Source organism: Streptomyces sp. NPDC002701, from assembly GCF_042889045.1.
Classification (GTDB): domain Bacteria; phylum Actinomycetota; class Actinomycetes; order Streptomycetales; family Streptomycetaceae; genus Streptomyces.
Genome location: NZ_JBIAQL010000033.1, coordinates 1 through 50,934 on the forward strand (window position 1 = coordinate 1; position 50,934 = coordinate 50,934).

48 protein-coding genes and 1 riboswitch are annotated in these 50,934 nt (G+C 72.3%); of the genes, 27 read left to right on the plus strand and 21 right to left on the minus strand.

What is annotated here, in order from left to right; genetic code table 11:
* The first annotated feature begins 167 nt into the window (after positions 1 to 167).
* The gene (locus ACFYXC_RS38590) at positions 168 to 632 is read left to right on the plus strand and encodes a hypothetical protein (RefSeq protein ID WP_388905731.1); all 465 of its coding nucleotides are present in this window, start codon (positions 168 to 170) and stop codon (positions 630 to 632) included.
* Positions 633 to 661: 29 nt separating this feature from the next.
* On the opposite strand, the gene ACFYXC_RS38595 is transcribed toward ACFYXC_RS38590, so the two are convergent.
* On the minus strand, positions 662 to 1,834 hold the full coding sequence (locus ACFYXC_RS38595; RefSeq protein WP_389557418.1) for a GNAT family N-acetyltransferase: 1,173 nt from the start codon (positions 1,832 to 1,834) through the stop codon (positions 662 to 664).
* 333 nt (positions 1,835 to 2,167) lie between these two features.
* On the opposite strand from ACFYXC_RS38595, the gene ACFYXC_RS38600 reads away from it, so the two are divergent.
* Complete coding sequence (locus tag ACFYXC_RS38600; RefSeq protein WP_389557420.1) at positions 2,168 to 2,896, plus strand: hypothetical protein; 729 nt, start codon at positions 2,168 to 2,170, stop codon at positions 2,894 to 2,896.
* A gap of 56 nt (positions 2,897 to 2,952) precedes the next feature.
* Here ACFYXC_RS38600 and ACFYXC_RS38605 read toward each other — a convergent pair whose 3' ends face one another.
* Positions 2,953 to 4,632, minus strand: a complete 1,680-nt coding sequence (locus ACFYXC_RS38605) for a cellulase family glycosylhydrolase (RefSeq protein ID WP_389557421.1) — start codon at positions 4,630 to 4,632, stop codon at positions 2,953 to 2,955.
* A gap of 186 nt (positions 4,633 to 4,818) precedes the next feature.
* Positions 4,819 to 5,002: riboswitch (cobalamin riboswitch) on the plus strand.
* A 29-nt stretch (positions 5,003 to 5,031) separates the two neighbouring features.
* On the opposite strand from ACFYXC_RS38605, the gene ACFYXC_RS38610 reads away from it, so the two are divergent.
* Genes ACFYXC_RS38610 through ACFYXC_RS38625 form a run of 4 tightly spaced genes read left to right on the plus strand, consistent with a single transcriptional unit; the run spans position 5,032 to position 7,840 of the window.
* Entirely contained in the window at positions 5,032 to 5,745 is a 714-nt protein-coding gene (locus ACFYXC_RS38610; protein ID WP_389557422.1) for an energy-coupling factor ABC transporter permease, read from the plus strand.
* Complete coding sequence (locus ACFYXC_RS38615; RefSeq protein WP_389557423.1) at positions 5,742 to 6,227, plus strand: energy-coupling factor ABC transporter substrate-binding protein; 486 nt, start codon at positions 5,742 to 5,744, stop codon at positions 6,225 to 6,227. The genes ACFYXC_RS38610 and ACFYXC_RS38615 overlap by 4 nt, the downstream gene beginning before the upstream one ends.
* 6 nt (positions 6,228 to 6,233) lie before the next feature.
* Positions 6,234 to 6,983 carry a cobalt ECF transporter T component CbiQ gene (gene cbiQ / locus ACFYXC_RS38620; protein WP_389557425.1) on the plus strand — a complete coding sequence of 250 codons (750 nt, stop codon included), beginning with the start codon at positions 6,234 to 6,236 and terminating at the stop codon, positions 6,981 to 6,983.
* The gene (locus ACFYXC_RS38625; protein WP_389557426.1) at positions 6,980 to 7,840 is read left to right on the plus strand and encodes an energy-coupling factor ABC transporter ATP-binding protein; all 861 of its coding nucleotides are present in this window, start codon (positions 6,980 to 6,982) and stop codon (positions 7,838 to 7,840) included. The genes cbiQ and ACFYXC_RS38625 overlap by 4 nt, the downstream gene beginning before the upstream one ends.
* On the opposite strand, the gene ACFYXC_RS38630 is transcribed toward ACFYXC_RS38625, so the two are convergent.
* On the minus strand, positions 7,821 to 8,447 hold the full coding sequence (locus tag ACFYXC_RS38630) for a GNAT family N-acetyltransferase (protein WP_389557427.1): 627 nt from the start codon (positions 8,445 to 8,447) through the stop codon (positions 7,821 to 7,823). The genes ACFYXC_RS38625 and ACFYXC_RS38630 overlap by 20 nt on opposite strands.
* A gap of 192 nt (positions 8,448 to 8,639) precedes the next feature.
* Between ACFYXC_RS38630 and ACFYXC_RS38635 the strand changes: the two genes are divergently transcribed.
* On the plus strand, positions 8,640 to 9,140 hold the full coding sequence (locus ACFYXC_RS38635; RefSeq protein WP_389557428.1) for a lamin tail domain-containing protein: 501 nt from the start codon (positions 8,640 to 8,642) through the stop codon (positions 9,138 to 9,140).
* A gap of 101 nt (positions 9,141 to 9,241) precedes the next feature.
* A complete protein-coding gene (locus tag ACFYXC_RS38640) occupies positions 9,242 to 9,805 on the plus strand; it encodes a CGNR zinc finger domain-containing protein (protein ID WP_389557430.1) in 564 nt (187 codons plus the stop codon).
* 43 nt (positions 9,806 to 9,848) lie between these two features.
* Here the strand turns inward: ACFYXC_RS38640 and ACFYXC_RS38645 are convergent, their stop codons facing one another.
* The 7 genes from ACFYXC_RS38645 to ACFYXC_RS38675 all read right to left on the minus strand — a co-directional run bounded on the left by ACFYXC_RS38645 (position 9,849) and on the right by ACFYXC_RS38675 (position 18,049).
* The gene (locus ACFYXC_RS38645; RefSeq protein WP_389557431.1) at positions 9,849 to 10,025 is read right to left on the minus strand and encodes a hypothetical protein; all 177 of its coding nucleotides are present in this window, start codon (positions 10,023 to 10,025) and stop codon (positions 9,849 to 9,851) included.
* An 80-nt stretch (positions 10,026 to 10,105) separates the two neighbouring features.
* A complete protein-coding gene (locus ACFYXC_RS38650; RefSeq protein WP_389557432.1) occupies positions 10,106 to 11,506 on the minus strand; it encodes an FAD-dependent oxidoreductase in 1,401 nt (466 codons plus the stop codon).
* 205 nt (positions 11,507 to 11,711) lie between these two features.
* Positions 11,712 to 12,962: a hypothetical protein gene (locus tag ACFYXC_RS38655; protein WP_389557434.1), complete on the minus strand. Its 1,251-nt coding sequence runs from the start codon at positions 12,960 to 12,962 to the stop codon at positions 11,712 to 11,714.
* A gap of 58 nt (positions 12,963 to 13,020) precedes the next feature.
* On the minus strand, positions 13,021 to 14,217 hold the full coding sequence (locus ACFYXC_RS38660) for an MAB_1171c family putative transporter (RefSeq protein ID WP_388905693.1): 1,197 nt from the start codon (positions 14,215 to 14,217) through the stop codon (positions 13,021 to 13,023).
* Between the two features lie 3 nt (positions 14,218 to 14,220).
* Positions 14,221 to 14,760, minus strand: coding sequence for a toxin-antitoxin system, toxin component (locus tag ACFYXC_RS38665; protein ID WP_388905690.1), 540 nt, complete (start codon positions 14,758 to 14,760; stop codon positions 14,221 to 14,223).
* A gap of 544 nt (positions 14,761 to 15,304) precedes the next feature.
* A complete protein-coding gene (locus ACFYXC_RS38670; protein WP_389557436.1) occupies positions 15,305 to 17,398 on the minus strand; it encodes a DUF1996 domain-containing protein in 2,094 nt (697 codons plus the stop codon).
* A gap of 414 nt (positions 17,399 to 17,812) precedes the next feature.
* Positions 17,813 to 18,049: a DUF6296 family protein gene (locus ACFYXC_RS38675; RefSeq protein ID WP_388905685.1), complete on the minus strand. Its 237-nt coding sequence runs from the start codon at positions 18,047 to 18,049 to the stop codon at positions 17,813 to 17,815.
* Between the two features lie 378 nt (positions 18,050 to 18,427).
* On the opposite strand from ACFYXC_RS38675, the gene ACFYXC_RS38680 reads away from it, so the two are divergent.
* Positions 18,428 to 21,220 (plus strand): SpoIIE family protein phosphatase, encoded by a 2,793-nt coding sequence (locus ACFYXC_RS38680; protein WP_389557437.1) that lies wholly within the window; start codon positions 18,428 to 18,430, stop codon positions 21,218 to 21,220.
* A gap of 35 nt (positions 21,221 to 21,255) precedes the next feature.
* Here ACFYXC_RS38680 and ACFYXC_RS38685 read toward each other — a convergent pair whose 3' ends face one another.
* The 5 genes from ACFYXC_RS38685 to ACFYXC_RS38705 form a co-directional block, all read right to left on the minus strand.
* On the minus strand, positions 21,256 to 22,794 hold the full coding sequence (locus ACFYXC_RS38685) for an MFS transporter (protein ID WP_389557439.1): 1,539 nt from the start codon (positions 22,792 to 22,794) through the stop codon (positions 21,256 to 21,258).
* 105 nt (positions 22,795 to 22,899) lie between these two features.
* Positions 22,900 to 23,073 (minus strand): hypothetical protein, encoded by a 174-nt coding sequence (locus ACFYXC_RS38690; protein WP_389557441.1) that lies wholly within the window; start codon positions 23,071 to 23,073, stop codon positions 22,900 to 22,902.
* Positions 23,074 to 23,205: 132 nt separating this feature from the next.
* Positions 23,206 to 24,771: an FAD-dependent oxidoreductase gene (locus tag ACFYXC_RS38695; RefSeq protein WP_389557442.1), complete on the minus strand. Its 1,566-nt coding sequence runs from the start codon at positions 24,769 to 24,771 to the stop codon at positions 23,206 to 23,208.
* 92 nt (positions 24,772 to 24,863) lie between these two features.
* Positions 24,864 to 25,748, minus strand: coding sequence for an SDR family oxidoreductase (locus ACFYXC_RS38700; protein WP_389557443.1), 885 nt, complete (start codon positions 25,746 to 25,748; stop codon positions 24,864 to 24,866).
* A gap of 103 nt (positions 25,749 to 25,851) precedes the next feature.
* Positions 25,852 to 26,235, minus strand: a complete 384-nt coding sequence (locus tag ACFYXC_RS38705) for a helix-turn-helix transcriptional regulator (protein WP_389557444.1) — start codon at positions 26,233 to 26,235, stop codon at positions 25,852 to 25,854.
* A 229-nt stretch (positions 26,236 to 26,464) separates the two neighbouring features.
* Between ACFYXC_RS38705 and ACFYXC_RS38710 the strand changes: the two genes are divergently transcribed.
* Complete coding sequence (locus tag ACFYXC_RS38710; protein ID WP_389557445.1) at positions 26,465 to 27,193, plus strand: anti-sigma factor antagonist; 729 nt, start codon at positions 26,465 to 26,467, stop codon at positions 27,191 to 27,193.
* 37 nt (positions 27,194 to 27,230) lie between these two features.
* Here the strand turns inward: ACFYXC_RS38710 and ACFYXC_RS38715 are convergent, their stop codons facing one another.
* The 3 genes from ACFYXC_RS38715 to ACFYXC_RS38725 form a co-directional block, all read right to left on the minus strand.
* Complete coding sequence (locus tag ACFYXC_RS38715) at positions 27,231 to 27,614, minus strand: VOC family protein (protein WP_388905665.1); 384 nt, start codon at positions 27,612 to 27,614, stop codon at positions 27,231 to 27,233.
* Positions 27,615 to 27,619: 5 nt separating this feature from the next.
* Positions 27,620 to 29,152 carry an FAD-binding protein gene (locus ACFYXC_RS38720; RefSeq protein ID WP_389557446.1) on the minus strand — a complete coding sequence of 511 codons (1,533 nt, stop codon included), beginning with the start codon at positions 29,150 to 29,152 and terminating at the stop codon, positions 27,620 to 27,622.
* Positions 29,153 to 29,265: 113 nt separating this feature from the next.
* On the minus strand, positions 29,266 to 30,306 hold the full coding sequence (locus ACFYXC_RS38725) for a LacI family DNA-binding transcriptional regulator (RefSeq protein WP_389557448.1): 1,041 nt from the start codon (positions 30,304 to 30,306) through the stop codon (positions 29,266 to 29,268).
* Positions 30,307 to 30,417: 111 nt separating this feature from the next.
* Here ACFYXC_RS38725 and ACFYXC_RS38730 point away from each other — a divergent pair, with 111 nt between their 5' ends.
* The 5 genes from ACFYXC_RS38730 to ACFYXC_RS38750 all read left to right on the plus strand — a co-directional run bounded on the left by ACFYXC_RS38730 (position 30,418) and on the right by ACFYXC_RS38750 (position 35,732).
* Positions 30,418 to 31,575, plus strand: a complete 1,158-nt coding sequence (locus ACFYXC_RS38730) for a Gfo/Idh/MocA family protein (protein WP_389557449.1) — start codon at positions 30,418 to 30,420, stop codon at positions 31,573 to 31,575.
* 73 nt (positions 31,576 to 31,648) lie between these two features.
* A complete protein-coding gene (locus ACFYXC_RS38735) occupies positions 31,649 to 32,323 on the plus strand; it encodes a formylglycine-generating enzyme family protein (RefSeq protein ID WP_388905657.1) in 675 nt (224 codons plus the stop codon).
* Between the two features lie 374 nt (positions 32,324 to 32,697).
* Positions 32,698 to 34,101: a Si-specific NAD(P)(+) transhydrogenase gene (gene sthA / locus ACFYXC_RS38740; protein WP_389557450.1), complete on the plus strand. Its 1,404-nt coding sequence runs from the start codon at positions 32,698 to 32,700 to the stop codon at positions 34,099 to 34,101.
* Between the two features lie 166 nt (positions 34,102 to 34,267).
* Positions 34,268 to 34,888, plus strand: coding sequence for an L-threonylcarbamoyladenylate synthase (locus tag ACFYXC_RS38745; RefSeq protein ID WP_388905655.1), 621 nt, complete (start codon positions 34,268 to 34,270; stop codon positions 34,886 to 34,888).
* Positions 34,889 to 34,922: 34 nt separating this feature from the next.
* Positions 34,923 to 35,732, plus strand: coding sequence for a sulfite exporter TauE/SafE family protein (locus ACFYXC_RS38750; protein WP_388905653.1), 810 nt, complete (start codon positions 34,923 to 34,925; stop codon positions 35,730 to 35,732).
* 15 nt (positions 35,733 to 35,747) lie between these two features.
* Here the strand turns inward: ACFYXC_RS38750 and ACFYXC_RS38755 are convergent, their stop codons facing one another.
* Entirely contained in the window at positions 35,748 to 36,425 is a 678-nt protein-coding gene (locus ACFYXC_RS38755; RefSeq protein WP_389557469.1) for an NUDIX domain-containing protein, read from the minus strand.
* Positions 36,426 to 36,731: 306 nt separating this feature from the next.
* Between ACFYXC_RS38755 and ACFYXC_RS38760 the strand changes: the two genes are divergently transcribed.
* Both ACFYXC_RS38760 and ACFYXC_RS38765 read left to right on the plus strand, forming a co-directional pair.
* Positions 36,732 to 38,789, plus strand: coding sequence for a discoidin domain-containing protein (locus ACFYXC_RS38760; RefSeq protein ID WP_389557453.1), 2,058 nt, complete (start codon positions 36,732 to 36,734; stop codon positions 38,787 to 38,789).
* A 53-nt stretch (positions 38,790 to 38,842) separates the two neighbouring features.
* The gene (locus tag ACFYXC_RS38765) at positions 38,843 to 39,460 is read left to right on the plus strand and encodes a TetR/AcrR family transcriptional regulator (protein WP_389557454.1); all 618 of its coding nucleotides are present in this window, start codon (positions 38,843 to 38,845) and stop codon (positions 39,458 to 39,460) included.
* Positions 39,461 to 39,534: 74 nt separating this feature from the next.
* On the opposite strand, the gene ACFYXC_RS38770 is transcribed toward ACFYXC_RS38765, so the two are convergent.
* Positions 39,535 to 40,314, minus strand: a complete 780-nt coding sequence (locus tag ACFYXC_RS38770) for a LysR substrate-binding domain-containing protein (RefSeq protein WP_389557456.1) — start codon at positions 40,312 to 40,314, stop codon at positions 39,535 to 39,537.
* Positions 40,315 to 40,372: 58 nt separating this feature from the next.
* Here ACFYXC_RS38770 and ACFYXC_RS38775 point away from each other — a divergent pair, with 58 nt between their 5' ends.
* From ACFYXC_RS38775 to ACFYXC_RS38800, 6 genes are all read left to right on the plus strand, one after another.
* Positions 40,373 to 40,750, plus strand: coding sequence for a DUF5997 family protein (locus ACFYXC_RS38775; protein WP_388905642.1), 378 nt, complete (start codon positions 40,373 to 40,375; stop codon positions 40,748 to 40,750).
* A gap of 47 nt (positions 40,751 to 40,797) precedes the next feature.
* Positions 40,798 to 41,505 (plus strand): AAA family ATPase, encoded by a 708-nt coding sequence (locus ACFYXC_RS38780; RefSeq protein ID WP_389557458.1) that lies wholly within the window; start codon positions 40,798 to 40,800, stop codon positions 41,503 to 41,505.
* Between the two features lie 398 nt (positions 41,506 to 41,903).
* Complete coding sequence (locus tag ACFYXC_RS38785) at positions 41,904 to 42,488, plus strand: hypothetical protein (RefSeq protein WP_389557460.1); 585 nt, start codon at positions 41,904 to 41,906, stop codon at positions 42,486 to 42,488.
* A gap of 319 nt (positions 42,489 to 42,807) precedes the next feature.
* Entirely contained in the window at positions 42,808 to 43,029 is a 222-nt protein-coding gene (locus ACFYXC_RS38790) for a hypothetical protein (RefSeq protein WP_389557461.1), read from the plus strand.
* 107 nt (positions 43,030 to 43,136) lie between these two features.
* On the plus strand, positions 43,137 to 43,706 hold the full coding sequence (locus ACFYXC_RS38795; RefSeq protein ID WP_388905630.1) for an antibiotic biosynthesis monooxygenase: 570 nt from the start codon (positions 43,137 to 43,139) through the stop codon (positions 43,704 to 43,706).
* A 151-nt stretch (positions 43,707 to 43,857) separates the two neighbouring features.
* Entirely contained in the window at positions 43,858 to 45,330 is a 1,473-nt protein-coding gene (locus ACFYXC_RS38800; protein WP_389557463.1) for a hypothetical protein, read from the plus strand.
* A gap of 150 nt (positions 45,331 to 45,480) precedes the next feature.
* On the opposite strand, the gene ACFYXC_RS38805 is transcribed toward ACFYXC_RS38800, so the two are convergent.
* A complete protein-coding gene (locus ACFYXC_RS38805) occupies positions 45,481 to 45,690 on the minus strand; it encodes a hypothetical protein (protein ID WP_389557464.1) in 210 nt (69 codons plus the stop codon).
* 113 nt (positions 45,691 to 45,803) lie between these two features.
* Between ACFYXC_RS38805 and ACFYXC_RS38810 the strand changes: the two genes are divergently transcribed.
* The 4 genes from ACFYXC_RS38810 (at position 45,804) to ACFYXC_RS38825 (ending at position 50,778) form a co-directional block, all read left to right on the plus strand.
* The gene (locus tag ACFYXC_RS38810; protein WP_389557465.1) at positions 45,804 to 46,097 is read left to right on the plus strand and encodes a hypothetical protein; all 294 of its coding nucleotides are present in this window, start codon (positions 45,804 to 45,806) and stop codon (positions 46,095 to 46,097) included.
* A 97-nt stretch (positions 46,098 to 46,194) separates the two neighbouring features.
* Positions 46,195 to 46,635 (plus strand): PPOX class F420-dependent oxidoreductase, encoded by a 441-nt coding sequence (locus ACFYXC_RS38815; protein WP_389557466.1) that lies wholly within the window; start codon positions 46,195 to 46,197, stop codon positions 46,633 to 46,635.
* Between the two features lie 171 nt (positions 46,636 to 46,806).
* Positions 46,807 to 47,955 (plus strand): S1 family peptidase, encoded by a 1,149-nt coding sequence (locus tag ACFYXC_RS38820; protein ID WP_389557467.1) that lies wholly within the window; start codon positions 46,807 to 46,809, stop codon positions 47,953 to 47,955.
* A gap of 375 nt (positions 47,956 to 48,330) precedes the next feature.
* Entirely contained in the window at positions 48,331 to 50,778 is a 2,448-nt protein-coding gene (locus tag ACFYXC_RS38825; RefSeq protein ID WP_389557468.1) for a GH92 family glycosyl hydrolase, read from the plus strand.
* The last annotated feature ends 156 nt before the right edge of the window (positions 50,779 to 50,934 follow it).

The window sequence follows — 50,934 nt, forward strand, 5'->3', positions numbered from 1 at the left end:
GCGCCGCCCTCGACCTCTCCCAGATGCACATCTCCCGCCTGCTCACCCGCACCCTCAACCGCCTCCGCGCCGGACTCCTCGCCGCCTGACGCGGGTGCCGCACCGGCGCCCCCCTCGTTCACCGTCCACCGTTCAGCGTTCACCGGATCGAAAGGACCAGCCAGGCCGTGAGTGAAGAGCAGGATCCCCTCCGCGAGTCGGCCGCGCCGATCGTGACCGAGCCCGTGCCGGACCTCCAGCTGCAGATGCTGGTACGGCTGGTCGGCCAGGACCCGCAGGCCGCTCTTCCGGTCACCCTGGTCATCGGGGGCGGCCTCCTCTACGGCGACCTGATCTCGCACAAGGCGTGGACCACCGACTGGGCGCACAGCCTGCGCGGTGTCGACGGACCCGGCGCCCAACTGCTGGAGCGGTTTCCCGAGCAGGTGGACCAGGCGGTCGCGGAGAAGCAGGGACGCCCCGGCCCGCAGCGGCTGCCGCAGTGGATCCACCTGCGCGACGCCACCAGCGTCGTCGGGCCGGGCGGGCCCGTCGTCATGCCCCTGTGGCGGGGGCGGCTCACGGACGTCTCCGGATGGTCCCTCGGCAAGCCCGACAGCTCCCTGGGAGAGACCGGCGACGACCACCGCTGACAGGGCCCGGCCATGGCCGGTGGCCCCGCTCACCGCGTACGGGGCGCCGCCCGGCCCGCGCCCTGGACCGTACCGGCGGAGGTGCGCAGCGCGCCGACCGCCTTCAGCAGCCGGTCGGCCGGTTCCCTGAGGGCGGGATGGGCCAGGACCGTGTTCCGCAGGCCGCGTACCGGTCTGCGCCACAGCCGGTGCGCCGTCGCCACCGGGTGCGGGCGGACGGCGAACCCTTCCCCGACCCGCAGCTCGCGGGTCTTCAGCCAGTCCTTGTACTCCTTGTCGCCACGCCCCAGGTCCATGACCCGCACACCCTCCCGGGCCGCGGCCTCCGCCATCCGGAGGTGCATGACCAACCCCGGTGAGTAGTAGCGTAGTTCGGGGTCGTACGTGGTGAACCAGGCGGCGAACACCGTGCGGGATCGCGGGCCGAAGTGCGCGGCCACCGGCCGGTCCCCGGCATACAGCACGGAGAGGACGCCGGTGAAATGCTCCTCGCGGACGCGGAAGAGATCGTCCACCACGTTCACGATCCAGGGCCGCGCGAACCGGTCCATCCGCGAAGTCCTGCGGTACTGGGCGGACTTCCACTCCATGAGGGTGCGCAGCATCGCGGGGTCGCGCTCGTCGAAGACGAAGCGCATCTCGCCCAGATCACGCCCCAGGCGCCGTTCCTTCTTCAGCGTCGTCTTGGCCAGCCCGGGGTACGCGCCCCGCAGCCACTGCGCGTAACTGCCGTCACCGGCCTTCAGGTCGACCACCGGTGACGCGAACGTCCCGGTGACGAAGCGGGTGAACGGCCGCTGTTCCCCGACGAGATGGTCGAACTCGAAGACCGACAGCCCACAGGCCCGCAGCAGCCGCCCGGTGTCCCAGGTGACTCCGGGCCGGTGCACGAGGGCCTGGCAGTCGGACAGTCCCAGACCGATCGCCCGGCCCACCCCGAAGGAGTTGCGCTCGTACGGGAGGAAGCCCACGGCCTCGCCGTCCTCGTGCAGGACCGCCACCCGCGCCCCGCCGCGGTGTCTGCCGATGCCGGCCGCGAACTCCGGTGACAGGAAGGGGTTGGCGTACTCGGGTGACTCGTCCGCCGCCCGGTGCCAGGCCCGGCGCAGCGCCTCACTGAGCGACTCGGGCCTGTGGATGCTGATCTCCACCTCGGATCGACCGTCCTCCCCCGTCCCGGCCGTGGCCGGGACCCGTAGCATGCGGCGAGGCTCAAACTTCGCGAAACAGCACGCACACTGTCAAGGGTGCCGGTCGTATCGAATGAGGTGACGTGACGGAAAAATCGGTCGAGGCATCCGTTCCGTCACCTTGAAGGTGGAAAACGAGACATGACTTCGCGCCCGGGACATGACCGCGCACGGCGGGTCCGGTGACTGTCCCGCGCGTCCCCGCCTGCGCCTTCGCGGACCGCGTGGGCGTGTACGGGGTCTGCTCGCCGGTGAGTTGGCCCGCGCAGGTCGGGGATCATGGCCTGGATGATGCGAGTAGCATCCGGCCCCAGCACCACACGATGACGAGGAAGGGTAACCGCCATGTCCGAAGTCGAATCGGCCGCCACGAAGCTCAAGACCCAGTACGCCGCACAGGTGGCTGGGGACCTCGAACGCAACACCAAGGAGCAGGAACGTATCGGCGCCGAAGTGGCGGCGCTGGAGGAGCAGTTGCGCGCCCTGCGGCACGACCAGACCCTGCTGGCGGAACTGCAGCGGGCCCTGGGCGGTGACGACTCCGCGCAGTCCGGTACCGCGGACGGCGCCGCGCCCAAGCCTTCCGTACCGCGTCAGGCGTCGGCAGCCACAGGCACCAGGCGCAAGAAGGCCACCACCGCGAAGCCCGCCACGAAGTCCGCTGCGAAGCCGGCTGCCACCAAGCCGGCCGCCGCGTCAGGTGCCCCGAAGCCTGCCGCGAAGTCCGCCACGAAGTCCGCGGCGGTCAAGCCCGCCGGGGAGCAGCCGGCGGCCGGCAAGCCCACTCTCGTGGAGCTCATCCGCGACCACCTCGGCCGGCAGTCCGAGCCGCGCTCGTCGGCGGAGGTCGCCACCGCGCTGGCCGAGGCCCATCCCGACCGGGACATCAAGCCCAAGGTCGTACGCACCACGGTGGAGGGGCTCGTCGCCAGGGGGCAGGTCCAGCGCACCAAGCAGGGGTCGTCCGTCTTCTACACGACGGCGAAGGCCGCGCCCGCCCCGGCCGCGACCGCGGACACGGGCGCAGCTCCCACCGGGACCGCCGAACAGTCTGCGAACACGGACACCGCCTGACCTGCGCGGCCCAGCCGACGGGGCGCGGTGGCCCCGCCGGCCCGATGGGCGCCGGGTCAGGCGGCGGCGCAGGTGGTGCCGTTGAGGGCGAACGCGGCCGGGGCCGTGTTGGCGGCACCCCTGGCGGCGGTGAAGCCGACACTGACCGAGCCGCCCGCGGGGATGTCGGACGTGTACGAGGCGGGCGCGACGCTCACCGTCGCGCCGCTCTGGGTCGGTGTCCCTCCCCACATGTTCGAGACCGTCTGACCGTTGGCGAAGGCGAAGACCAGCTTCCAGCCGCTGATGGCGGCGGGGCCGGTGTTGCGGATGGTGATCTCACCCTGGAAGCCCCCCGGCCACTCGTTGGCGACGCGGTAGCCCACGGAGCAACTCGCCCCGGGTGTGCCGCCGCCCTCGTCCGTGGTGACGTTCACCGTGGCCGAGCGGGCCGAACGGTTCCCGGCCGCGTCACGTGCGTAGACGGCGAAGGCGTAGGCCGTGTCCGCGGTGAGGCCGGTCACGGTGGCGGTGGTGGTGGCGGACGCGGCGACCGTGCTCTCGGCGCCACCACCGACCCGGACGACGTCGTAACCGGTGACACCGACGTTGTCGGTGGCGGCGCCCCAGGTGAGGGTCACCGAGGTGGCCCCCACGGCGGAGGCGGCGGGGGTGCCCGGAGCGGTCGGGGCCTGGGTGTCGCCCGGGTCGCCGCCGCCGAAGACCGTGGCCTCCTTCGAGGTCTGGACGATGCCGTTGGCGCCGTTGAAGATGCGTTGCCCCCAGGAACTCAGCCGGCTGGGGTCGAAGCCGATCGCCAGGTCGAGGACGGGGTCGGTGTTGCCGCTCCAGGACCAGGCGAGGTAGCCGAGCCGGAGCTGCTGCGCCGCGGCCATCATGGTGTCCTCGTCCGGGTCGCCGTACTGGTCGGCCGGTCCGCCGAACTCACCGATGAGGATGGGCAGTCCGGCGTTCACGAAGGCGTTCAGGTAGTCCGTGATCTCCTGCGCGGTGTCGTAGACGCTGTACATGTGGATCGAGAAGATCAGGTTGCCCGTGGGGTCGGCGTCGTAGACCGACCGGGCGTTGGCGCGCATGACCCCCTGCCAGTCCTGACCCCAGTTGGGCGCGTCGACCATGATGATGTGCTCGAACCCCGCGGTGCGCAGCTTCTTGATCGCGGCGGTCGTGGGGGCGGTCCAGCCGGCGGGGTCGGTGTTGCCCCAGGGCTCGTTGCCGATGTTGACGATGACGTAGTTCTCCTGGCCGGCGAGCACGTTCTTGAGGCTGATCCAGTAGTCGGCCGCGTGGTCGAGCGTGCCGGCCGCCGCCTCCTCGCCGTAGCCGGTGGTGTCGTGCACCTCCAGCACACAGATCAGCCGGTTGGCCTTGCACTGGGTGATGACGGCGGCGACGTCCTCGGGGCTGTTCCTGGTCCATCGGTGGCCGTCGGAGAGGACGACACGGACCGTGTTGGCGCCGAGTGCCTTGATGTCGGCCAGCGACTGCGTCTCACCCGGATACCAGGTGTGGGCGTGGTTGACGCCCCGCATGACGAAGTCGTTCCCGTTGCCCTCCAGCAGGCGGCCGTCGTCGACATGGAGGCCGGTCGCGCGAGCGCCTGAGGGCTCGGCGTGTGCCGTGGCCGGGACCAGGGCGCCCGCGACGGTGAGCCCGAGGAAGGCGGCCAGTCCGGCCAGCAGGGCGCTGACATGACTCTTCCGTGTGGTGCGTGTGGTGCTTCTTGTTCTTCTCACTGCGACTCCAGGAGTGAGCGTCAAGAGGCGTTGGCTTCGGATGGTGGGAGCGCTCCCACAGCGTTCCCATGAAGTCATCTTGCCAGGGGCACGTCAAGACTTGGCGCACGCTCCGACGCGTAACAGATGGTCAGGAGCCACCCGTGCGCCCCTGGGGGGCCGCTTGTCACCACCCCGGTACGCGCACTACTGTCACCACGCCTTGGTGCTCGGGAAATCGGTGTGATGCCGGTGCGGCCCTCGCCACTGTGATCGGGAAGTCCGGCTCCGGCCCTCACGGGCAGCCACTGGGTCCTCGGACCCGGGAAGGCGGAGCGCGGGTGGTTTTGACCCGTAAGCCAGGAGACCGGCCAAGGCGCGTCAACCATCCACGAGGTGCTGGAGAGGGTCTGCTGAGCCATGCACATAGCCGAGGGTTTCCTTCCTCCGGCGCACGCGGTCGCCTGGGGCGTCGCGTCGGCGCCGTTCGTCGTCCACGGAGTCCGGTCGCTCACCCGTGAGGTCAGAGAGCACCCCGAGAGCACGCTGCTCATCGGGGCGTCCGGGGCCTTCACGTTCGTCCTCTCCGCCCTGAAACTGCCGTCGGTGACGGGGAGTTGCTCGCATCCCACGGGCACGGGCCTCGGCGCCATCCTGTTCCGGCCGCCGGTCATGGCGGTCCTCGGCACCATCACCCTGCTCTTCCAGGCGCTGCTGCTCGCGCACGGCGGGCTCACCACGCTGGGTGCCAACGTCTTCTCGATGGCGATCGTCGGGCCGTGGGCCGGCTACGGGATCTACCGGCTGCTCCGGCGGTTCGGCGTGCCGCTGATGGTCGCGGTGTTCTTCGGCGCTTTCGTCGCCGACCTGTCCACCTACTGCGTGACCAGTGTGCAACTGGCGCTGGCGTTCCCCGACCCCAGCAGCGGATTCCTGGGCGCACTCGGCAAGTTCGGCTCGATCTTCGCCGTCACCCAGATCCCGCTCGCGGTGAGCGAGGGGCTGCTGACCGTCCTCGTGATGCGGCTGCTGGTGCAGTCGAGCAAGGGGGAACTGACCCGGCTCGGCGTGCTCCTCACCAGGAAGCAGTCCCCGGCCGAGCAGGCCGGGACGACCGGGGCGGTGGCCCGATGAGCCGCAACGCGAAGATCAACTCCCTGCTGCTGTTCGTGGTGGCCGCCCTCGCCGTACTGCCGCTGGCTCTCGGTCTCGGCGACCACAAGGAGGAGCCGTTCGCGGGCGCCGACGCGGAGGCGGAGACCGCGATCACCGAGATCGAGCCGGACTACGAGCCGTGGTTCTCCCCCCTGTACGAGCCGCCGTCCGGGGAGATCGAGTCGGCCCTGTTCGCCCTCCAGGCAGCCCTCGGCGCGGGCGTCCTCGCCTACTACTTCGGCGTGCGCCGGGGCCGGCGGCAGGGCGAACTGCGCGCGCTGGCCCAACTGGACGCGCGGGACGGGCAAGACGCGCAGGATGCGGGGCCCGGGCCCGGCACGGCGCCGGACGGCGGCACGAGGGGCCCGGACGGGGAGACGGCCCCGGACGGCCCGGCGGCCTCGGTGGGCGCGCCCGGCGCCGTCGCCGACGGTGGCGGGTCCGCGGCCGGCCGGACCTGAGTCCTCGTGCTGCCCATCGACGCGGCGGCGCACAGCAGTCGCTGGCGCCGCCGCCATCCCGTGGACAAGGCCGTGCTCGGGCTCGGTCTGACCGTGCTGGCGATCTCGCTCCCGCCCTGGCCGGGCGCCGCACTGGTGCTGGTCACGGCCCTGGTCGCGCTGCTCGGCCCGGCCGCCGTGCCCGCCCGCCGGCTCTGGCGCGCCTACCGGGTGCCGCTGGGTTTCTGCGTGACCGGGGCGCTCCCGCTGCTCGTCCAGGTGGGCGGCCCGGACGGGTTCCTGACCCTGGCCGCGGGCGGGCCGGTACGCGCCGGGGAACTGGTGCTGCGTACCTCCGCGGCCTCCCTCGGTGTCCTGCTGTTCGCGTTCACCACTCCGATGTCCGACCTGCTGCCGCGGCTGGTGAACGCCGGGGTGCCCGCACCGGTCGTCGACGTGGCCATGGTGACGTACCGGATGAGCTTCCTGCTCCTCGACTCCGTGCGCCGGATCAGGGAGGCGCAGGCCGCCCGGCTGGGTCACACCACGCGGGCCGCGACCTGGCGTTCGCTGGCCGGGCTCGGCGCCACCGCCTTCGTCCGGGCCTTCGACCGGGCGGCCCGGCTGCAGACCGGGCTCGCCGGGCGCGGTTACGACGGCACCCTGCGCGTCCTGGTGCCGGAGGCCCGGATCTCCCCCCGCTTCACCCTCGCCGGTGCCGCGCTGCTCGTGGCCGTGGCCGCACTCACCTTCGTACTGGAAAGGCCGCTGCGATGAGCGAGCCCGTGCTGGTCGCCCTGCGGGGCGCGTCCTACGCGTACGAGGACGGGCCGACCGTGCTCAGCGGTCTCGACTTCGCCGTGCGCGCGGGGCGCGCGCTCGCGCTGCTCGGCCGCAACGGCAGCGGCAAGACCACGCTGATGCGGCTGCTCAGCGGCGGACTGCGCCCGCACACCGGGCAGTTGACCGTCGGGGACGACCCGGTCCGCTACGACCGCAAGGGCCTGACCCGGCTGCGTACGACCGTCCAGCTGGTGGTGCAGGACCCGGACGACCAGTTGTTCGCCGCGTCCGTCGCCCAGGACGTGTCGTTCGGACCGCTGAACCTCGGCCTGCCCGACACGGCGGTCCGGGCCCGGGTGGCCGAGGCGCTCGCCGCGCTGGACATCACCGCCCTGGCCGACCGGCCCACCCACCTGCTCTCCTACGGACAGCGCAAGCGGGCCGCGATCGCGGGAGCCCTGGCGATGCGGCCGCGTGTCCTGATCCTCGACGAACCGACGGCTGGGCTCGACCCGGACGGCCAGGAGCGGCTGCTCGCAACCCTCGGCGGGCTGCGCAGGAGCGGCACCACCGTGGTGATGGCGACGCACGACGTGGACCTGGCCCTGCGCTGGGCCGACGACACGGCGCTGCTCACCCCGTCCGGGGTGGTCACCGGCCCCGCGGCCACCACCCTGGCCCGCACCGACCTCCTGGAACAGGCGGGACTGCGCCTGCCGTGGGGCATCGCGGTGACCGGACTCCTGCGCGCCCAGGGCCTCCTGCCCGCCCTGTCCCCCGGTCCGCGCACCGCGGACGAACTGGCCGCGATGGTCCCGGGGCTCGGCCCGGTCACCCTGCCGCGGCCGTAGACCTGCCGAGGTAGGTGAGGGGGCCCGGGTCGGGCACCGGGATCTCGTGGAAGCCGAGGCGGTCGTAGAACGCTCTCGCGGCGGTGTTCGCGGTGACCATGCCCAGGTGCACCGCCGGAACGCCGCGGTCGGCCAGGGCCGCCAGGAAGGTCTCCATCAACTTCCGGCCGAAGCCCCGGCGTTGATAGTCCGGCAGGAGGTCGATGTGCAGGTGGGCCGGATAGGCGTCCAGTTCGGGCAGGATCATCCGCTCGGGAGTGTGCAGGAGGCGGATCATCTCCTCACCGGGGTCACGCGGTTCGGTGACGGGTTCGGGATAGCGCCGGGCGACGCGTGGGATCCATGTCTCGCGGAAGTCCTTGACGAACCGCCGGGTGTCCGCGGTGCCGACGACATAGCCGACGGCCCGGCCCGAACCGTCGTCCAGGACGAACGCCAGCTCCGGCTCCAGGTGGCAGTACGGCGCGGCGAAGAGGGACGGCATCAGCTCCTCGTCGGGGTACCGCTCCCGCGAGTCCCCTCCGTCGAGAGCGGTCAGTACGCAGACGGCCGCGACCCCGGCACGGTCGGTGGGTCGGTAGGGACGGATTCTCGGCTCCGGGCGCATGAGGAGCATCCTGGCCGTCGCGGGAGCGCTCCCACAAGGGTGTGCCCCGAAGCGAGTCGTGCCACATTTCTAACCCGCCGTCATTTATCACCTTTCAGCGAAGGAAGAGGGGGTTTCCCACTCTCCGACATGGATGTTTCACGACATGGTTAGGCTCCGGGTTCTTGCAGGCATCCGGAGGGGGAATTTCTCATGCGCAATCACCCGGTCATAGCCGTGACCGTCGCCGCCGTCACCACCGGCGCGCTGGCCGTCGCCGCCGTACCGGCCCAGGCGGCCGAGTACCACTCGGCGCTGAAGATCCGCGGCGTGCAGTACGACGCACCCGGCAGAGACTCGAACAGCTGCGCCACCGGCAACACGGACGAGGAATACCTGACGATCAAGAACTACTCGTCGTCGGCGACGGTCAATCTCAGGAACTACCTCGTGAAGGACGCGACCGGCAATCGCTTCCTCTTCACCGCGAACCACTACCTCCAGCCCGGTGACCACGTGAAACTGCGCGGCGGCAACGGCACCGACTCCGACAGCGGGAACGTCGTCCACCGCGACAACTGCAACTTCATGTGGAACAACCCGGGCGACACGATCTACCTCTACAAGCCCGCCGGCGGCCGCTCGGACGTGCACGCCTACACCAAGAGCGGTTCGGACTCCGACGGCAACGGCTACATCCGCTTCCACAACTGATCCCGAACCGATCGGCGCCCCGTCACCGGCCGACCGGTGACGGGGCGTGGCACGTACGGCACGGATTGCACGGGGGCGACGTCACCTGTCAGGATGGTGACGTGAATGCGGATCATGTCTTCGTGTGCGGGAACCCGGCCCTGGACTTCGCCGCGACGCTCCGCGCCCGCCGCACCCTTCGCTTCGAGACGCTCCTGTCGCCGGAGCGGCTGGACGCCTGGTACCTGCGAGCGGGGATGGTCGACACCCTCTCCCCCAGCCGGGAATCCGACGTCGCCCGGGCGATCGCCGTACGGGAGGCCGTCTACGGGCTGGTCACCGCCAGGCGGCTCGAAGAGCCCTACGACGACGAGGCACTCGCCACGGTGAACGGCGCGGCGCGCAAGCCTCCCGTGACACCGCAGCTCACCGCGGCGGGCCGGCGGACGGACGCGACACCGGAGGAGGCACTGTCCACGGTGGCGCGGCACGCCGTCGAGGTGCTCAGCGGCCCGGACGTACCGCTCCTCAAGGAGTGCGGCAATCCTGAGTGCACCCGCGTCTACATCGACCGCTCGCGCGGCATGCGCCGGCAGTGGTGCGGGATGGAGTCCTGCGGGAACAGGCTGAAGGCCGCGGCCTACCGCGCCCGCAGGAAGCGGGCACAGGAGCCTGCCGGCCACTGATCACCTGATCCGCCGGCTGCGGTGGCACGAGGGCCACCGGCTCTCAGACGACGTTGCGGACGAGCCACTCGTCGTCGTTGTAGTCGTTGCGCGCGGGGTCCTGGACCGTCGCCGGCTTCTCCTCGACGGTGTCCGCGAGGCGGACCCTCTCCGGCAGCGTGCCGAACCGCGCGCGGCGTGCCGCCTCGGCGACATCCGTGACCGTCTCTTCGTGCACCATCCCGGCCTCCCGTGCTGTCGGAGCGGTGACGGTGCATGACGTCACCTGCTTGACTGGTGACGATCCTCTCAGGAGGGCCGTCACCGGTCAAGGGCGGCCCCGCGCTCACGGGCCGTCAGCGGCGGGCCCGCGAGCGGCGGCTTCTTGCGGCCGAAGCAGACCAGGGCGAGCATGTCGGGCATGAGCAGCCGGGCCGGCGGCTTCTCCATGCTCATCACGTCCAGCAGGATGCGCAGGGCGTGGGGGTTGCGCGACCCGGCGTCGACGGCCCTGTCCACGAAGGCGGCCAGCAGCCTTTCGAGCGGGGTGGGCGGCTCGTCACTGGCGCCCGGGTAGAACACGTCCTGCCCCACCGCCAGACTCCACGCGTTCTCGACCGGGCGGGCCGCGCTCCGCTGGATGCGCCGTGCCGTGCCGGGCGCGCGGAGATCCTGCCGCTCCAGGATGCGGCGCAGTGCGACGACGCTCTGCGCCGCGGCGCTCAGCCCGTGCCCGTAGACGGGGTTGTAGCCGGCGACGGCCTCGCCGAGGACGGCGAAACCGTCGGGCCAGCGCGCGGCCTTCTCGTAGTAGCGCCGTCTGTTGGCCGTGCTGCGGGTGGTGACGACGTCCGTCTCGGGCTCGGCGTGGGCGAGGAGTTCACCGATGACGGGGTGCGGCAGTCCGAGGGCGAAGGGCACGAACTCCTCGTTGTCGGCGCTCGGCCGGCCTCCCCGGGTCCCGGCGAGCGTGACGAGCCAGCGGCCGCCCTCGATGGGCGTGATGATGCCGCCCCTGCCGGGGTTCTGCCGCGGGTCGGCCTGGACGTTGACGATCGGGAAGCCGTCGGCGGTCGTGCCGGGGGCGCGGTAGATCCGGCTGGCGTAGCCGAACCCGGCGTCCACCGTGCGCTCCGTCACGGGTGGCAGCCCCAGCTCCCGCAGCCACACGGGGGCGCGGCTGCCCCGCCCACTGGCGTCGAGCACCAGGTCGGCCGGGAGGGTGCTGTCGGTGTCCGCCGACCGGACGCGGACTCCGGACACCCGGCGGGCGCTGCCGCGCAGGGACAGCAGTTCGGTCTCCTGGCGCAGGGTGATGCGGTGGTCCCGCAGCACCCGGGCGCGGATCACCGCGTCGAGCAGGTCGCGGCTGCACAGCAGGTTGACGTGACCGGTGTGGGTGAAGCGCCGGAACCACTGTCCTGAGGGAGCCTTGGACACCAGGTCGGCCATGACCGGTGTCCTGCGGGCGCCGCGTCCGACGAGTTCGTCGACGATGCCCGGCAGGAGGTCGTCGAGGGCCTTGACGCCACCGGACCACAGGACATGGGCGTGCCGGGCCTGCGGGAGGCCCTTGCGGGCCCGTGGGCCGTCCGGCAGGAGGTCCCGCTCGATGATCGTGACGTCCGCGTGGTCGGCGAGTACCGATGCGGCCAGCATGCCCGTCATGCCCCCTCCGACGACGATCGCGCTGCGCCTGTGGGTGGAGTTCGTGTCAGGCATGGGTGTGGGCCCTCTCTGTTGACCGCCGTCGGCGCGTGGCTGCGGCACGCGGGTCGCGCGCGTATCCGTGCTCGCCGAGCGAGGAAGCCGGATCCTCTTCGATCCGGCAGCCCCTTGATCGAACCATGGTCGGGGCGGGCGCCCGCCATGCGCCTCGCGTCGCCAACTCGGCCGCGGGGCATCATCGTGACAGGGCGTCAGTCGGTCAGTCGTGCACGACTCGCTGCCGGGCCGCCCGTCGCCGGGCCTCGGCGACGACGGGTGAGGACGACAGGGCCCTGGCGAGCTCCACCATCAGGTGGGGCTGTGTGACGGACCGCAACCGCCCCACCTCGGCCGGGGGTTCGGGGTTCGGGCCCGAGGACACCCGCACCCTGGCCGCGGCGAGCATCGCCGCCTCGGCCACGATCTCCGCGTGGTCCAGGGCTGCCCGGTCGCACGGCGCGGACGCGGGCGAACCCAGCGGGGAGAAGGCAGCGGGTGCGGGAGCGGCGCACCGGGGCGCCTGGGCGCGCACCGCCGAACAGGCGGCCCTGCGTACCTCGTTGTCGAGGTAGGGCGAGCACACCAGGACTCCGTCCAGGATCGTGATCTCCTGCTGGACCAGACGCACCACGGGGAAGTCCCACCAGTGGGTGTCGGCCAGCGGTGTCCGCAGGTCCCGCAGCTCCAGCCAGAGGGGCCGCAGGAGCCGGCAGCGCCGCCAGGCGCGGAAGTTGTTCGCGGTGGAGGGTCCGACGCGCGGCAGCGCGAAGCCGGCGGCGACGGTGACACCCGCGACCGCCACGAGGGGCGGCGAGAGACTCGTGGAGAGGAAGTCCCAGTCGCGGCCGCTCCACCGGGCGCCGATGGCGGCGTACTTGGCCAGCTGGTACGACAGGTCGAACAGCACGCCGACGACGATCAGGGTCAGGCCCGTGCGGGTGAGGTCCCGCACCTTCCGCAGCCAGCTCACGCACATCCCTGCCAGGGCGGCGGTGGCCGCGGTGTGGGACACCAGGTACAGCAGGATCATCTCCCTCATGTACGGCGTCCTGGCGTAGTACGTGTCCAGGTCACGGGTCCGTTCGACCGGCACGTGGGCCAGGGCGAAGAGGGTGACGATCCCGATGATGACCAGCCCGTAGACGCACACCACCAGGCGGGTCGCGCGCGCGACCCGCTCCAGCGCTCCGCCCCGCCAGGCGATCATCAGGACGAGATAGCAGGCACTGAGTGCGGACATCCCCGAATAGACCAGCGGCGCCGAGAAGTTGGCGATGCCGGTGAGGGCGTTGACGACGCTGATGGTGGGAGGCGCGGACAGGATGCACACGACGGCGCCGATGAGCAGGACCGAGATGCTCGCGGCCATCAGCGGGTCACGCCACGAGCCCTTCATGGCCGACAGGTTGAAGGCGGCGGTGACGAGAAGGAACACGCCGGGGATGTAGAAGACGACATCCATGGCCGTCACCGCCCTTTCGCACGGGGCGGGACGGGGCCGAGCGGCGGTGCGGGGGTGCGAAGGCGGTTCATGTGGGGGACTTCTCGCCGTCCTCGGCCGGGGAAGGGGCAGGTCTCCGGCGGGCCGCCGCGACGATCTCGGACGTGCGCAGTGCGGCCGACACACCCACCGGGGTGGTGCGCACCGCGGTGATCTCGGAGTGTTCGGGGCGGACGCGGGAACCGACGGGAACCCCCTGGCGGGCGGCCCGGACGGCGGCGGCGACCATCGCCGCGTGACCGATCCGGGCGGCCTCGTCGTCGGCGTGGCCGGCGGCCGCCGCCGCCCGCTGCGCGCGTGTGCGGACCCCGGCGTCGAACCACGGCGCCACGAGGCTCAGGCCGTCCTGGATGCCCGCCTCGCGCTGGGTCAGGCGGACCTGGGGCGACGAGTACCAGGCGATGGGCCCGGCGAGCGGCGTCCGGGGCGAGGCGAACCCGAGTTCACGCCACAGCGGCCCGAGCTTGCGGTAGGTCCTCGCCGCCCGCCAGTTCCAGACCACCCAGGGCCCCACCAGCGGCAGCAGGAAGCCCACGGTGGCGCAGGGGGCGGACAGCGCCGACAGGAGGGGCGCCAGGGTCGTGCTGAGGGGGCCCCAGTCCTGGCCGGCCCAGCGCGCCACCACCGCCGCCAGTTTGAGGCCGCTGAAGGCCAGGTTCAGGAGCCAGCCGACGACGAGGATCCACAGCCCGGCCCGCAGCCACCCGTCCACCTGGAGCGCCCAGCGCCAGCACAGCACCGTGGTGACGAGCGCGGCGGTCATGTGGGCGAGCAGGTACAGCACGATCATCTCGCGGATGAACGGGGTCGTCGCGTAGTAGGTGTCGAAGTCGGTGTGCCGCTCCACGGGGGCGTCACCGACGGCGAAGAGGACCACCAGCAGGACGATGACCAGGGCGTACGCGGCCTGCCAGCGCCGCGAGACGCGCTGCACGTGCGCGGGCGGACCCCCGCGCCAGTGGACGATGAGCAGCAGGCAGGCGGCGCTGAAGGCGCTGATGATGCCGTACACCAGCGCGCTGGAGAAGTTGGCCGTCCCGGTGACCTCGTTGACGGCCGTGATCGTGGGCGGAGCGGCGAAGAAGAAGCCGGCGCCGCCGAGAGCGATCACGACGCAGACGGACCGGACGAGCGGGTCGCGCCAGTCCTTCACCAGGCCCGGCAGCTTGACGGCCAGGCCGATCAGCATGGCGACGGCCGGTATGTAGTAGTCCGAGGAGTCCACGGCTCAGACCTGTGGCCTGCGCTGTCCCAGCGACGCACCGATACGCCCGGCGATCCGGCCCCGGTCCATGGCCGCGCTGCCGGGTTCCCCCTCCAGCCACACGCGGAAGCGGGTGACCGCCAGCAGGCCGAACCTCTCGGCGTCCGCCTCCTCGCGCCGGTCGAACTCGGTGCGGGCGGCCACCTTGCGTACCGGCTCCTGCAGTTCGGCCAGTTCGGCGCCGGTGGAGAGCATCCGGGCCGCCACCGCCTTGCCGACGACGTGGTTGCCGCAGTCTCCCCTGAGCATGTGCCAGACCTCGTGGAAGAAGATCGCCAGCTGGTGCAGGGGCGTCGCCCGCTTGTCCACCACGATCAGGTCGTAGGCGGGGAGGTCGAGCCAGAGTCCGCTGGCGGTCTGCTGCGGGAACTCCTCCTTCACGAGCCGCACCTCGCGGCCTCTCAGCTCGCTCACGGTGGTGACCAGCGCGGCGAACAGCGCGTCGGGGTCCGTCGGCACGGGCAGACTGAGCCCGTCGACCAGCTGACCGATCAGGTTCCGCATCTCTCTGGCTCTGCCTGTGCGCACCGCTCTCCCCGTGAACCTCCGCACGGGCACCGTCGCACGGCGTCCGCGGAATCCTCGACACTGACCACCGGCACGGGCTCCAGCGCGCCCAACTCGGTAGGCAAATATGTCAAACAAGAGCCGTGGCGGCCACACCGGCCGCCGAGAAGTACCTCCGGGACGACGGACAGAAGTCCCGAACACGCCTAACATGTACGGTTTCGTCCCTGGCGCATCCGTTGCGTTCACGGGACGCTTCTGCCGACGCCGGTGCGTGCCCGGGGAGCCGCGCCCGCCGGGCCGCCCGGTACGTCCTACCCGTCGGCGGTGACATCGTGCCTGCGTACGGCGGGCGTGGCGCGGCTCGGAGCGGGTCCGGACGCGCGCGGTCCGTTCCCCGGCCCCGCGAAGGCCACGGTTGCGACCCGTCGGTAAGGGCGTGATCCAGTCACTCGTCGCTCTCCGTGCCGCTCACGCACGGAGGGCGGCCGGACCCGCCTGCGCGGGTCCGGCCGCCCTCCGTGAGGTGCGTGGAGCGGTACTACCTCGACCTGTTGGCCATCCGGCGCAGGAGCACGAAGCCGGCGAGCACCAGCAGTCCTCCGGCCGCGGCCGGCCACAGCTGTGTCCCGGTGTCCGCGAGTCCGCCGGAGACCGCCTGCGGTTCGGTCACTCCGCCCGCGTCCTCGGGTTCGGGGCCGGGCACGGCGTTGCCGGAGTCCGAGCCGCCCGTCGAGCCGGCCGCGTCACTCCCGGCCGCCGACGGGGACGTGGCCGCCTTGGGCGCCGGGTCGTTCTTGCCGGCACCGTCCTGGCCCGCGCCGTCCGCCGGCTCGGTCCCCTGCGTGTTGCCGGCGGAGGGCTCCGGCGCGTTCTCGTCGCCGTCGTCCTCCGGGGCGTCGGTCTGGCCGTCGTCCCCGGGCTGGTCGTTCCCACCGGGCTGCTCGTTGCCGGGCTGCTCGTCGCCGCCGCCGGGCTGCTCGTTCCCGGGCTGCTCGTCGCCGTCACCCGGCTGCTCGTTCCCGGGCTCGTCGCCGCCCGGCTGCTCGTTGCCCTCGGTCGGGTCCGGCGTGGGCGCCGGCGGGTCGGTCGGCTCCTCGCCGCCACCGCCGCCGTCACCGCCACCGCCGTTGCCGCCGTCCGCGGCGTCGCACTCGCGGCCCTCGTTGATGCAGTCCACCATCTCCTTCATCAGCGCCTCGTCGAAGACGTTGATGAAGTCGCCGTGGTCGGTGACCGGCTTGTGGAGCTGCTCGGGGAAGGAGTCGACCGCGAACAGCGGCTTCGTCTTGCCGCCGTCGGCCACGCTGGGCGCGTCGATGTCGTAGACGATGCGCTGCACCAGCTGCGGGATGGCCTTGAAGTCGTTCGCGCAGGTGCCGTCGGCGGCGGCGAACGCCACATGGGTGCGGTGGTTGGCGCTGTCGATGTTCCGGCCGTCCCAGCAGCTCTGGAACTTGAAGGTGCGGACCACGTCACTGCCCTGGGGGCAGAGGGGGTACTTGTCCTTCAGCTGGCGGTCCTCGAAGCCCGTGCAGCTCCACGACGCGTTGGCGTTGGCGGGGCCGTTGACGAACGCCTTGGCGTCGCCGGTGATGATGCGCAGCAGCTTCGGCATGGCCGTGACCTCGCCGCGCGGGTTGCCCTCGAACGACATCGTGACCTGCTTGGGCGTGACGATCTCACCCGCGTTGCCCTCGATGCCGCCGCCGGGAGAGGCGGCGTCCTTCTCCTCGGTGCCGTTCTGCAGCCGCACCACGGGCCAGAAGTACGAGGACTTGTCGCCCTCGTTCTCGCAGGTCGTCTCGGCGTTCGCCAGGTCCTCGTCGCTCGCGAAGGCGTCGTTGGACTGGTTGCCGACGTAGTCGTGGAAGTGGTGGGCGCCGTTGGTGACACCGGGAGCCACGATCACGTTGTCGGAGTTGAAGAGGCCGTTCTCGTTCACACCGCAGCTGGTGGTGAAGGAGCCCTTCGAGGCGCCGCCCCGGGCACCCGGCTTCTGCACGTTGGGCTGGACGGTGGAGATGTCCACGAAGTCCGCCGCCACGGGGCCGTTCCCTGCCTGGCCGCCGTTGCCGGGCGGCTGCTCCTCCTGGCCCTGGTCGCCGCCCTGGTCCTGGCCCTGACCCTGGTCCTGGCCGTCCTGGTTCTCGCCGCCGGCCCCGTCGCCGTCCTGGCCGTCGCCGTTCTGCTCGCCGTTCCCCTCGCCGTCCTGCCCGTTCTCCGGCGCGTCCTGGTTGCCGGAGGCGCGCAGGATGCAGGGAGCGAAGGCGTCCAGCCCTTCCGGGCGGTCCCCCACGGCGTCGATGGCTGCCGCGATGCGCTCGATCGTCGCCGCTCGCTTGTCCTTGAGCGGATTCATGATCGAGTTCTCGGCGAAGCTGCCGTCCTGCTTGATCGCCTCCGCGGAACTCTGCAGCCGCTGGTATGCCTCGGCGATCTGCTTGTCCAGGAGGGCGAGTTCCTTGTCGACCTCCGTCTTGGCCCCGTCCGGCACCGCTGCCAGCTCGCTGCCGACATCCGGGCAGTCGATCGTGGCGGCACCCGAGGCAAGGACCTGGCCGGCCTCGCCCGAGGTGCTCTCGGAGGCCGTGGCGTAGACGTTCGCCGCCGCCAGCCCACCTCCTCCCAGCATCAGCGCGACCGCCCCGATGGTCGCGCGTCGTGCGCCTGTTGGGCGTCTGCGCGTGTTGCGTACCAAGGATCTACTCCTACGCTTCGTTGCCGACCGGCATGGCAATCCCCCGCTTCATACGGAGATGAAGCTCCGAGTGTTCAGCCGCATCTCGGATTCTTGGAAACCTCTCATGAACCAGACGTTTACGGGACCGGTGTCCGGGCAATCACGTTTTCCTGCGGTCTGGTTGGGGAAGGGCGTTCCGACGGGCCTCCACGGGAAGCGAGTTGGCCTGTTCCTGCCGGTTTCGCACCGCCGGGCCCCGGGCGCGTATGAGTTTTCCCACGCCCGGACGGCCAGTAGGTCATCCCGGTAGGTCATCTCCGTGCGCGACACACACTCCTGTCGCGCCGCGAACCCGGGCCCTCGTCCTCAGGGCAGGGGTTCGGCCGAGGGCGGGCCGGGGGACTGGTAGCCGCCGCTGGCGAGCATCCGGACCTCTCCCGCCGGGCTGATCTCGGCGCGGAGGATGCCGGTGGGGTCGCAGTAGACCGGGTTGCCGCCCGGCCCGAGGGACGCGGTGCGTTCGACGATCACCTCGTCCCGGTCGGGGCCCGCGCCCGGTAGCCCATGGGTGAAGGTCAGCCGGTAGCGGTCCGGGAGCTGCATGACGGCCTCCGTTCGGGCTGCGGCCGCAGGACGGGCAGACGCGTCCGCTTCCACCGCGTCCACTTCCATAGCGTCCACTTCCATGATGCGGCCGGATCGCGCCGACGGCAGAGCGTCCCCGGCGCGGGCGGGGCGTCCCCGGTGTGGCCGGGGCGTGCGCGCCGGGCATCGGCCGTGATGGCGCACGCCCCGCACACGCCTCGTGCACGTCTCGCGCGCGCCCCGCGCGGCTCCGCGCAGGTGTGAGCGGGCGGACCGCCCGCCCGGCCGGCTTCGCGGCGATTGCGCCCGTGGTCCGGGCCACGCGGGCCGGACTCGCGTCCGGCGCACCACTGGCGCCCCTCGCCTCCTGGCTCCCGGCAGTGTAGACATGGGCATATGGTCCGACTCTTGGGTCGATCCTGGGCCCGGTCGACCTCCCGCTCCAGCGGTCTGCGCGCACGGCGCGGAGATGACCGCTCGCACGGTACCCACGGGCGGCGGACACCGCGAGGACCGCTCGGCCGGCCGGAGGCGCCGAAGGACGGGCCCCGTCGCCGCGTCACGATACTGCGGTCGGCACTGGGCGGACGGAGCGTCGCGGGCCAGGTCTTCGTCCTCCAGGTGGCGATCGTGCTGCTGCTGGTCGTGGCCGCGGTCGTGGCACTGGTCCTCCAGGTGCGCCACGACAGCACCGAGGAGGCGCGCAACCGCTCGCTGGCCGTCGCCGAGTCGTTCGCCAACGCCCCGGGCACCCGTGAGGCGCTGACCGCCCCCGACCCCACGGCGGTGCTGCAGCCGCGCGCCGAGGCGGCCCGCGTGCGGTCCAGGGTGGACTTCCTCGTGGTGATGAACACCGACGGCATCCGCTACACCCACCCCAAGCCGGACCGGATCGGCAAGAAGTTCGTCGGGACCCTCGGCCCGGCGCTGGCGGGCAGGTCCTTCACCGAGGAGATCACGGGGACCATCGGACCGCTGGTGCAGGCCGTGGTGCCCATCGAGGCGGACGACGGCTCGGTCGTCGGTCTGGTGTCGGCCGGCATCACGACCGAGAACGTGGGAGGCGTCGGGGACCGGCAGCTCCCGCTCCTGCTGACCGCCGCGGCCGCCGCCCTGGTGCTGGCCCTGGGAGGGACGGCGCTGGTGAGCAGACGGCTGCTGCGCCAGACGCACGGCCTGGGTCCGTTCGAGATGACCCGGATGTACGAGCACCACGACGCGGTGCTGCACGCGGTCCGCGAGGGCGTGCTCATCGTCGGCGGCGAGGGACGGCTGCTGCTCGCCAACGACGAGGCCCACCGCCTGCTGGATCTCCCCCGGGACGCCGAGGGCCGCCACGTCCAGGAACTCGGCCTGGACACCGACACCGCCGCCCTGCTGGCCTCGGGACGGGTCGCCACGGACGAGGTCCACCTGGTCGGTGACCGCCTGCTGGCGGTCAACCAGCGGCCCACCGACCTCAAGGGCGGCCCCGCGGGCAGTGTCGCCACGCTCCGCGACTCGACCGAGCTGCGGGCGCTGTCCGGCCGGGCCGAGGTGGCCCGCGAGCACCTCAAGCTCCTGTACGACGCCGGAGTGGGCATCGGCACGACCCTGGACGTGACCCGTACCGCCCAGGAGCTGGCGGAGGTGGCCGTCCCGCGCTTCGCGGACTTCGCCACGGTGGACCTGGCCGAGGCCGTGCTGAACGGGGAGGAACCCGACGCGGGCACCTCGCTGCGCCGTACCGCGTTCAGCGGGATCCGCAAGGACGCCCCGCTGTACCCGGTGGGCGAGCGGATCGGGTTCATCGCGTCCACGCCGCAGGCGCAGAGCCTCGGCACCGGCGAGGCGGTGGTCGCGCCCGACCTGAGGGAGGCGCACGGCTGGCTCGCCCAGGACCTCGGGCGTACCGCGCAGGTCGTGGAGTACGGGATCCACTCGCTGATCACGGTCCCGCTGCGGGCGGGGCACCTGGTGATGGGCGTGGCGAACTTCTGGCGCTCGGAGAAGCCCGAGCCGTTCGACACGGAGGAGCTGGCCCTCGCCGAGGAGCTGGTCGCCCGGGCCGCGGTCTCCATCGACAACGCGCGCCGCTACACGCGCGAGCACACCATGGCCGTGACCCTCCAGCGCAGTCTGCTGCCCCGCAACCTGCCCGAGCAGAGCGCCTTGGAGATCGCCTACCGCTATCTGCCCGCCCAGGCGGGGGTCGGCGGCGACTGGTTCGACGTGCTGCCGCTGTCCGGTGCCCGGGTCGCGCTGGTCGTGGGTGACGTCGTGGGCCACGGACTGCACGCGGCGGCCACGATGGGCCGGCTGCGGACCGCGGTCCACAACTTCTCCGCGCTGGACCTGCCGCCCGACGAGCTGCTGGGGCTCCTCGACGAGCTGGTCGGCCGGATCGACCAGGACGAGGTGACGGACGACGGCAGCGCCGCCGTCACCGGCGCCACCTGTCTGTACGCGGTCTACGACCCGACCTCGCGGCAGTGCACCGTGGCCCGTGCGGGCCACCCGCCGCCCGCGGTGATCCGCCCGGACGGCAGTGTGGAGTTCCCCGAGGTGCCCGCCGGGCCGCCGCTGGGTCTGGGCGGCCTGCCCTTCGAGACGGCCGAGCTGACGCTGGCGGAGGGCAGCAGGATGGTCCTCTACACGGACGGGCTCGTCGAGGACCGGGAGCGGGACATCGACGACGGTCTCGAACTGCTGCGGACCGCGCTCGTCGGAGCCGACCGGTCGCCCGAGGACACCTGCCGGGCGGTCCTCGACGCCCTGCTCCCGCCCAAGCCGGCCGACGACATCGCCCTGATCGTCGCGGGCACACGGGCGCTGGACCCCGACCGCGTCGCCGAGTGGCAGGTGCCCTCCGAACCGTCGGCCGTCGGCGAGGTGCGTGCCGCGGTCACCCGGCAGCTGACGGATTGGGGCCTGGAGGACATGGCGTTCACGACGGAGCTGATCCTCAGCGAGCTGGTCACCAACGCGATCAGGTACGGCAACGGCCCCATCCGGGTCCGTATGCTGTTCGACCGCAGTCTGATCTGCGAGGTCTTCGACGGCAGCAGCACCTCGCCGCACCTGCGGTACGCGGCGACGACGGACGAGGGCGGACGCGGCCTGTTCCTCGTCGCCCAGCTCACCGAACGCTGGGGCACCCGCTACACCCCGGCGGGCAAGGTCATCTGGGCGGACCAGCCGCTCCCCTGACCGGTCCCCGGCACCGGACCGGAGCGCACCGGCGGCTACGAGGTGCCGTTGCCCTGGAGGCGTTCGAGATCGTCGGGGCGTACCTGGATGACGAACAGGGCGACCAGGGCCGCCGCCACGGCGAAGAGGGCGGCGACGACGAAGGAGTTCGAGATGCCCGACGTCAGCACCTGGTCGCTCCAGGGCGGCGGGAGTTCCCTGGTCCTGCGGAAGTCCAGGCGCTGGGCGGGAGTCGCCTCGGCCATGAACCGGCGTACCTGCTCGGTGGCCTCGTTGCGGCTGGCCGTGCCGAAGACGGTGACGAGTACCGACAGACCGAGTGAACCGCCCACCTGCTGGGTGGCGTTGAGGATCCCGGAGGCCGCGCCCGCCTCCCGCGCCGCCACGCCCGACACCGCCATCAGTGTGAGCGACACGAAGTTCAGTCCCATGCCGAAGCCGAAGACCAGCATGGGCCCGAGGATGCTGCCCGCGTAGGTGCTGTCGACCTCGGTCAGGGTCAGCCAGCCGAGTCCGATCGCCGACAGGATCGCGCCCACCGTCATGAACGGCTTGGGTCCGTACTTCGGCAGCAGCTGTGAGGCGACCGCCGCGCCCACCGCGATGATGGCGCTGACCGGCAGGAAGGCGAGGCCGGCCCGCAGCGGGCTGAAGCCGAGGACGTTCTGCACGAAGAGCGTCAGGAAGAAGAACATGCCGAACATCGCCGCGGCCAGGCTCAGCATGATCGCGTAGACGCCGGCGCGGTTGCGGTCGCGGAACATCCACAGGGGCGTGATGGGCTGCTTCGACCGGCTCTCGACGAAGACGAACGCGCCGAGAAACACGACGGCCGCCACGAAGGCACCGACGGTCGGTCCGTCGCTCCAGCCCTCTTCCGAGGCGCGGATGAAGCCGTACACGAGCAGCACCATGCCCGCGGTGGAGGTGAGTGCGCCGAGGAGGTCGAAGTGGCCCGGTGTGCGTTCGGACTCCCGGATCCAGCGGGGGGTCGCGAGCGCGATCAGCAGGCCGATGGGGATGTTGACGTACAGGACCCAGCGCCAGTCGAGCCACTCCACCAGCAGGCCGCCCGCGAGCAGGCCGATCGCGCTGCCGCCGGCCGAGACCGCGGCGAACACGCCGAACGCCCTGTTCCGCTCGGGTCCTTCGCGGAAGGTCGTGGTGATCAGTGACAGGGCCGTCGGGGAGGCGATGGCTCCGCCGACACCCTGCAGCGAGCGTGCCGCGAGCAACTGCCAGGACTCCTGCGAGAGTCCGCCGAGCAGTGAGGCCAGCACGAAGAGCAGCACACCGAAGACGAAGATCCTGCGGCGGCCGAGGATGTCGCCCAGCCGGCCGCCGAGCAGGAGCAGCCCGCCGAAGGTCAGCGTGTAGGCGTTGACCACCCACGACAGGTTCTCCGTGGAGAAACCGAGCGAGCTCTGGATGTGCGGGAGTGCGATGTTGACGATGGTGATGTCGAGGACCACCATCAGCTGGCACGACGCGATGACGAGGAGTGCGATTCCGCTGCCTCGGCCCCGCTCCGGGGAGTCGGCAGTGCCGGAAGGTGTCGCGTGTGCGCCCGTCATGGGATCGGCTCGTGTCCTGGCGGTGTCCGGTCTCGGACGTCCGCTACCTCGACGTTAGCCCCGGGCTCCCGGCCTCACCAGTCGATCACGCGGTGGGGGCGCCGGTCAGTCCTCGCCCCTGACGATGTTCGCCTCGGGCCCGGCGGCCGTGCGGCGCGTCTGCCCGTCGGCTGTCGCCGGGAGGCAGAGGCGCACGCCGCCGTCGGGGCTGCGCCGGGCCTGCGCCCAGCCTGTCTCGGGACGGCGGGTGGTGTCCTGGGTGCTGCCGTACGCGGTCACGGCTCTCACATTCCTTCTGCGCCCGGTCCCGCACGGGGCCGGGGCTGCGTCGATGTCGCTGCCTGGGTCGGATACCGGTACCGGGTCCCCCGCGGCGGCTGCGGGAAACCCGGTGCCGGCCGGGGCCGCGCCTCAGGAGCCGTCCGCGGGCGCGTCCGTCGCGGTGTCCGGGCCGGGTACGGCGCGCTTCTCCAGCGGCCGGGTCGCGGGACCCTGGAGGATCTGTCCGTCCGGGTCGAACCGGGAGCCGTGGCAGGGGCATTCCCAGGCCCGTTCGGCGCGGTTGAAGGCGACCAGGCAGCCCAGGTGCGTACAGCGTGCCGAGACGGCGTGCACCTCTCCGGCGTCGTCGCGGTAGGCGGCGCAGCGGTGTCCGTCGATGCGGACGAGCGCGCCCTCGCCCGGGGCGAGGTCGTCCACCGAGCCCGAGGTGGGGGGCAGCCGGTCGCCGACGAAGTGCCGGGCGACCTTGGCCTGGTTCTTGAGGAAGGCCGGTGCCTCGCGCACGGCCGTACGCACCCGCCGGGGGTCGTACAGCTCGCTCCACGGCGAGCCCTGACCGGTGATCAGGTCCGACAGGAGGCGGCCGGCCATGATGCCGCCGCTCATCCCCCAGCCGCCGAAACCGGTCGCGACGTAGGTGTGCCGGCTGCCCGCGTGGAACGGGCCGACCAGCGGCACGGAGTCGGTGGTGCTGTTGTCCTGGGTCGCCCAGCGGTGGGTGAAGTCGAGCGGCCCGAAGTGTTCCGTGACCCAGGCGGTGAGCCGTCCGAACCGTTCCTCGGTGTCGGCCGTCCCCGGGGTGAAGCTCTCCCCGGTGACGATGAGCAGCCGCTGTCCGTCCGTGTACGGGGCGGTACGCACCGAGCGGGTGTTCTGTTCCGGGGTGATGTACATGCCCTGCGGGGCCGTGCCGGCCGGCATGGGGGCGGTCAGCACGAGTTCGCGGTGCGGGGAGAGCCGGGTGAACAGCAGCGCCCGGTCGAAGATCGGGTAGTGCGTGGCGACCACGACGTCCGTGGCGGTCACGGTCGGTCCCGCCTCGGTGGTGAGCCGGCAGGGCTCGCCCTCCTTCAGGCCGACGACCCTGGTGTGCTCGTACATCTGCGCGCCGTGCCCGAGGAGGTCCTCGGTGAGGGCCAGCAGGTACTTCCGCGGGTGGAACTGGGCCTGCCCGGCCACCCGGACGGCACCCGCGACGGGGAACGGCAGGTCCGTCCCGGTCACGTACTCCGCGGGCAGGCCGGCCGCGCGGGCGGCGTCCGCCTCCGCCTTCAGCTCCTCGGTCCGCCCGGACTCCAGGGTGTAGGCGAAGGAGTCGGTGTCCTCCCAGTCGCAGTCGATCCCCAGGTCGGCCACGATCGCGGCCGCGTGGCGGATCGCCTCGGACTGGGAGCGCCCGTACAGCTTCGCGGCCTCGACACCGCGGGTGCGCCGCAGCTGTTCGTAGACCAGGCTGTGCTGGGCGCTGAGTTTGGCGGTGGTGTGTCCCGTGACCCCCGTGGCGATCCGGTCGGCCTCCAGTACGGCCACGCTGCGACCGGCGCGGGCCAGCTCCCGGGCGGTGCTGAGCCCGGCGATGCCCGCGCCGATCACGGCGACGTCCACGGTGATGTCCGTGGCCAGGGGCGGGTGGAGGGCACCCGGGGGTGCCGTCTCGATCCAGTACGACGTCTGATCGCCTGCGTTACCAGTCATGGGCCCCGAGTTCCCCCTGCTCGTCGGGCGAAGCACCGGGGCGACGGGTCACCGGAGGATCGCCCTTCCGGCGGACACGGCACCCCCGCTCCTTACGGCAGGGGCGTGCCGCCGGTGGCGTTCACGATGTCCCCGGTGATGAAACTCGCCCGCTGGGAGGCCAGGAAGACGTAGGCGGGTGCCATCTCGGCGGGCTGGGCGGGCCGGCCCATCGGTGACTGCTTGCCGAACTCGGTGGTGTCCGGCATCGTCGCGGGGATCAGCGGCGTCCAGACGGGCCCGGGGGCGACGGCGTTGACGCGGATGCCGTCGGAGGCCAGCATCTGCGCCAGCCCGTGCGTGAACGTCACGATGGCGCCCTTGGTCATGGCGTAGTCCAGCAGGTGCGGGCTCGGCTGGTACGCCTGCACGGAGGTGGTGTTGATGATCGAGCCGCCCGCGGGCATGTGCTCCAGGGCCATCTTGCTCAGCCAGAACATCCCGTAGAGGTTCGTGCGCATCACCCGGTCGAACTGTTCCGTGGTGATGGATCCGATGCCGTCGGGCTGCGACATCTGGTACGCGGCGTTGTTGACGAGGACGTCGATGCGCCCGAACTCGGCGACCGCGCGTTCGACGAGCCGGCGGCACTGCTCCTCGTCGCGGATGTCGCAGGGCACCGCGACCGCCTTGCGGCCGGCCTCCTCGACGAGCCGGGCGGTCTCGCGGGCGTCGTCGGCCTCCTCGGGCAGGTACGTGAACAGGACGTCCGCGCCCTCGCGGGCGAAGGCGAGCGCCACGGCCCGGCCGATACCGGAGTCCCCGCCGGTCAGGACCGTCTTCCTGTCCGCGAGCTGACCGCTTCCCTCGTAGGACTCCTCACCGTGGTCGGGCGGCGGGTCCATCGGCCCGGTCCAGCCGGGGTGCTGCTGTTCCTGCTGCGCGAAGTCGGGCTGCGGGTGCTGGTCGACGGGGTTGCGCTGTTCGGAGTCCTTCATGGGGTGACGCCTTTCTGACCGGGTCCTGTCTTCGCCACACCTGCCAGTCCCCCGTACGGGTGGAACCACACATGTGCGTCGGCGTGCCGGGCGCCCGCCGGTGTCAGGTGTCGGCGGGCGGGGTCTGCCCGTGGGCGGGGGCCGTCCGGCGTTCCCGCAGGCGCACCTCGTGCTCGGCGTCGCGCTCGGCGTCGTGCCGGGCCAGCACCGAGAGCAGACCCGAGACGGTCAGACCCGCGTCGGCCGGGTGGCGCAGGATCGTCCCCGGCAGGATGCGGTACTCGTTGGTGCGCCCCTGCCGGGTGTGGGTGAGGTAGCCGTCCTGCTCAAGATCGGAAATGATCTTCTGCACCGCGCGCTCGGTCAGCCGGCAGCGCGCCGCGATGTCCCGGATGCGGATGTTCTGGTCGTCGGCGATCGCGGCCAGCACCCGGGCGTGATTGGTCAGGAACGTCCAGCCGGAATGTGTCTCAGGTACTCCACCCATACCAGGCAGCATACGACTTGTGATTCACGTAAACCAAAGGACGAATTACTTTTCATGTTTCTCTTGACGTGTGAAACCCTGGAGCCGAACCTGAAGGAGACAGTGACGGTGGATGCCCGGGGAGCGGCTGCCATGTCGGAACCAGTGCTTTCTGCCCGGCCCGTGGGCGGGCACGTCGCCCCCCCGTCCCGTGTCGCTCGGACCGCCGAGGGGGCGCCCGCCCACCCCCTTGCGACTGGAGGCACACCCCGCCGGTGAGCGGACGGTCGTCGTGGCGGTCGGCGAGATCGACATGGACACCTGTCCGGAGCTGCGGCGGTCCCTGCACGAAGCCCTTGCCGCGTCGGCCCGCGGCATCGATCTCGACCTGACCGGCGTCCGCTTCTGCGACTGCTCCGGCCTCAACCTCCTGCTCCTCGCCCATCGGGAGGCGTCGGCGGACGGCAGGACGGTCGTCGTCCGGTCCGCGAGCCCCGCCGTCGAACGGCTGCTCACCGTCACGGGCACAGCGACCGTGCTCACCCCCGCAGGTGACCCCGGCGCGACGCACGGCACCACGCACGACAGCACCATGCACGACAGCACCACGAAGGACAGCACCATGAAGGAGAGTCCGTCGTCCGAGGGCGCCCTCGACGGCGCCGACACCCTCGGCGCCGAGGACGATCTCCGCGCAGAGGACGATCTCCGCGTCGAGGTCGGGCAGCTGCGGCGCGCCATGCAGACCCGGCCGGTCATCGACCTGGCCCGCGGAGTCCTGATGGCGACCTTCGGACTGAGCCCCGAGGACGCCTGGACCGTTCTCGTGACGGTCTCCCAGAACGCCAACATCAAGCTGCACCACCTCGCCGAGGGCACGGTGGCCGCCGTCCGGGGCGAGCCGCTGCCCGAGTCCCTGCGTCAGCAGCTGTCCGCGGCCGTCGCCGAGCTCTCCTCGCCCCGCGGACCGGAGCCGTGAACGGTCCGGCCGTCACCGCGCACCGGCTCGCGTCACCTCACGAGGGCTGGAGCCGCCTGCGCAGAAGACAGAACTCGTTGCCCTCCGGGTCGACCAGCGGGTACCAGCTCTCGGTGCCGGTCTGACCGATGTCGGCGGGCCTCGCACCGAGCGCGAGCAACCGCTCCAGCTCGGCGTCCTGGTCGCGGTCGGTGGGGCTGACGTCGATGTGCAGCCGGAGCTTCTTCGGCCGGGGGTCGGTGCTCGGGCTGAGGACGAGGGTGGGCTGCGGTCCGCCGAAACCGGCGTCGGGCGGGCCGATCTCGATGCTTCCGTCGTCCTCCCGGCCGAGTTCGGCGTAGCCGAGGACGTCGCTCCAGAAGGCGGCCAGCCGGCCGGGGTCCACGGCGTCGATGACCAGTTCGCTGATGCGGCATGCCATGCCCGTCACCCTAGGGGGCGACGGGTCCGCCGGCCGCCGGTTCTCCGCTCGGGCCGTCGGAAGATCCCCTGTCCGGGTGCGAGGATCCCACGCGGGTCGTAGGTCTTCTTCGCCGCGGCCAGCCGGCGCCGGGCGGGACCGAGGTGGCGCCGCCAGTCGGCCTCGTCGAAGGGGACGGAGCCGACCGGGTACCGGGTGCCGCCGGCCGCGCGCACGAGGTCGTAGGCGGACCGGTTGGCGGCCAGCAGCCGCCGGACCGTGGCCGCGTCCCCGGGCGGCGCGGTCCGCAGGACGGCCAGCAGGTACGGCACGGGGTCGTCGGGCATCCGCAGCAGCGGGGCCCTGACGCGCGCGCGGACCAGCGGGTACAGCAGCACCACGCCACCCGGGCCCAGGTCCGCCTGGGTGAGCGCGTCGAGGAGCCGCCCGGCGAGATCGGCCGCCGCACGGCCGGGCAGCAGCAGGTTGAGCCAGGGATGCGCGTACGCCCACAGCCCGGCCTCCTTGAGCGCGGCGACGCCGGAGGCGAGCCGGTCGAGGAAGTCGTAGTACGCGAGGTCGGTGATCTCCACGCCCGACGGGTCGTGCCGCAGGCCGCGCAGCAGCGCCGTGTCGTCGGGTTCCTCACCCGCCGGAGGTCCGTAGGCCACGGCCTCGACGACGTACCGGCGGAAGGTTCCCGAGGGGTCCTCGGTGACCTGGCCCTCGACATAGGCGAAGCGCCGCTGCCGGACGAGCAGGCGCTGGTCGTCGAGGAAGGTCCGCAGATCGCCGTACGGCAGGACGTAGCGGCGTACGGACTCGGGGGCCCGGACCAGCCGCAGGGTCGCGCCGACGATCACGGCGCACTGGCCGAGTCCGGCGAGCGCGGCCAGGAACAGGTCACGGTGCCGGTGCGCGGAGCAGGTGAGCAGCTCCCCCGCGCCGGTGACGACGTCCAGCTCCAGGACGTTGTCGACCTGGGCGCCGGACCGGTGGGTCTGTCCGCCCAGGCCGCCGACGGACAGCGTGCCGCCGACGGAGAGTTCGAGGTAGTCGGTGAGGACGGGAGGCGTCAGGCCGTGTACGAGCGTGGCCTTGGCGACGTCGCTCCATCTGGCGCCGGCCCCGACCCGGACGCCGGTGCTGCCGGGCCCGAGGGGTCCGACGGCGTCGAGCGGAGCCGTCTCGACGACCAGTCCGCCCGCGGCCTGCGCCTGGCCGCCGGTGCCGTGCCCCTGCCCGCGAGGGGCGACCGGGATGCCGTGCTCGCCGCAGAACCGCACCATGGTCACGACGTCCGCCACCGAGCCCGGCCTCAGCACCGCGGCCGGCCGGCGGTGCACGATGTGCCCGAAGTCGTCGGCGGCGGCGCTCAGGGAGACCTCGTCGGTGTGCAGGCTTCCGTCCAGCTCGGGAAGTTCGGGAATGTCGTGCGGCCGGCCGTCGCCGGGCGTGGCCGCCGCCCGGCTCCGGGTGAAGGGGTCGAACCCGATCACGGCGCTCCCCACGGCCGCCAGGCCGCGCAGTGCGGAACGCCGGGGCGGTGTGCGGGACATGCGCTCCTCCAGGGGGAGGGATCCGATGAACCGTGCGACAGCCGTCCACTCTAGAGCTGTCGGCCGCCGCGGGGTTGCCGGAACGCGGATGTCACCGCCCGCCGCCGCGCGCTCTACCCCGCGGGCGGCGCGGTCGTGCCCCGCACTTCGAGGACGGGTGCGCTGAGGACGACCCGGCCGGGACGGGCGGGATCGTCGATCCGGTCGAGCAGGCACTGCGCGGCGCGGCGGCCGACGTCGTGGCCCGTGCCGTCGACGGTGGTGAGCCACAGGTGCCGCAGCCGGGCGAGAGAGGTGTTGTCGTATCCGACGAGGGAGAGGTCCCGCGGAACCCGCAGGCCGAGTTCCCCGGCGGCGGACAGCGCGCCGACGCAGGCGATGTCGTTGAACGCGAACACGGCGCTGGGCCGCCGGGGTCCGCTGAGCAGCCGGACCGTGGCCCGGTAGCCGCCCTCCTCGGTGAGGTCGCCCTGTTCCACGACGGCCGTGCCGGCCAGTCCGTGTTCGCGCATGACCGTCTCGAAGCCGCGGCGGCGCAGTTCACCGACCATCCCGGGACCGGCGATGTGGGCGACGCGCCGGTGGCCGAGCCCGATGAGGTGTTCGGTGGCGAGCCGGGCGCCGGCCTCGTCGTCGTTGGCGACGATGTCCGCCCGGGGCAGCGCCGGTTCGCGGGCTCCCGCGACGACGGTCGGCAGCCGCTCGGCGGCCGTACGGAGCATCTGGGGATCGGGCAGTGTCCCGACCGCGACGAGCCCGTCGACGCGCAGGTCGGTGAAGACGCGGGTGAGGTCCTCGCCGAGCCGCCGGTTCAGGTGTCCGTCGGCCAGCAGCACGTGCAGACCGCGGGCGTCCAGCAGGGAGTTGAGGCCGTCCAGCAGTTCCACGAACCAGGGGTTGCGCAGGTCGTTCAGCAGCACGCCCACCAGCGGGGTGCCCCCCGACCGGGCGTGGTCGAGGGCCTGCGGGCGGGCACGGCGCTCGCTGAGGCTGCGCGCGGCGGCGTTGGGCCGGTAGCCGAGTTCCTCGACGGCGGCCAGGACGGCCTGCCGTCTCTCGGGGCGCACCCGGTCGGAGCCGCGCAGCACGAGGGAGACCAGGGACTTCGACACTCCGGCCCGTTCGGCGACGTCACGGATGGTCGGTGGTCTCATGAAATGGACCGTTCCACAAGACCCATCGGAAAGTCAAAGGGGTTGACACCTGCTGTGACGGACTTCAGTGTGAGCCGCGAAGACTCTGGACCGATCCAAAGAGGGACATTCATGGGAAGCACGCTCGGCGTCGCCGTGGTGGGGTTCGGCTGGATGGGGCGGGTGCACACCCAGGCGTACGCGCGCGTGCCGCACCACTTCCCGGGGCTGTCCGTCCGGCCCGAACTGATCGCCGTCGCCGACGAGGTGCCGGGCCGGGCCGAGGAGGCCGCCGCGCGCTACGGGTTCGCCACGGCGGTCCGGGACTGGCGTGAGGTCGCCGCCGATCCGCGGGTCCGGGCCGTGAGCGTGGCCGCGCCGAACTTCCTGCACCGCGAGATCGGCGTCGCCATGGCCGAGGCGGGCAAACACCTCTGGATCGAGAAGCCGGTCGGCCTGGACGCGAAGGACGCGCGGGCCGTCGCCGGCGCCGTCGCCGAGGCGGGCGTCCAGGGCACGGTGGGCTTCAACTACCGCAACGCGCCCGCCGTGGCGGCCGCCCGCGAGCTGATCGCCGCCGGGGAGATCGGCAGCGTCACGCACCTGCGCATCCGCCTCTTCAGCGATTACGCGGCCCATCCCGAGGGCGCCCTGACCTGGCGGTACGAGCGGGAGCGCGGCGGCAGCGGAGTACTGGGCGACCTCGCCTCGCACGGCGTCGACCTGGCCCGCTTCCTGCTGGGCGAGATCGCGGCGCTGACCGCGGACACGGCCGTCTTCGTCCCCGAGCGGGCCCGGCCCACCGGCGCCACCGCCGGCCACGCGCGGTCCACGGACGGCGAGTTCGGCCCGGTGGAGAACGAGGACTACGTCTCCTGCCTGCTGCGCTTCGCCTCCGGTGCCCGCGGGGTGCTGGAGGCGTGCCGGGTCTCGGTCGGCGAGCAGAACAACTACGGCTTCGAGATCCACGGCACGAAGGGCGCGGTCTCCTGGGACTTCCGTCGTATGGGTGAACTGGGCGTCAGCCGCGGCACGTCGTTCCAGGACCAGCCGGTGAGCACCCTGTACGTCGGCCCGGGGCACGGCGAGTACGCCGCCTTCCAGCCGGGCGCGGCCAACAGCATGGGATACGACGACCTCAAGGTCATCGAGGCGTACAACTTCCTGCGCTCCATCAGCGAGGGCACCCCGTACGGAGCCACGCTGGAGGACGCCGTGCACAGCGCGGCCGCCCTGGACGCCATGGCCCGCTCGGCCGCGGACAGCACCTGGACGAGCCCAGCCGTTTGATCCTGGCATAACCGCGGGGTACGTGCCGTCACGGGCCGCCGGCCTACGAGATGGTCAGTAGGATTGCCTGCTCATGGACACACGCTCGGTGTACAAGATGATCGCCGTGCCGCCTGGGCAGGTCACGCTGTCGGACCGGCGGACGCGGCGCAGTTGGTCGGTCGACGTCGCGCCCTACCGGCTCGGGTCCTTCCCTGTCACGCAGGCGCTGTACGCGCGGGTCACGGAGGAGCGGCCGAGCAGCGCCGACGGTGACCAGCTGCCCGTCGAGGGCGTGTCCTGGTGGGACGCGGTGCGGTTCTGCAACGCCCTGTCGCGGCACGAGGGGCTCACGCCCGCCTACTCCTTCCATGCCGACGGGGAGGGCATCGACTGGGACACGGCCGCCGACGGCTACCGGCTGCCCACCGAGGCCGAGTGGGAGCACGGCTGCCGTGCCGGGACACCGGGACCGCGGTACGGGCCGCTCGACGAGATCGCCTGGTACCGGGACAACTCCCAGGAGCGCGTGCACGACGTGGGCGGCAAGCGCCCCAACCAGTGGGGTCTGCACGACATGCTGGGCAACGTCTGGGACTGGTGCTGGGACGTCTACGACGCCGAGGTGTACGGGACCTACCGGGTGCTGCGCGGTGGCGGCTGGTTCGACGAGCACTGGAGCTGCCGGGCCTCGGCGCGGCGCCGCAGCCACCCGAGTTATCAGGTCGACGACGTGGGGTTCCGGGTCGCGCGCTCGGTGACACGGTGACGCGGTGACGCCTGCGGCGGGCTGCGGGTTGCTTGCTGCGGGCCGGTGGGGGTTGCTCGCGCAGTTCCCCGCGCCCCTGACGGGGCGGGGACGGGGGCCGCTCAGAGACTCCCCCGCCCTCGCGAACACAAGCAGGGGCGCAGCCCCGCTTTCAGGGGCGCGGGGAACTGCGCGGCCAGCCCCCACCGCGCCGCAGAGACGATCAATCCGCGAACCGGCACAAGCCAGGGCGCAGCCCCGCTTTCAAGGGGCGCGGGGAACTGCGCGGCCAGCCCCCACCGCGCCGCGGCGGCGAGGGATGCGTGAGCCGCCCGCAGGGCAACCGTCACCTGTTCGCCCTTTCGGGCGACAGGCGCGGCTGGCAGACTTCGGTGGTGCGCGACTACGACTTGCTCGTCATCGGATCCGGACCGGGCGGCCAGAAGGCCGCCATCGCCGCGGCCAAGCTCGGCCGCCGGGTCGCCGTCGTCGACCGCCCCGACATGGTCGGAGGGGTCTCCATCCACACCGGGACCATCCCCTCCAAGACCCTGCGGGAAGCGGTCCTCTATCTCACCGGTCTCACCCAACGCGACCTCTACGGCCAGAGCTACCGGCTGAAGGAGGACATCACCGTCGCCGACCTGACCGCGCGCACCCAGCACGTGGTCGGCCGCGAGGTGGACGTCATCCGCAGCCAGCTGGCCCGCAACCACGTCTCCCTGTTCGCGGGCACCGGCCGCTTCGTGGACGACCACACCGTCGCCCTGCGCGAAGTGACCGGCAACGACCGGCTGTTGAGCGCGGACACCATCGTCATCGCGACCGGGACGAGGCCGGCCAGGCCCGCGACCGTCGAGTTCGACGAGATGACCGTCCTGGACTCCGACAACGTTCTCAACCTGGAGCGGGTGCCCCGCTCCATGGTCATCGTCGGGGCCGGCGTGATCGGCATGGAGTACGCCTCCATGTTCGCCGCCCTCGGCAGCAAGATCACCGTGGTCGAACAGCGTCCCGGGATGCTCGACTTCTGCGACGTCGAGGTGATCGAGTCGCTCAAGTACCACCTCAGGGACCTGGCGGTCACCTTCCGCTTCGGCGAGACGGTCGCCGCGGTCGAGCGCCACGCCCGGGGCACGCTCACCATACTGGAGAGCGGCAAGAAGATCCCGGCGGACGCCGTCATGTACTCGGCGGGCCGGCAGGGCCTCACCGACGACCTCGACCTCGACAAGGCCGGCCTGTCCGCCGACAGGCGCGGCCGGATCAAGGTCGACGAGCACTACCGCACCGAGGTGCCGCACATCTACGCCGTCGGCGACGTCATCGGCTTCCCGGCACTCGCGGCGACCTCGATGGAGCAGGGCCGGACGGCCGCGTACCACGCGTGCGGGGAGCCGGTGAACCGGATGCACGACCTCCAGCCGATCGGCATCTACACCATCCCGGAGATCAGCTTCATCGGCCGGACCGAGGACCAGCTCACCGAGGACCGCGTACCGTTCGAGGTCGGTGTCTCGCGCTATCGCGAGCTGGCCCGGGGCCAGATCATCGGCGACTCGCACGGCATGCTCAAGCTGCTCGTCTCCCCCGAGGACCGCAAGCTGCTCGGCGTGCACTGCTTCGGCACGGGCGCCACCGAGCTGATCCACATCGGGCAGTCGGTGATGGGCTGCGGCGGCACGGTCGACTATCTGGTCGACGCCGTCTTCAACTACCCGACGCTCGCGGAGTCCTACAAGGTCGCCGCGCTCGACGCCACCAACAAGATCCGGCAGATCGACCGGCTCCGGGACTGAGCGGGGGCCTCCGGCCGGGGGGGAACGGGTGGGGGGGAAGGTGCGGTTGTGTGGCCGGTGCGGGCCGGTGGGAGCTGGGCGCGCAGTTCCCCGCGCCCCTGACGGGGCGGGGCGGGGCTGCGCCCCGCTTCCGGCCGTAGGGGCGCGGGGGGCATAAGCTCGGCGGGTGGCCAAGTACTTCGATGTTCATCCCGACAATCCTCAGGCGCGGACCATCACCCAGGTCGCCGACTCCATCCGCGCGGGTGCGCTCGTCGTCTATCCCACGGACTCCTGTTTCGCGCTGGGATGCCAGCTGGGCAGCCGTGACGGTATCGACCGGATCCGCTCCATCCGCCGGCTCGACGACCGTCACCACTTCACCCTGGTGTGCCAGAACTTCGCGCAGCTCGGGCAGTTCGTGCAGGTCGACAACGACGTGTTCCGTGCCGTCAAGGCGTCCACGCCCGGCAGCTACACCTTCATCCTGCCCGCGACCAGGGAAGTCCCGCGCAAGCTGCTCCACCCGAAGAAGAAGACGGTCGGAGTCCGCATCCCCGACCACACGGTCGCCCAGGCCCTGCTCACCGAGCTGGGTGAGCCGCTCCTGTCCAGCACGCTCCTCCTCCCCGACGAGGACGAGCCGATGACCCAGGGCTGGGAGATCAAGGAGCGCCTCGACCACTCCGTCGACGCGGTGATCGACTCCGGGGACTGCGGCACCGAGCCGACCACGGTCATCGACTTCTCCAGCGGCGAGGCCGAGATCATCCGCAAGGGAGCCGGCGACATCTCCCGGTTCGAGTGACCCGCCGCCCGCGCCCCGCACGGCGGGGCGCCACGTGACGCCCATGGAGGGCGTCGCCGTGTTCGCCGCGGGCGTGGCGGCGGGCGGCGTCAACACCGTCGTCGGCTCCGGGACCCTGATCACCTTTCCCGTCCTGCTGGCCACCGGTCTGTCGCCCGTCACCGCGACGGTCTCCAACGCGCTCGGCCTGGTCCCCGGCGCCGTCAGCGGAGCGTTCGGCTACCGGGCGGAACTGCGCGGTCAGCGGCGGCGCATCCTCAGGCTGAGCGTCGGCGCGCTGCTCGGCGGCTTCACGGGCGCCGTGCTCCTGCTGGCCCTGCCCGCCTCGGCGTTCGAGCGGATCGTGCCGGTCGTGGTCGGCCTGGCCCTCGTCCTGGTCGCGTTCCAGCCGCTGATCACCAAGTCCCTGCGCCGCCGCCGCGCGAAGGCCACCAGCGACACACCCGCCGGTGCCACCGCCGGCGCCCCGGACCAGGCCCCCGGCCGCCGCGACGGCGGAGCGCCGCTGTTCGTCGGGCTGACGCTCGCCAGCGTGTACGGCGGCTACTTCGCGGCGGCCCAGGGGATCATCTACATGTCGTTGATGGGGGTGCTCCTGGACGAGACACTGCAACGCCTCACCGCCGTGAAGAACGTCCTCGTCGCCGTCGTCAACACCGTCGCCGCGACCTTCTTCCTCTTCGTCGCGGACTTCGACTGGACGGCCGTCGCGCTGATCGCCGTCGGTTCCGCGCTCGGCGGGCAGCTCGGAGCCTCGGTGGGCCGCCGGTTCAGCCCCGTGGTCCTGCGCGTCCTCATCGTGACGGTCGGCACCGTCGCCCTCGTCCAGCTGCTGCTCCGCTGAACCGGGCGGGGCGGTCTAGGCATCAGGGCGCACCGTGCTGAACGGTCCTTCCAGCGCCGCCCACTGCAACAGCATGATGGTCTTCGCGTCGGCGATCTCGCCGGTGCGGATCATGTCCAGGGCCCGGCGGAAGGGCAGCTCGACCGTCTCGATGTCCTCCCCCTCCTCCTCCAGCCCGCCGCCCTCGTGGGTCCGGGTGGCCGGCCCGTAGGAGGCGGCGTAGAAGGTCACGCGCTCGGTGACCGAGCCGGGGCTCATGTAGACCTCGAAGACCCGCTCGACCTCGCCGACCGTGTGCCCGGTCTCCTCGACGACCTCGCGCCGCACCGCGACCTCGGGGTGTTCGTCGTCCTCGTCGAGCAGACCGCCCGGTGTCTCGACGAGCATGCCGTCGGGGTGGCCGTTGACGTACACGGGATAGCGGAACTGGCGGGTCAGGAGGACCGTTTCGCGCGCGGTGTCGTACAGCAGGATCGTGGCGCCGTTGCCGCGGTCGTGCGTCTCGCGCTCCTGGGTCGACCAGGTGCCGTCGGCGAGCTGGAGGTCGAAGGTCGTGGTGCGCTCCACGTACCAGTGGCAGGACAGCAGTTGGACGTCCCGCACCTTGACGCGGGGGTTGCCCGTCAGGTCCAGGCCGACCTGGTCGAGTCCGGTACGGCCTCTGCGGTCGGGGGTGTCGATGCCCGCGGTCATCGTGTGCCGGCCGGGGAGGAGGTGCGGGCGGGGGCGGGCCAGGTGCTGGTGCGTGTCCTGGTGGAACAAGTGGTCATGGTCTGCTTCTACCATCCGGGTCCTGCCCGTGGGGGCCGTGCGCGCGGTTCCCCCCGTCCTGGCGGGGCCCGGACGGGGGCTGAGGGGGAATCAGGTCAGGTGTCCTGGACCCCTTGACTCTCCTCGGGGTTGTCGGGATTCTCGTGTGCGTACTTGCAGGAGTCATGACAAGTGCCGCAAGGCCGGGACCGTGCCGACCGCCGCCGACCGAAGACGTGGGTGATGACCATGACCCGACAGCCTCTCCACCGGCGCAGACCTCTCACGGTCCTGTCGCTGTTGCTCGTCGTGCTGGCCATGGCCCTCGGCCCGACGCCCAGTTCCGCAGCCGGGACGGACTGGTGGGACCCGACCGCGCGGCCCGCCCCGGACTCCCAGATCAACGTCACCGGGGAGCCCTTCAAGGGCACCGGACCCCAGGGCGAGGTGCGCGGGTTCGTCGACGCGCACAACCACATCATGGCCAACGAGGCGTTCGGCGGCCGGCTCATCTGCGGGAAGCCCTTCTCCGAAGCGGGGATCGCCGACGCCCTCAAGGACTGTCCCGAGCACTACCCCGACGGTTCGCTGGCGATCTTCGACTTCATCACCAACGGCGGTGACGGCAGGCACGACCCCGACGGCTGGCCCACGTTCGCGGACTGGCCCGCCCACGACTCGCTGACCCATCAGCAGAACTACTACGCCTGGGTCGAACGGGCCTGGCGCGGTGGCCAGCGCGTTCTCGTGAACGACCTCGTCACCAACGGCGTGATCTGCTCGGTCTACCCGTTCAAGGACCGCAGCTGCGACGAGATGACCTCGATCCGGCTGCAGGCGAAACTGACCTACGACATGCAGGACTACGTCGACGCCATGTACGGGGGGCCGGGCAAGGGCTGGTTCCGGATCGTCACCGACAGCGCGCAGGCCCGCGACGTGATCGAACAGGGCAAGCTCGCCGTCGTCCTCGGCGTCGAGACGTCCGAGCCGTTCGGCTGCAAGCAGGTCCTGGACATCGCGCAGTGCGACAAGGACGACATCGACGCCGGACTGGACGAGTTGTACGACCTCGGCGTACGCAGCATGTTCCTGTGCCACAAGTTCGACAACGCCCTGTGCGGGGTCCGCTTCGACGAGGGCACCCTCGGCACGGCGATCAACGTCGGCCAGTTCCTGTCGACGGGCACCTTCTGGCAGACCGAGAAGTGCACGGGCCCGCAGCACGACAACCCCATCGGGGGCGCGTCGGCGCCGAACGCGGAGAAGGAACTGCCGGCGGGCGTCGACGTACCGGAGTACGACGAGGACGCGCAGTGCAACAAGCGCGGGCTGACCGACCTCGGCGAGCACGCCGTGCGCGGGCTGATGGAGCGCGGGATGATGCTCGAGATCGACCACATGAGCGTCAAGGCCACCGGACGGGCCCTCGACCTCTTCGAGGCGGAGTCCTACCCCGGTGTCGTCTCCTCGCACAGCTGGATGGACCTGAACTGGACCGAGCGGGTCTACCGCCTCGGCGGCTTCATCGCCCAGTACATGCACGGCTCCGAGCAGTTCGGCGCGGAGGCGGAGCGCACGAAGGCCCTGCGCGACAAGTACGACGTGGGCTACGGCTACGGCACCGACATGAACGGAGTCGGCGGCTGGCCCGCCCCGCGCGGCGCGGACACGTCCGACCCGGTGCGGTACCCGTTCCGCAGCGCCGACGGCACCGCTGTGCTCGACCGGCAGACCACCGGGCAGCGCACCTGGGACATCAACACCGACGGGGCCGCCCACTACGGTCTCGTACCGGACTGGATCGAGGACATCCGGCTCGTCGCGGGCCAGGGGGTCGTGGACGACCTGTTCCGCGGCGCCGAGTCCTACCTCGGCACCTGGGGCGCGTCGGAGCGGCACGAGGCGGCGGTGAACCTCGCCAAGGACGCGCCCGCCACGGCCAGTTCGTCGGAGTCGAACCCCTTCACCAGCTACGCGCCCGGCCGGGCCGTGGACGGGAAGGGCGACACGCGCTGGGCCAGCGACTGGAGCGACGACCAGTGGCTCCGCGTCGACCTCGGCGCCACGCGCACGGTCGGGCGCGTCACCCTCGACTGGGAGCGCGCCTTCGCGAAGTCGTACCGCGTGGAGGTCTCCGCCGACGGCACGAACTGGCGGTCCGTGTGGTCCACCACCGCCGGGGACGGCGGCCTCGACACGGCCCTGTTCTCCGGCGTACCCGCCCGCTACGTACGCGTCCACGGGCTGGAACGCGGGACCGACTGGGGCTACTCCCTGTACGAGATGGGTGTCCACAGCCGCTGACGGCCACCGGGACGGGTCCCGCAGAGACGTGGCCGCCGGACGAGAGGGGCCCCATGGCACGGATGCCGTCGGCCGAGCGGCGCCGTCAGCTCACCGAGGCGGCCATCCGCGCGATGACCCGGGACGGCGTCCCCAGGACGACGACCCGGTCCATCGCGGCCGAGGCGGGCGTGTCACTGAGCGTCTTCCACTACTGCTTCGACTCCAAGCAGGCCCTGATCGAGTCCGTCATCGAGACGATCACGAGTCACTCCGTCACGGTGGTGCGCGAGGCGATCCGGCCGCGGGCCACCCTGAGGGAGACCGTCGCGGCCGGCTTCCGGGCCTACTGGGACCATGTGTCCGCCCACCCGGGCGAGCACATGCTCACCTACGAGCTGACCCAGTACGCCCTGCGCGAGCCGGGGTTCGAGCATCTCGCCCGGCGGCAGTACGAGCTGTACTCCGACACCTACGCCGAACTCGTCGAACAGCTCGGCCGTGACATGGACTTCGCACTCCGTGTACCCGTCCCGGTGCTGGCCCGCTATCTGGCCGCCATGACCGACGGGCTGACCCTCAACTTCCTCGTGCTCGGCGACGACGCGGCGTGGGCGGACATCCTCGACACCATCACCGACCACGTGGCGGGGCTCGTACGCGACACGGACGACGCCTCGGACCGGCTGTAGCGCCTGTGATGAACCCACGGGCCCGGTGAGGGCCGGGCGCGCGGCTCCCCGCGCCCCGCACGGGGCGGAACCGCTCAGCGACCGCGGGGCTTGCCCCGCCTGGCGCCCTTGGCACCCTTGGCGCCCTTGGACGGGCCCGAGCCCGTCCGGGGATTCCTGCCGCCGGTCCTGCCCGCGGCGGGCCCCCGTCGGGGGGCGGCCTTGTCCGCGGGGCGGGCGGCCTGCTGCTCGGCGGCGGGCTGTGTGCGGCCCCGGGAGCTGTTGACCGTCCGGCCCCGGACGACCCCGATGAAGTCCTCCACCAGGTCCGTGGTCCGCTCCTGCGGCCACGACAGGGCGACCCGGGACCCGGGGGCGTCCGTGACCGGCCGGTACGTGAGGTCCTTGCGGTGGTGGAGACGGGCGATCGACTGCGGGACGACGAGCAGGCCCACGCCCGCCGCCACCAGTTCGACCGCGTCGGCCGTCGTCGCGGGGCGCTCGATCGCGGGGCGGCCCGGCGGGTGCTCCCAGTCGAGGGTGTCGTCGAGCGGGTGCAGCACGACGTCGTCCGCCAGGTCCTCGGTGGTCACCTCGTCCACCGCGGTCACGACGTGGTCCCTGGGGACGACGACCACGGTGGTCTCGGCGTAGAGGGGGATCGCGCTGAGGTCCGTACCGTCGACCGGCAGCCGGACGAAACCCGCGTCGGCGCCGTGGCCCCGCAGCACGTCGAAGGCTTCGGCGGCGGAGACCGCGAGGAGCGCCAGCGGGACGTCGGGCCGCCGCTCGTTCCAGATCCGCACCCACTTGCCCGGGGTCACTCCCGGGACATACGCGAGCCGGAACGGGGAGGGGTCTTCCGAGCCTGTCACCTGGCCAGGTTACCCGGCGTGGTCGGCGGTGGTTCACCCGCTCGATACCCTTGGCCGTATGACGTCGCACCAGAACACCCAGACGATGAAGCCCGCGACCGCGGCGAAGAAACTGGGTGTGTACCTCGAGGCCACACCCGCCGAGTTCCAGGAAGGTGTCGTCTCGCGCTCCGAGCTCACCGCGCTCCAGGCCGACCCGCCCGAGTGGCTGCAGGAGCTGCGGCGCGACGGCCCGCACCCCCGGCCGGTGGTCGCGGCGAAGCTCGGCGTCTCCATCTCCGGGCTCGCGCGCGGCGGGGTGACCGACGCGCTCACCACGGAGCAGATCGAGGCGCTGAAGCAGGACTCTCCGGAGTGGCTCCAGAAGGAGCGCGCCACCCAGGCCGAGGTCCGCAGGGAAGCAGCCCGCCTCAAGGACAAGAAGGCCGACAGCTAGGGCGCTTCCTCCGGATCGGCCCGGGCCCGCTGTGGAACACTCGACGCGTGATCATCGAACGCGCGTACGCACACGTGGCTTCGTACGACGAAGGTGAGTGGCCCTGGTCCGTGCCCTGTGTGCGCGGACTGCTGGCGGACGGGATGCGGTTCACCGCGCCGGTGACCTTCGTCGTGGGGGAGAACGGTTCGGGCAAGTCGACGCTGGTCGAGGCGCTGGCGGAGGGCTTCGGGCTCGATCCGTACGGCGGCTCGCACGACTGGCGCTACGCGAGCCGGCGGTCCAAGTCGGTGCTGGGCGAGCGGATCCGCTTCGACGCCGCGGCACGCGGCCGGCGGATGCTCGGCAGCTGGTCGGCCCGCAAGGGCTTCTTCCTGCGGGCCGAGACGGCCATGGACGCGCTGGGCCGGGAGGGTTTCGCGCCGGAGTCCGTCAGCCACGGCGAGGGGTTCCTCGCGGCGTTCCGGGGCAAGTTCCACCAGCCGGGACTGTATGTGCTGGACGAGCCGGAGGCGGCGCTCTCGTTCGGTTCGTGCCTCGAACTGCTGGGCCACCTCGACCAGTTGGCGAAGGCGGGCGGGCAGGTCGTGTGTGCCACCCACTCCCCTCTGCTGACCGCGCTGCCGGGCGCGGACATCGTCGAGGTCGGCGACCACGGCATGCGCCGGGTGGCGTGGCAGGAGCTCGCGCTGGTCGACCACTGGCGCCGCTACCTCGCCGACCCCCGCGCCTACCTGCGGCACATCCTCGACTGACGTCACCTCGGCGCGGAAGGCGCGGGTGACCGGCTTGCTCCCGGTCCGCGCAGGAGGCGGCACGTGGGTCGATGACGTACACGGACGCGTGTGGGGGCGGGGCCGGATCGGGCCGGACGCGTGGCCGGCGCTCGCGGACCTGCCGGACCTCCTGGAGTCCTGAGCGGCGCACACCTCCGGGGGCCGGCGACGGCATGCCTCAGGAGCGGGACGGGCCCCGTACCCCGACGGCGTACGCCACGGGGGTACCCGCTGTGGGCGGGTCGGGAGAGAAAAGCCCTGGTCGGAGGCGTGACGGCGGTGTGCTGGGTCCTCGCCACAGGTGCGCGACCGGTTGCGGCGGGCCCGGGTGTTTTCCACGGTGAGCGCAACGACAGCCGTTCTGGAAAGGAACCCGTATGCGCGCCCTGGTATCTCGCGGCCTGCTCCTCCCGCCCCTCGTCTGCGCCGCGCTCGTCCTCGGTCCGGTGGGCGCCGCTGCCGCCGTCGACGCACATCCCGGTTCGCCGGACGCCCGCGCCACGGCACGGGAGCTCTCCGCGGCGGACCTGACACCCGAACGGCTGGGTCTGCCGGCCGGGGACGAGCGCGCCGCGGCGCTCGCTCCGCTCCTGACCGCGCTCGGTGACCTGGCGGAGAGAGGGAAGGGCCCTCTCGACGCCGCCGAGGCCGACGAGCACGCGCAGGCCGTGGAGGACGCGACCGCTTCCCTGCAGCAGCGGGTACGGGAGATGGTCGGCTCCGCGACGGCGAAGGGAACGGCGACGAAGGGAACGGCGGCGGAAGGTGCGGCGGTGGACGACTTCACGCCGGCGGACGCCGAGCTGGGGGAATCGGTCGAGACCCTCATCGGGTCGCTGCTCTCGCTCGACGTGCCGGGAGTGGTGGACGCGGTGCCGGACCTCCTGTCGTCCGTGCTCGGGCTGCTGACGGGGGGCTCGGGCAGCCGGTCGACGAACCTTTCGAGCTTGCCGACGACCTGACCTACGAGAGGGCCCGGCCCCGGTCCGGACCGCCGGGGTGTCGGGGTGTCGGACCGCCCAACCTCGGTCCGGACCGCCGCGGACCACCGGAGTGCCGGACCGCCGGAGTGCCGGACCGCCCGAGCGTCGACCGCCGGAGTGCCGGGCAGGTCCCGGTCGCACGGGGCGGGGCGAGAGGGCTGTCCGGCGTCCGCGAGGAGGACTGTCCGGCGTCCGCGGGGAGGGCGGGTGGCCCTCTCCGCGTCATGTCCGCATCGCGTTCACAGACGCGACACGGATCCCGACTCGTCCGAAGGGCGTGCGCGGGTACCCGTATCTCATGACTGATGTGGTGGATTCCGACGAACTCCTGCGCCGCATCCGGCGGGCCCGCTCCTGGGCCGGCCGGGAGGAGCAGACGTGGAAGGCACGGAGCGAAGAGCTCAAGACCGGCGATCCGCACGGCGCACACGAGGCCGAGCTGCGCGGACACACCTACGAGGCCGTGCGCAGGGCACTGGACGAGATCGTCAGCCCGGGTGTCCACGACGTGGACGACTGAGGCCCGGCGGCCGGACCCGGCGGGCGGACCCGCGGCCGGCCGCGGCTGCTGGACCCGCCCGGCCGGTTCGTGCATGAGCCGCGTGACGCAAGGAACCCGTCGTGGTCATGAGCACCACGCAGGCCGCCCCGTGCGCCGAACCCGTCACCACGGTCTTCACCTGGCAGGTACGCCCCGGCCGTGAGGCCGACTTCGAGGAGTGGACCCGGGGGGTCACCGGCTGTGTCTCCCGGTTCACCGGCAGCCAGGGGGTGTCCTGGCTGCGCCCGGAACCAGGACACCGGTTCCACGCGGTGCTGCGCTTCTCCGATCCGCAGCGGCTGACGGACTGGCTGGTCTCGCCGGAGCGGGCGCGGTGGCACGCGCGGATCGAGGGCATCGCCACCGAGGTCCGTGACGAACGCCAGTCGACCACCGGTCTGGAGAGCTGGTTCCGTCTCCCCGGCACCACGGTGAAGGCCCCGCCGCGCTGGAAGATGGTCCTGACGACCTTCGTGGGCGCCTATCCGCTGACCCTCCTGATCCAGTGGCTGGCGGCACCGGGTACGGCCTCGTGGCCGCTGCCCCTGCGGGCCGCCGTCTTCCCGGTGGTGCTGCTGCCCCTGCTCACCTACGTGATCATGCCGGGGCTGAGCCGGCTGCTGCGGCTGTGGCTGTACGGCACCCCCGACGACTGACGCGGCGGCCGGGTCCGGCCCCGCCCCGCGTCACACGTGTGCCTCATCCCGATGGCGGCGTTCGGCGCGGGCGCTTAGAAAGGTCGCACAGCAACTCGGGCCGCGCGTCCGGGCCACGACAGCGACTGCACCCTTCGTAAGGGAGCCGAGTATGACAACCCGTTCGCCTTTCGACTCCGATCGACCTGGCATATCCCCCGAGCGCGTGGTCGAGGCCCCCATGCCGCCGCCACCCGTCTCCGCGCCCTGGCACACACCGCCCGACGAGGCGCGGGACAGGGCGACGCGCAGGGCTGAGCCCCGGTACGCCGAGCGGGCCGACGCCGTCGAGCACCGGTACGCCGACCCCGCCGACGAGATGGAGCCCGCGTACCCCGACCCGGCCGACGAACTGGAGCACCGGTACGCGGCCCCGGCCGAGCGGGCGCGTCCTCGGCGCACCGACCCGGCCGACGAGCGCGACCGCCGGTACCGCGGCCCCGTGGACGACATCGACGGTCCCGACGGGACCGGCGAGGCCGACCCCGCGTACCGCCGTGGCCCGGTCGACCGGGCCGACGAGACACCCGACGAGGCACCCGCCGAGCCCGCCGAACCCCCGGTGGAGCCCGACCCCGCGTACGACAACCCGGTCGACGGGCTCGTCCACACCGCGGTGGCCGACCGCCCGTTGGACGAGGTGATCCAGCTCATCGAACTGCTGGAACAGTCACCGGAGTACGCGAGAGCCACGGTCGACGCGCTGCGGGCGGTCGGTACGGACCGGTCCGTGGAGGACGTGAGCCGGCTGGTGGCCCTGCTGACCCGGCCCCCGAGGAACGCCGACAGCGCCGACGAGACGATCCGCGCGGCGGCCGAGGGCCGGCCCGTGGAGGAGGTCACCAAGCTGATGGCACTGCTGCACCGGCCCCCGCTGGAAGCCCACTGCGGCGAGGCCGCGGTGCGGGCGGCCGCAACCAGCCGTCCGGTCGAGGAACTCGTGGAGCTCATCGGCCGCATGGCGCACGCACAGGGCGTACGCGAGGACCGGAACCGGGCGAAGCCGCCGACGTGGGACGCGGCGGAGCCGGCCGGTGGCACGGCGCGCGCCGCCTCGTCCGGGAACGGACCCGCCGCCGGGGACCGGCTCATCGCCGAGGGCGGCACCGTCGCCCTCGGCCGCACCGCCCGGGCACGCCGTGGCCGGACGGCGAGGAACGACGACTCTCCGGCGTGGCCGCGCCTGCTCGCCGCCCTGCTCCTCGTGGTGTGCGGTGTGGCCCACGTCCCACCGAGCCGGGACGGAGCCTCCGTCGCCGCCTACGGGTTCGCGATCGGCGCCGGTGTCCTGTGCGTCCTCGTGGGCCTGGCCCTGTCGCGCCGGAGCAGGATCCCGGTGCTCGCCCTCGGGATCGCGGTGCCGTCGGCGCTCGCCGTCGCACAGCTCCTCGAAGGCCGCATCACGTCGCCCGGTCTGTCCCGGGCACTGGACCTGACCCTCGCACCGCCGTGGCTCGCAGGGCTCATGGCCGTGCTCGCCGCGCTGGCGGCCCTTACGGCACTGGTCACGCTCCTGGCATCGATGCGGCCCCGGCCGCGGCCCGACGTACGGCAGTTGGCCGGATCGGACCGGACGGCGGACTGACCCGCCACGACGGTCCGGCTCCGCGACCGAGCACGACGGCGGCTGTCCGACACCCTGGGGTGTCGGACAGCCGCCGTCGTGTGCGCCACCGCGGAACCAGGCCGCGCCCGGCGCGCCGAGGGGCCCGGGGCCGGTCGTGGGCTCCGGGACTCAGTCACGGGGCGGGCGCCGGGCGCCCGTTCGCGCGGTCTGCTCCCGGCCGCGGGTGCACGCGCCGTCGTCGGCTGCCGGCACCGCCTGCGCGGTTGCCGCCCGACTGCCGCGCGGCACGTACGCGCCTCCGCTGAGGCGACGCAGGGGTGTCACGCGGATCCTGACCCCCGGCTGCTCCGGCTGCTTCGACTGCTGGGTGGTGTCCATGGGTCCACAGTGCGCCACGGACACCCGGGCAACCAGATCTCTCCTGTGGGCAGGACCGCGGATCCTGGTACCGGCGCCACCACCCATCGCCGTCTTCGCCCCGCACTTCGACAGTGCCTCCCTCGGCGCAGGTCACCGTCACCGACACCGACAAGTACTCCTTGCGGGCGAGCGGCACGCCGCTGCTGTTGGACGGCAACTACGACAAGAAGCCCGCCCACACCGCCGTGCTCACGGCGCTCGGCGGCAGCGGCAGCGGCTCGGGCGGCGGTGGCACCGCCGCCTCCCAATCGGGACTCGAGCCGCCGGGTACCGCGACGGTGTGCAGAGCGTGGCGCGGCGGTTCCGGTCGTCGCGCCACGTTCCGTCCACGGAGTACCCCTGTGGACGCGGTGTACGCGCGCTGACGCCGTGTAAGCCCGCGGACGCGGTGTACGCCCGCGTCCGGGCGGACGGGGGCGGGTGGGCGGAATGCCCGGCGCCGTGCCGGGCGTTGAGGGGCGCATGACGGATGACACCGGCCAGGACGCACTGCTCGCACTCCTCTCCGCGTACGACGGCGGAGTACTGACGACCCTGAAGCGCGACGGCCGCCCACAGCTGTCGAACGTCAACCACGCGTACTACCCGGACGAACGGATCGTGCGCGTCTCACTCACCGACGGCCGCGCCAAGACGCGCAACCTGCGCCGCGACCCGCGGGTCTCGTACCACGTGACCAGCGCGGACCGCTGGGCCTACACCGTCGTCGAGGGCCTCGCCGACCTCTCGCCCGTGGCCCGCGAGCCCGGCGACGAGACCGTGGAGGAGCTGATCCGTCTCTACCGCGACGTGCAGGGGGAGCACCCCGACTGGGACGACTACCGGGCCGCCATGGTGCGCGACGGCCGGCTCGTCCTGAGGCTGCGCGTGGAGCGCGCGTACGGCATCCCCGCCACCCGCTGATCCGCGTCCCGCGAACTGTCCGCCGACGGCGCCCGTTTTTGGTATGTACCTGACGACAGTCTGCCGCTAAGCTCTGCTCCGCATTCCCTGAGAGCGCTCTCACAGTTCAGCTGTTCCTCCCCCACCTTGCTGGAACAACGAAGGGCCATCGCCTTGAGACGCACTACGAGCATGAGCACCGGTCTGGCCTCCCTCCTCCTGATCGGCACCTGGGCGGCCGTCGGCGCCGGACCCGCCTCGGCCGCCCCCGCCCCCGAAGCCGCCCCCACCTCCGAGGCCCCGGCCTCCGCCGCCCTCCTCGACGCCATGCAGCGGGACTTCGGCCTGACGAAGGCCGGAGCCGAGGCGCGACTCGCCGCCGAGAAGAAGGCGACCGCCGCCGAACCGAAGGCCGTGCGCGCGGCGGGAGCCGCGTACGGGGGCTCCTGGTTCGACGCCGACAGCGGGAAGCTGACCGTCGCCGTCACCTCCGGCGCGTCCGCCGCCACCCTCGACTCCGTCCGTGCGACCGGGGCGGCCGTCCGCACCGTCGAGCACAGCGCCCGGCAGCTCGACGCGGCCAAGGCGCGCATCGACAAGCTGGACGCGCCGGAAGGAGTCAGCAACTGGTACGTCGACGCCGAGTCGAGCTCGGTCGTCGTGGGCGTGGTGGCCGCACAGCGAGCTGACAACGATGTCCAGGCGTTCCTCGCGAAGGCCCGCGCCGCGGGTCCCGTCACCGTCGAGAAGACCGCGAAGGCACCCGAGACCTTCGCGGCCGGGACGGTCGGGGGCGACCCCTTCTACACCGGCAACGTCCGCTGTTCCATCGGATTCTCGGTGCACGGCGGGTTCGTCACCGCCGGGCACTGCGGTGGGGCGGGGCAGGGTGTGAGCGGCTGGGACCGCTCGTACATAGGGAACATCCAGGGGTCCTCGTTCCCGGAGAACGACTACGCCTGGGTCAACGTCGGCAGCGGCTGGTGGACCGTGCCGGTCGTGCTCGGCTGGGGCACCGTCTCCGACCAGCTCGTGCGCGGCTCCAACGAGGCGCCGGTCGGCGCCTCCATCTGCCGGTCGGGATCCACCACGCACTGGCACTGCGGCAATGTGCTGGCCAAGAACGAGACGGTCAACTACAGCCAGGGTGCCGTGCGTCAGATGACCAAGACCAGTGTCTGCGCGGAGCCGGGCGACTCGGGCGGCTCCTTCATCAGCGGGGACCAGGCGCAGGGCGTCACGTCCGGGGGCTGGGGCAACTGCTCCACCGGGGGCGAGACGTGGTACCAGCCGATCAATGAGATTCTCAACCGGTATGGGTTGACGCTGCATACGGCGTGACGCCGTCTTGGCGTGGGGCTCCGTCGCCGGGAGGTGGCGGGGCCCCTGCGTTCGCCTTGTCCTGGCCTCGGTGCTCCGCACGGTTGCTGTCGCGTGCGGGTTGTGTGGGGTTGAGCGCGCCGTTCCCCGCGCCCCCTGCGGGGCCACCGGCCTGTTGTCGCGTGCCGGTTGTGTGGGGTTGAGCGCGCCGTTCCCCGCGCCCCTTACGGGGCCACCAGTCTGCTGTCGCGTGCCGGTCGTGTGGGGCGGGGGTTCATCGGGCGTTCATCGGGGGTGGTGGGGTGGCGGTCTACGCTCGGCGGCGGCTCTTGCGGGGGTGGCCCGTCGTCAGGCGGCCGGCCCCGGCGCCCGTCCACACGGAAGGTTCCCTCGCACATGGTCCTCAGATCCACCGTCGCCGGGCGGAGGTTCGGCAGGAGAGCCGCCGCTCTCGCGCTGACGACCGCGCTCGCCGCCGCACTGCCCGGCCCGGTCTCCTCGGCGGCCGACGCCTCCACCGCGGCGCCGGCCCGTCCCACCACGTACGTGGACCCGCTGATCGGCACGGCGAACGGAGGCAACACCTACCCGGGCGCCAACCTCCCGTACGGCATGATCGGCTGGTCCCCGACCAGTACCAGGGGCGACCAGACCAGCACCGGCGCGGCCAACGGCTACGAGTACGGGGTGACCCGGCTGCGCGGGCTGAGCCTCACCCACGTCAACGGCGCGGGCTGCAACCCGGGCGCGGCGGGCGACGTACCGATCATGCCGTTCGTCGGGGACGTCACCTCCTCGCCCTCGGCGGACACCACGGACTCCGTCTACGCGGCCGGCTTCTCGCACGCCGACGAGCGGGCCGTGCCGGGCCGCTACTCCGTCGGTCTCGACTCCGGCGCCCGCGCCGACCTCGCGGTGTCGCAGCGGGCCGGTGTCGCCGACTTCACGTTCCCCGCCGACAAGCCCGCCAACCTGCTCTTCCGGGTCTCCAACTCGCTCAACGGCAGCGAGGACGCGGAGGTCAGGATCGACCGGGCGAAGCGCAAGGTGACCGGGTCGGTGCTGACGGGTGCCTTCTGCGGCCGGCGCGCCAACGGCGGTGTCAACAACCGCAAGAGCTACTACCGGCTCCACTTCAGTGCCTCGTTCGACCGTGCCTTCTCGTCCACGGGCACCTGGCAGGACGGCACCCTCTCCCCCGGCTCCACCACGGGCAGTGGCGGCGAGGGGTACGCGACGGGCGCCGACCGCGCGGGCCGTGGCTCCGGCGGTTACGTCGGCTTCGACACCGGGACCGACAACGATGTCCACATGCGGCTCGGCATCTCGTACGTGAGCCTCGCGGGAGCCGAGGCGAACCTCCGCGAGGAGATAGCGCCGCGGGCGAGCGTCGACCAGGTGGCGGCGGCCGGCAGCAGGGCATGGGACCGCGAACTGCGTTCCGTGCGCGTCGGCGGGGGCGGTGAGGCGCAGCGGACCGCCTTCTACACCGCGCTCTACCACTCCCTCCAGCAGCCCAACCTGGTCAGTGACACCGACGGCCGCTACCCGGGCATGGACGGCAGGCCGCACCGGATCGCGCGCGGACAGGGGGCGCAGTACAGCAACTTCTCCGGCTGGGACCAGTACCGGGCGCAGATCCAGCTCCTCGCCCTGCTCAAGCCGCGGATCGCCGGGGACTTCGCGCAGTCCCTCCACAACTTCGCCCAGCAGAACGGCGGGGTCTGGGACCGCTGGGTGCACATCAACGGCCCGACCCACGTGATGACCGGCGACCCGACGGCGGCCACGCTCGCCACCTTCTACGCCATGGGCGTGCGCAACTTCGACTACCGCGGCGCCTTCGACTCGCTGGCGAAGCAGGCCACCGTGCCGCACCCCGACGGCCTCTCCGACGCGGGCTGCCCCGGCCAGTGCACCGGCCAGCGGCCCAACCTGGCGCAGTACATGGGTTCCGGGTACGCCGCGCAGGACGTCTGCCACTGCTGGGGCGGCGCCGCGGAGACCCTGGAGGACTCGGTCGCCGACGACGCGCTCGGCCGGTGGGCGAAGCTGCTCGGTCTCGACGAGCAGGCCGCCGCCTTCGCCGAGCGGGGCGGCTGGTGGCGCAACGTCTTCAACCCCGCGGCCACGGACGGGGCGGGCACCCACGGGTACGTCCAGGCGCGCAACCTGGACGGTTCCTGGGTCACGCCGTTCAGCCCGGGCGGTGACCGCGGGTTCGCCCAGGGCACGAGCGCCACGTACACCTGGATGGTGCCGCAGGACGTCCAGGGACTCGCCGAGGCGATGGGCGGACGTGCGGTGGCCGCCGGGCGGCTCGACGGCTTCTTCCACAAGGCCGACGGCTCCTGGTCGGTGAAGGGCGGCGACCCGCTGCGCTACGACCCGACCAACGAGCCCGGCATCCACGCCCCCTGGCTCTACAACGCGCTCGGTCAGCCGTGGAAGACCCAGGCGACCGTGCGGCAGATCGTCGACACCGTCTACGGCACCGGCCCGGCGGGCCTGCCGGGCAACGACGACCTGGGCACCATGTCGGCCTGGTACGTCTTCTCCGCCCTCGGTGTCTACCCGCGGACCCCGGGCAGCGCCGACCTCCTGCTGGGCGCGCCGCTGTTCCCGCACGCCGTGATCGACCGGCCCGGCCGTGACATCGTCATCGACGCGCCGGCCGCCGACGCCACGCACGCGTACGTCGGCGGAGTCCGCCTCGACGGGCGTACCCACGACAGGTCCTGGACGGACGGCAGCCTGCTGCGCAGCGGAGGCACCCTGCGGTACAGCCTCGTGTCGGAGCCGGACACCCGGTGGGCCACCGCGCCCGCCGGACTGCCCCGCTGACACGGCCCGACAGGGGTGGGGGGGGCCGGGGGCCCCCCCCCCCGGCGCCCCCCCCCCCCCCCCCCCCCCCCCCCCCCCCCCGGCCCCCCCCCCCGGGCCCCCCCCCACCCCCCCCCCCCCCCAACCCCCACCCCCCCCCCACCCGGGACACAACAA

Excerpts from the sequence above, each read along its gene's own strand:
- ACFYXC_RS38595 (WP_389557418.1), bottom strand. The coding sequence starts at position 1,834 with ATGCTACGGGTCCCGGCCACGGCCGGGACGGGGGAGGACGGTCGATCC.
- ACFYXC_RS38600 (WP_389557420.1), top strand. The coding sequence starts at position 2,168 with ATGTCCGAAGTCGAATCGGCCGCCACGAAGCTCAAGACCCAGTACGCC.
- ACFYXC_RS38610 (WP_389557422.1), top strand. The coding sequence starts at position 5,032 with ATGCACATAGCCGAGGGTTTCCTTCCTCCGGCGCACGCGGTCGCCTGG.
- ACFYXC_RS38615 (WP_389557423.1), top strand. The coding sequence starts at position 5,742 with ATGAGCCGCAACGCGAAGATCAACTCCCTGCTGCTGTTCGTGGTGGCC.
- ACFYXC_RS38625 (WP_389557426.1), top strand. The coding sequence starts at position 6,980 with ATGAGCGAGCCCGTGCTGGTCGCCCTGCGGGGCGCGTCCTACGCGTAC.
- ACFYXC_RS38630 (WP_389557427.1), bottom strand. The coding sequence starts at position 8,447 with ATGCGCCCGGAGCCGAGAATCCGTCCCTACCGACCCACCGACCGTGCC.
- ACFYXC_RS38635 (WP_389557428.1), top strand. The coding sequence starts at position 8,640 with ATGCGCAATCACCCGGTCATAGCCGTGACCGTCGCCGCCGTCACCACC.
- ACFYXC_RS38645 (WP_389557431.1), bottom strand. The coding sequence starts at position 10,025 with ATGGTGCACGAAGAGACGGTCACGGATGTCGCCGAGGCGGCACGCCGC.
- ACFYXC_RS38650 (WP_389557432.1), bottom strand. The coding sequence starts at position 11,506 with ATGCCTGACACGAACTCCACCCACAGGCGCAGCGCGATCGTCGTCGGA.
- ACFYXC_RS38665 (WP_388905690.1), bottom strand. The coding sequence starts at position 14,760 with ATGCGGAACCTGATCGGTCAGCTGGTCGACGGGCTCAGTCTGCCCGTG.
- ACFYXC_RS38670 (WP_389557436.1), bottom strand. The coding sequence starts at position 17,398 with ATGCTGGGAGGAGGTGGGCTGGCGGCGGCGAACGTCTACGCCACGGCC.
- ACFYXC_RS38675 (WP_388905685.1), bottom strand. The coding sequence starts at position 18,049 with ATGCAGCTCCCGGACCGCTACCGGCTGACCTTCACCCATGGGCTACCG.
- ACFYXC_RS38680 (WP_389557437.1), top strand. The coding sequence starts at position 18,428 with ATGGTCCGACTCTTGGGTCGATCCTGGGCCCGGTCGACCTCCCGCTCC.
- ACFYXC_RS38685 (WP_389557439.1), bottom strand. The coding sequence starts at position 22,794 with ATGACGGGCGCACACGCGACACCTTCCGGCACTGCCGACTCCCCGGAG.
- ACFYXC_RS38695 (WP_389557442.1), bottom strand. The coding sequence starts at position 24,771 with ATGACTGGTAACGCAGGCGATCAGACGTCGTACTGGATCGAGACGGCA.
- ACFYXC_RS38700 (WP_389557443.1), bottom strand. The coding sequence starts at position 25,748 with ATGAAGGACTCCGAACAGCGCAACCCCGTCGACCAGCACCCGCAGCCC.
- ACFYXC_RS38705 (WP_389557444.1), bottom strand. The coding sequence starts at position 26,235 with ATGGGTGGAGTACCTGAGACACATTCCGGCTGGACGTTCCTGACCAAT.
- ACFYXC_RS38715 (WP_388905665.1), bottom strand. The coding sequence starts at position 27,614 with ATGGCATGCCGCATCAGCGAACTGGTCATCGACGCCGTGGACCCCGGC.
- ACFYXC_RS38720 (WP_389557446.1), bottom strand. The coding sequence starts at position 29,152 with ATGTCCCGCACACCGCCCCGGCGTTCCGCACTGCGCGGCCTGGCGGCC.
- ACFYXC_RS38725 (WP_389557448.1), bottom strand. The coding sequence starts at position 30,306 with ATGAGACCACCGACCATCCGTGACGTCGCCGAACGGGCCGGAGTGTCG.
- ACFYXC_RS38730 (WP_389557449.1), top strand. The coding sequence starts at position 30,418 with ATGGGAAGCACGCTCGGCGTCGCCGTGGTGGGGTTCGGCTGGATGGGG.
- ACFYXC_RS38735 (WP_388905657.1), top strand. The coding sequence starts at position 31,649 with ATGGACACACGCTCGGTGTACAAGATGATCGCCGTGCCGCCTGGGCAG.
- ACFYXC_RS38755 (WP_389557469.1), bottom strand. The coding sequence starts at position 36,425 with ATGACCGCGGGCATCGACACCCCCGACCGCAGAGGCCGTACCGGACTC.
- ACFYXC_RS38760 (WP_389557453.1), top strand. The coding sequence starts at position 36,732 with ATGACCCGACAGCCTCTCCACCGGCGCAGACCTCTCACGGTCCTGTCG.
- ACFYXC_RS38765 (WP_389557454.1), top strand. The coding sequence starts at position 38,843 with ATGGCACGGATGCCGTCGGCCGAGCGGCGCCGTCAGCTCACCGAGGCG.
- ACFYXC_RS38775 (WP_388905642.1), top strand. The coding sequence starts at position 40,373 with ATGACGTCGCACCAGAACACCCAGACGATGAAGCCCGCGACCGCGGCG.
- ACFYXC_RS38785 (WP_389557460.1), top strand. The coding sequence starts at position 41,904 with ATGCGCGCCCTGGTATCTCGCGGCCTGCTCCTCCCGCCCCTCGTCTGC.
- ACFYXC_RS38790 (WP_389557461.1), top strand. The coding sequence starts at position 42,808 with ATGACTGATGTGGTGGATTCCGACGAACTCCTGCGCCGCATCCGGCGG.
- ACFYXC_RS38795 (WP_388905630.1), top strand. The coding sequence starts at position 43,137 with ATGAGCACCACGCAGGCCGCCCCGTGCGCCGAACCCGTCACCACGGTC.
- ACFYXC_RS38800 (WP_389557463.1), top strand. The coding sequence starts at position 43,858 with ATGACAACCCGTTCGCCTTTCGACTCCGATCGACCTGGCATATCCCCC.
- ACFYXC_RS38805 (WP_389557464.1), bottom strand. The coding sequence starts at position 45,690 with ATGGACACCACCCAGCAGTCGAAGCAGCCGGAGCAGCCGGGGGTCAGG.
- ACFYXC_RS38815 (WP_389557466.1), top strand. The coding sequence starts at position 46,195 with ATGACGGATGACACCGGCCAGGACGCACTGCTCGCACTCCTCTCCGCG.
- ACFYXC_RS38820 (WP_389557467.1), top strand. The coding sequence starts at position 46,807 with ATGAGCACCGGTCTGGCCTCCCTCCTCCTGATCGGCACCTGGGCGGCC.
- ACFYXC_RS38825 (WP_389557468.1), top strand. The coding sequence starts at position 48,331 with ATGGTCCTCAGATCCACCGTCGCCGGGCGGAGGTTCGGCAGGAGAGCC.